This is a genomic window from Sphingosinicella sp. LHD-64, assembly GCF_031157375.1.
Lineage (GTDB): Bacteria > Pseudomonadota > Alphaproteobacteria > Sphingomonadales > Sphingomonadaceae > Allosphingosinicella.
Map to the genome: position 1 here is coordinate 1 of NZ_JAVIFV010000007.1, position 53962 is coordinate 53962.

59 protein-coding genes and 1 other RNA gene (1 of these 60 cut by a window edge) are annotated in these 53962 nt (G+C 68.6%); 35 read left to right on the forward strand and 25 right to left on the reverse strand.

Going from position 1 to position 53962, the window contains the following annotated elements:
• The first annotated feature begins 201 nt into the window (after positions 1 to 201).
• Positions 202 to 453, forward strand: coding sequence for a hypothetical protein (locus tag RCO27_RS18670; RefSeq protein ID WP_309004235.1), 252 nt, complete (start codon positions 202 to 204; stop codon positions 451 to 453).
• A gap of 154 nt (positions 454 to 607) precedes the next feature.
• Here the strand turns inward: RCO27_RS18670 and RCO27_RS18675 are convergent, their stop codons facing one another.
• Entirely contained in the window at positions 608 to 3205 is a 2598-nt protein-coding gene (locus tag RCO27_RS18675; RefSeq protein ID WP_309004236.1) for a DUF2235 domain-containing protein, read from the reverse strand.
• A 226-nt stretch (positions 3206 to 3431) separates the two neighbouring features.
• Positions 3432 to 3578, reverse strand: coding sequence for a hypothetical protein (locus tag RCO27_RS18680; protein ID WP_309004237.1), 147 nt, complete (start codon positions 3576 to 3578; stop codon positions 3432 to 3434).
• Positions 3579 to 3744: 166 nt separating this feature from the next.
• On the opposite strand from RCO27_RS18680, the gene RCO27_RS18685 reads away from it, so the two are divergent.
• Complete coding sequence (locus tag RCO27_RS18685; protein ID WP_309004238.1) at positions 3745 to 5664, forward strand: peptidoglycan-binding domain-containing protein; 1920 nt, start codon at positions 3745 to 3747, stop codon at positions 5662 to 5664.
• Positions 5665 to 5882: 218 nt separating this feature from the next.
• Here RCO27_RS18685 and RCO27_RS18690 read toward each other — a convergent pair whose 3' ends face one another.
• The 5 genes from RCO27_RS18690 to RCO27_RS18710 form a co-directional block, all read right to left on the reverse strand.
• Positions 5883 to 8339, reverse strand: coding sequence for a DUF2235 domain-containing protein (locus RCO27_RS18690; protein WP_309004239.1), 2457 nt, complete (start codon positions 8337 to 8339; stop codon positions 5883 to 5885).
• A gap of 291 nt (positions 8340 to 8630) precedes the next feature.
• Positions 8631 to 9371, reverse strand: a complete 741-nt coding sequence (locus tag RCO27_RS18695; protein WP_309004240.1) for a hypothetical protein — start codon at positions 9369 to 9371, stop codon at positions 8631 to 8633.
• Between the two features lie 190 nt (positions 9372 to 9561).
• Positions 9562 to 10221, reverse strand: a complete 660-nt coding sequence (locus RCO27_RS18700; protein ID WP_309004241.1) for a hypothetical protein — start codon at positions 10219 to 10221, stop codon at positions 9562 to 9564.
• Between the two features lie 62 nt (positions 10222 to 10283).
• The gene (locus RCO27_RS18705) at positions 10284 to 10688 is read right to left on the reverse strand and encodes a ribose-phosphate pyrophosphokinase (protein ID WP_309004242.1); all 405 of its coding nucleotides are present in this window, start codon (positions 10686 to 10688) and stop codon (positions 10284 to 10286) included.
• Between the two features lie 12 nt (positions 10689 to 10700).
• Positions 10701 to 11219, reverse strand: a complete 519-nt coding sequence (locus tag RCO27_RS18710; RefSeq protein WP_309004243.1) for a hypothetical protein — start codon at positions 11217 to 11219, stop codon at positions 10701 to 10703.
• A gap of 93 nt (positions 11220 to 11312) precedes the next feature.
• On the opposite strand from RCO27_RS18710, the gene rarD reads away from it, so the two are divergent.
• Both rarD and RCO27_RS18720 read left to right on the forward strand, forming a co-directional pair.
• Complete coding sequence (gene rarD, locus RCO27_RS18715) at positions 11313 to 12215, forward strand: EamA family transporter RarD (protein WP_309004244.1); 903 nt, start codon at positions 11313 to 11315, stop codon at positions 12213 to 12215.
• A gap of 52 nt (positions 12216 to 12267) precedes the next feature.
• The gene (locus RCO27_RS18720) at positions 12268 to 12864 is read left to right on the forward strand and encodes a YdeI/OmpD-associated family protein (RefSeq protein WP_309004245.1); all 597 of its coding nucleotides are present in this window, start codon (positions 12268 to 12270) and stop codon (positions 12862 to 12864) included.
• A 146-nt stretch (positions 12865 to 13010) separates the two neighbouring features.
• Here RCO27_RS18720 and RCO27_RS18725 read toward each other — a convergent pair whose 3' ends face one another.
• The 3 genes from RCO27_RS18725 to RCO27_RS18735 form a co-directional block, all read right to left on the reverse strand.
• Complete coding sequence (locus RCO27_RS18725) at positions 13011 to 13418, reverse strand: hypothetical protein (RefSeq protein WP_309004246.1); 408 nt, start codon at positions 13416 to 13418, stop codon at positions 13011 to 13013.
• 1 nt (position 13419) lies between these two features.
• The gene (locus RCO27_RS18730) at positions 13420 to 13785 is read right to left on the reverse strand and encodes a hypothetical protein (protein ID WP_309004247.1); all 366 of its coding nucleotides are present in this window, start codon (positions 13783 to 13785) and stop codon (positions 13420 to 13422) included.
• Between the two features lie 63 nt (positions 13786 to 13848).
• Positions 13849 to 15519 (reverse strand): class I adenylate-forming enzyme family protein, encoded by a 1671-nt coding sequence (locus tag RCO27_RS18735; RefSeq protein WP_309004248.1) that lies wholly within the window; start codon positions 15517 to 15519, stop codon positions 13849 to 13851.
• A gap of 90 nt (positions 15520 to 15609) precedes the next feature.
• On the opposite strand from RCO27_RS18735, the gene lgt reads away from it, so the two are divergent.
• From lgt to RCO27_RS18760, 5 genes are read left to right on the forward strand one after another with little or no spacing between them, the layout of a single operon-like run.
• A complete protein-coding gene (gene lgt / locus RCO27_RS18740) occupies positions 15610 to 16479 on the forward strand; it encodes a prolipoprotein diacylglyceryl transferase (RefSeq protein WP_309004249.1) in 870 nt (289 codons plus the stop codon).
• A complete protein-coding gene (locus RCO27_RS18745) occupies positions 16466 to 17449 on the forward strand; it encodes an SAM-dependent methyltransferase (RefSeq protein ID WP_309004250.1) in 984 nt (327 codons plus the stop codon). Before lgt ends, RCO27_RS18745 begins: the two co-directional genes overlap by 14 nt.
• A complete protein-coding gene (locus RCO27_RS18750; RefSeq protein ID WP_309004251.1) occupies positions 17446 to 17955 on the forward strand; it encodes an N-acetyltransferase in 510 nt (169 codons plus the stop codon). The genes RCO27_RS18745 and RCO27_RS18750 overlap by 4 nt, the downstream gene beginning before the upstream one ends.
• The gene (locus RCO27_RS18755; RefSeq protein ID WP_309004252.1) at positions 17952 to 18464 is read left to right on the forward strand and encodes a GNAT family N-acetyltransferase; all 513 of its coding nucleotides are present in this window, start codon (positions 17952 to 17954) and stop codon (positions 18462 to 18464) included. Before RCO27_RS18750 ends, RCO27_RS18755 begins: the two co-directional genes overlap by 4 nt.
• A 28-nt stretch (positions 18465 to 18492) precedes the next feature.
• Entirely contained in the window at positions 18493 to 18900 is a 408-nt protein-coding gene (locus RCO27_RS18760) for a RidA family protein (protein ID WP_309004253.1), read from the forward strand.
• A 9-nt stretch (positions 18901 to 18909) separates the two neighbouring features.
• Here RCO27_RS18760 and RCO27_RS18765 read toward each other — a convergent pair whose 3' ends face one another.
• Positions 18910 to 19107, reverse strand: coding sequence for a hypothetical protein (locus RCO27_RS18765; protein WP_309004254.1), 198 nt, complete (start codon positions 19105 to 19107; stop codon positions 18910 to 18912).
• Positions 19104 to 19463: a hypothetical protein gene (locus RCO27_RS18770; RefSeq protein WP_309004255.1), complete on the reverse strand. Its 360-nt coding sequence runs from the start codon at positions 19461 to 19463 to the stop codon at positions 19104 to 19106. The genes RCO27_RS18765 and RCO27_RS18770 overlap by 4 nt, the downstream gene beginning before the upstream one ends.
• A 94-nt stretch (positions 19464 to 19557) precedes the next feature.
• Between RCO27_RS18770 and RCO27_RS18775 the strand changes: the two genes are divergently transcribed.
• Together RCO27_RS18775 and pgeF are read left to right on the forward strand one after the other, a co-directional pair.
• Positions 19558 to 20811 (forward strand): toll/interleukin-1 receptor domain-containing protein, encoded by a 1254-nt coding sequence (locus RCO27_RS18775; protein WP_309004256.1) that lies wholly within the window; start codon positions 19558 to 19560, stop codon positions 20809 to 20811.
• Entirely contained in the window at positions 20805 to 21569 is a 765-nt protein-coding gene (pgeF, locus tag RCO27_RS18780) for a peptidoglycan editing factor PgeF (RefSeq protein ID WP_309004257.1), read from the forward strand. Before RCO27_RS18775 ends, pgeF begins: the two co-directional genes overlap by 7 nt.
• A 5-nt stretch (positions 21570 to 21574) precedes the next feature.
• On the opposite strand, the gene RCO27_RS18785 is transcribed toward pgeF, so the two are convergent.
• Complete coding sequence (locus RCO27_RS18785) at positions 21575 to 22420, reverse strand: class I SAM-dependent methyltransferase (RefSeq protein ID WP_309004258.1); 846 nt, start codon at positions 22418 to 22420, stop codon at positions 21575 to 21577.
• A gap of 70 nt (positions 22421 to 22490) precedes the next feature.
• Between RCO27_RS18785 and RCO27_RS18790 the strand changes: the two genes are divergently transcribed.
• Positions 22491 to 22943: a helix-turn-helix domain-containing protein gene (locus tag RCO27_RS18790; protein ID WP_309004259.1), complete on the forward strand. Its 453-nt coding sequence runs from the start codon at positions 22491 to 22493 to the stop codon at positions 22941 to 22943.
• Here RCO27_RS18790 and RCO27_RS18795 read toward each other — a convergent pair.
• From RCO27_RS18795 to RCO27_RS18810, 4 genes are all read right to left on the reverse strand, one after another.
• The gene (locus tag RCO27_RS18795) at positions 22940 to 23173 is read right to left on the reverse strand and encodes a ribbon-helix-helix domain-containing protein (protein WP_309004260.1); all 234 of its coding nucleotides are present in this window, start codon (positions 23171 to 23173) and stop codon (positions 22940 to 22942) included. The two genes, RCO27_RS18790 and RCO27_RS18795, sit on opposite strands and share 4 nt — an antisense overlap.
• 96 nt (positions 23174 to 23269) lie before the next feature.
• Positions 23270 to 23992: an acetoacetyl-CoA reductase gene (phbB, locus tag RCO27_RS18800; RefSeq protein ID WP_309004261.1), complete on the reverse strand. Its 723-nt coding sequence runs from the start codon at positions 23990 to 23992 to the stop codon at positions 23270 to 23272.
• A gap of 35 nt (positions 23993 to 24027) precedes the next feature.
• Positions 24028 to 24999, reverse strand: a complete 972-nt coding sequence (gene hemH, locus RCO27_RS18805; protein WP_309004262.1) for a ferrochelatase — start codon at positions 24997 to 24999, stop codon at positions 24028 to 24030.
• A complete protein-coding gene (locus tag RCO27_RS18810; protein ID WP_309004263.1) occupies positions 24996 to 27218 on the reverse strand; it encodes a molybdopterin cofactor-binding domain-containing protein in 2223 nt (740 codons plus the stop codon). Before RCO27_RS18810 ends, hemH begins: the two co-directional genes overlap by 4 nt.
• Before the next feature lie 243 nt (positions 27219 to 27461).
• Between RCO27_RS18810 and RCO27_RS18815 the strand changes: the two genes are divergently transcribed.
• A complete protein-coding gene (locus tag RCO27_RS18815; protein WP_309004264.1) occupies positions 27462 to 27740 on the forward strand; it encodes an ETC complex I subunit in 279 nt (92 codons plus the stop codon).
• Positions 27741 to 27752: 12 nt separating this feature from the next.
• Here RCO27_RS18815 and RCO27_RS18820 read toward each other — a convergent pair whose 3' ends face one another.
• A complete protein-coding gene (locus tag RCO27_RS18820; RefSeq protein WP_309004265.1) occupies positions 27753 to 28364 on the reverse strand; it encodes an NAD(P)H-dependent oxidoreductase in 612 nt (203 codons plus the stop codon).
• A 76-nt stretch (positions 28365 to 28440) separates the two neighbouring features.
• On the opposite strand from RCO27_RS18820, the gene RCO27_RS18825 reads away from it, so the two are divergent.
• Together RCO27_RS18825 and RCO27_RS18830 are read left to right on the forward strand one after the other, a co-directional pair.
• Positions 28441 to 29052 (forward strand): TetR/AcrR family transcriptional regulator, encoded by a 612-nt coding sequence (locus tag RCO27_RS18825; protein WP_309004266.1) that lies wholly within the window; start codon positions 28441 to 28443, stop codon positions 29050 to 29052.
• Between the two features lie 98 nt (positions 29053 to 29150).
• Positions 29151 to 29495, forward strand: coding sequence for a hypothetical protein (locus tag RCO27_RS18830; protein ID WP_309004267.1), 345 nt, complete (start codon positions 29151 to 29153; stop codon positions 29493 to 29495).
• A gap of 367 nt (positions 29496 to 29862) precedes the next feature.
• On the opposite strand, the gene RCO27_RS18835 is transcribed toward RCO27_RS18830, so the two are convergent.
• Genes RCO27_RS18835 through RCO27_RS18850 form a run of 4 tightly spaced genes read right to left on the reverse strand, consistent with a single transcriptional unit; the run spans position 29863 to position 32444 of the window.
• The gene (locus tag RCO27_RS18835) at positions 29863 to 30390 is read right to left on the reverse strand and encodes an NUDIX hydrolase (protein ID WP_309004268.1); all 528 of its coding nucleotides are present in this window, start codon (positions 30388 to 30390) and stop codon (positions 29863 to 29865) included.
• Positions 30387 to 31064 carry a hypothetical protein gene (locus RCO27_RS18840; RefSeq protein WP_309004269.1) on the reverse strand — a complete coding sequence of 226 codons (678 nt, stop codon included), beginning with the start codon at positions 31062 to 31064 and terminating at the stop codon, positions 30387 to 30389. Before RCO27_RS18840 ends, RCO27_RS18835 begins: the two co-directional genes overlap by 4 nt.
• Positions 31058 to 31846 carry a TPM domain-containing protein gene (locus tag RCO27_RS18845; protein WP_309004270.1) on the reverse strand — a complete coding sequence of 263 codons (789 nt, stop codon included), beginning with the start codon at positions 31844 to 31846 and terminating at the stop codon, positions 31058 to 31060. The genes RCO27_RS18840 and RCO27_RS18845 overlap by 7 nt, the downstream gene beginning before the upstream one ends.
• Positions 31847 to 31859: 13 nt before the next feature.
• Positions 31860 to 32444: a LemA family protein gene (locus RCO27_RS18850; RefSeq protein WP_309004271.1), complete on the reverse strand. Its 585-nt coding sequence runs from the start codon at positions 32442 to 32444 to the stop codon at positions 31860 to 31862.
• A gap of 79 nt (positions 32445 to 32523) precedes the next feature.
• On the opposite strand from RCO27_RS18850, the gene mscL reads away from it, so the two are divergent.
• Together mscL and ssrA are read left to right on the forward strand one after the other, a co-directional pair.
• Positions 32524 to 32949 (forward strand): large conductance mechanosensitive channel protein MscL, encoded by a 426-nt coding sequence (mscL, locus tag RCO27_RS18855; protein ID WP_309004272.1) that lies wholly within the window; start codon positions 32524 to 32526, stop codon positions 32947 to 32949.
• Between the two features lie 94 nt (positions 32950 to 33043).
• Positions 33044 to 33423, forward strand: a transfer-messenger RNA (tmRNA) gene (gene ssrA / locus RCO27_RS18860).
• 45 nt (positions 33424 to 33468) lie between these two features.
• On the opposite strand, the gene RCO27_RS18865 is transcribed toward ssrA, so the two are convergent.
• Positions 33469 to 34398: a LysR substrate-binding domain-containing protein gene (locus RCO27_RS18865; protein ID WP_309004273.1), complete on the reverse strand. Its 930-nt coding sequence runs from the start codon at positions 34396 to 34398 to the stop codon at positions 33469 to 33471.
• 134 nt (positions 34399 to 34532) lie between these two features.
• Between RCO27_RS18865 and RCO27_RS18870 the strand changes: the two genes are divergently transcribed.
• The 16 genes from RCO27_RS18870 to RCO27_RS18945 all read left to right on the forward strand — a co-directional run bounded on the left by RCO27_RS18870 (position 34533) and on the right by RCO27_RS18945 (position 49099).
• The gene (locus RCO27_RS18870) at positions 34533 to 36479 is read left to right on the forward strand and encodes a TonB-dependent receptor (protein WP_309004274.1); all 1947 of its coding nucleotides are present in this window, start codon (positions 34533 to 34535) and stop codon (positions 36477 to 36479) included.
• Positions 36480 to 36508: 29 nt separating this feature from the next.
• Complete coding sequence (locus tag RCO27_RS18875) at positions 36509 to 38038, forward strand: MBL fold metallo-hydrolase (protein WP_309004275.1); 1530 nt, start codon at positions 36509 to 36511, stop codon at positions 38036 to 38038.
• A 63-nt stretch (positions 38039 to 38101) separates the two neighbouring features.
• Positions 38102 to 38956: a cyclase family protein gene (locus RCO27_RS18880; RefSeq protein WP_309004276.1), complete on the forward strand. Its 855-nt coding sequence runs from the start codon at positions 38102 to 38104 to the stop codon at positions 38954 to 38956.
• A 75-nt stretch (positions 38957 to 39031) separates the two neighbouring features.
• Positions 39032 to 39283, forward strand: coding sequence for a hypothetical protein (locus tag RCO27_RS18885; RefSeq protein WP_309004277.1), 252 nt, complete (start codon positions 39032 to 39034; stop codon positions 39281 to 39283).
• Between the two features lie 73 nt (positions 39284 to 39356).
• A complete protein-coding gene (locus RCO27_RS18890) occupies positions 39357 to 40214 on the forward strand; it encodes an amidohydrolase family protein (RefSeq protein ID WP_309004278.1) in 858 nt (285 codons plus the stop codon).
• 67 nt (positions 40215 to 40281) lie between these two features.
• Positions 40282 to 40854: a NifU family protein gene (locus RCO27_RS18895; RefSeq protein WP_309004279.1), complete on the forward strand. Its 573-nt coding sequence runs from the start codon at positions 40282 to 40284 to the stop codon at positions 40852 to 40854.
• A gap of 146 nt (positions 40855 to 41000) precedes the next feature.
• A complete protein-coding gene (gene tsaB, locus RCO27_RS18900) occupies positions 41001 to 41639 on the forward strand; it encodes a tRNA (adenosine(37)-N6)-threonylcarbamoyltransferase complex dimerization subunit type 1 TsaB (protein ID WP_374990396.1) in 639 nt (212 codons plus the stop codon).
• Positions 41636 to 42109 carry a GNAT family N-acetyltransferase gene (locus RCO27_RS18905; protein WP_309004280.1) on the forward strand — a complete coding sequence of 158 codons (474 nt, stop codon included), beginning with the start codon at positions 41636 to 41638 and terminating at the stop codon, positions 42107 to 42109. The genes tsaB and RCO27_RS18905 overlap by 4 nt, the downstream gene beginning before the upstream one ends.
• 124 nt (positions 42110 to 42233) lie before the next feature.
• The gene (locus RCO27_RS18910) at positions 42234 to 42656 is read left to right on the forward strand and encodes a MucR family transcriptional regulator (protein WP_309004281.1); all 423 of its coding nucleotides are present in this window, start codon (positions 42234 to 42236) and stop codon (positions 42654 to 42656) included.
• A 102-nt stretch (positions 42657 to 42758) separates the two neighbouring features.
• On the forward strand, positions 42759 to 43178 hold the full coding sequence (locus RCO27_RS18915; RefSeq protein ID WP_309004282.1) for a Fur family transcriptional regulator: 420 nt from the start codon (positions 42759 to 42761) through the stop codon (positions 43176 to 43178).
• 3 nt (positions 43179 to 43181) lie between these two features.
• Complete coding sequence (locus tag RCO27_RS18920; protein ID WP_309004283.1) at positions 43182 to 43919, forward strand: lysophospholipid acyltransferase family protein; 738 nt, start codon at positions 43182 to 43184, stop codon at positions 43917 to 43919.
• 10 nt (positions 43920 to 43929) lie between these two features.
• Complete coding sequence (miaB, locus tag RCO27_RS18925) at positions 43930 to 45243, forward strand: tRNA (N6-isopentenyl adenosine(37)-C2)-methylthiotransferase MiaB (protein WP_309004284.1); 1314 nt, start codon at positions 43930 to 43932, stop codon at positions 45241 to 45243.
• Between the two features lie 117 nt (positions 45244 to 45360).
• Positions 45361 to 46356, forward strand: a complete 996-nt coding sequence (locus tag RCO27_RS18930; RefSeq protein WP_309004285.1) for a PhoH family protein — start codon at positions 45361 to 45363, stop codon at positions 46354 to 46356.
• A complete protein-coding gene (gene ybeY / locus RCO27_RS18935; RefSeq protein WP_374990397.1) occupies positions 46353 to 46826 on the forward strand; it encodes an rRNA maturation RNase YbeY in 474 nt (157 codons plus the stop codon). Before RCO27_RS18930 ends, ybeY begins: the two co-directional genes overlap by 4 nt.
• A gap of 19 nt (positions 46827 to 46845) precedes the next feature.
• Positions 46846 to 47736 (forward strand): hemolysin family protein, encoded by an 891-nt coding sequence (locus RCO27_RS18940; RefSeq protein WP_309004286.1) that lies wholly within the window; start codon positions 46846 to 46848, stop codon positions 47734 to 47736.
• 49 nt (positions 47737 to 47785) lie between these two features.
• Positions 47786 to 49099, forward strand: a complete 1314-nt coding sequence (locus tag RCO27_RS18945) for a sorbosone dehydrogenase family protein (RefSeq protein WP_309004287.1) — start codon at positions 47786 to 47788, stop codon at positions 49097 to 49099.
• Positions 49100 to 49225: 126 nt separating this feature from the next.
• Here the strand turns inward: RCO27_RS18945 and RCO27_RS18950 are convergent, their stop codons facing one another.
• On the reverse strand, positions 49226 to 50863 hold the full coding sequence (locus RCO27_RS18950; protein ID WP_309004288.1) for an FAD-dependent oxidoreductase: 1638 nt from the start codon (positions 50861 to 50863) through the stop codon (positions 49226 to 49228).
• A gap of 189 nt (positions 50864 to 51052) precedes the next feature.
• Here RCO27_RS18950 and RCO27_RS18955 point away from each other — a divergent pair, with 189 nt between their 5' ends.
• Positions 51053 to 51973: a peptidylprolyl isomerase gene (locus RCO27_RS18955; protein ID WP_309004289.1), complete on the forward strand. Its 921-nt coding sequence runs from the start codon at positions 51053 to 51055 to the stop codon at positions 51971 to 51973.
• 9 nt (positions 51974 to 51982) lie between these two features.
• On the opposite strand, the gene RCO27_RS18960 is transcribed toward RCO27_RS18955, so the two are convergent.
• On the reverse strand, positions 51983 to 52588 hold the full coding sequence (locus RCO27_RS18960; RefSeq protein WP_309004290.1) for a helix-turn-helix domain-containing protein: 606 nt from the start codon (positions 52586 to 52588) through the stop codon (positions 51983 to 51985).
• A 76-nt stretch (positions 52589 to 52664) separates the two neighbouring features.
• Here RCO27_RS18960 and RCO27_RS18965 point away from each other — a divergent pair, with 76 nt between their 5' ends.
• Positions 52665 to 53962: the 5' portion of an erythromycin esterase family protein gene (locus RCO27_RS18965; RefSeq protein ID WP_309004291.1), read on the forward strand. Its footprint extends 181 nt past the window's final position; 1298 of the gene's 1479 nt are visible here — the first part of the coding sequence; its start codon is at positions 52665 to 52667; the stop codon falls past the right edge of the window.

A 53962-nucleotide genomic window follows, 5' to 3' on the forward strand; every position in this document is an offset into this window, starting at 1 on the left:
ATGCCGACGGCAACGGCAACGGCGCCGCCATCCAGGTCGCCACCCTCCAGACCGCGCCGGCCCTCGCCGCCAGCGACTTCATCGTCATCTGAAATCCAAGGCGACGCCCCGACGCCGCCGCCCAACGGAACGGGGCTGGCTCGCCTCTAGCGCGGCCTTCCGCAGCATCGTACCAACGAGAAATCGGGAGGAAGGGCACGCATGATCCTGTGGCTGGCACTGGCGTTGCAGGCCGCGCCGGCGGCGGACGGGGCAGGCAACAAAGTGGTGCCGTTTCCGGCAGCGCGGGCGCGCGCGGATTCGACACAGGCACCGCCGCTGCGGCGGTCAGACCTCGCCTGGGCGGACGATCCGGTGTGCGGCTATCGCCGCGTGTTCACCGCCGATCCCGCTTCGGGCCGCTATGCACCGGACGTGGCATTGCCGCCCTGCGACGATTATCTCGACTTCTGAGCGAGATCAGAATCTGATGCAGTTGTCGTGGGACCGCCACCGTTCGCCCTGAGCTTGTCGAAGGGCTGTCCTTTCTTTGATGCGGAAGAGAAGGGCAGGGCTTCGACAAGCTCAGCCCGAACGGACGGGTGATTCAGCCAAGCCGAGACGAACATTAGCGCGGCCGGAACAGCCGTTTCGGCCGCTGGTAGGGCGGGCCGCAGGGCGTGACCTTGTCGGCCTCCTGCCGCTCGGCGTCGGTGAGGTCGAGCCGCTCGATGGTGACGCAGGCGCTGCCGAAATTCCCGCCGGCCGACTGCGTGTAGAAGAAGTCGCGGCGGAACCGCCCCATTTCGAACGGCATCACCGCATCGTTGGCGAACAGCATCAGCTCGCCGCTGCGCTCGGCGGTGAACTCGGCGCGGTAGATGTTGGCGCCGGGCCGGATCTCGGTGAGGCTGAGCGGGAAGATGTAGACATTGGGGAAGATCCCCTGCTCGCTCGGCGCCGGCCTGATCTCGATCAGCGGCTGCAGGTAGCGCGCCGTCATCACGCGGCGCAGCGGGATGCCGATCAGGTTGCGTGCCACCGCGGGCGCGCCTTGCGGCGTCGCCTGCGGCGCGGCCGGCAAGGCGCCGTCCGACCAGGGCTCGGTCACGCTGAACGTGATCGCGTAGCGGACGGTCTCCTCGACCGTCGCGCCGGTCGGGTCGCACAGCGCCCTGGTGCGAAAGTCGCGCGTCGCCTTGAGCAGGGGCTGGAGACGCGCCGGATCGGTCGGCCGGCACAGATCGTCGCCGCGCTCGAGCACCGACAGGCGCGCCTGGGTGAACACCGAGAGGCCGCCGAAGGCGAGCAGGACCAGCATGAGCGGGCCCAGCAGGTTGGGCATGACGTGCCATTTGAAGACCTGCCAGCTGCGCTGGTAGCCGGCACGGTCGCGCCAGCGCCGGAGCCAGGAGGTGGGCGGCCCCTGCAGATCGCCTGAATCGGACTCGAAGGCCGACCACCAGAGCCGCCGGCTGCGGTCCCTCAGCATGCGCTCCAGATAGGTGCCGGTGACGAGCAGCACGACGATCAGGAGCGCGAACGACATGAAATAGAAGGGGTGGCGGGAATAGGTCTCGGTGAGCGGCCGGGCGAAGGCCGGGAGAATCGAGCCGAGGCCGTTGACCACGCTGCCGATCCAGGCTCGCCCGTCGGTGAAGAACGGCGCGGGCGGCGCGAGGCGAATCCAGAGGGGCATCGCCGCGAGCCCCAGCGTCAGGAACAGGGTCAGGAAGTAGACGACCCGGCGCCCCCAGACCCAGTCCCAGATCGTCTCCTGCCGCTCGTGTCGGTCGCGTGCGCGCGCCAGCATCGCCGGCGAGGCGACCTCCCCCGGCCCGACGACTCCAAGACGCTCGCGCAATCGCTGCTCGACGAGCGGCGGAACGTTCACCGCGCCCTGCGGCAGCGGCGGCTCGACGTCGAACTCGGCCGGCAGATTGATCGGGGCGTAATTGTCGGTGCCCGAGATGATGCGCGCGATCACCGTCTCGTGGATCTTGGCGCGCAGCAGCAGGCCTTTCTGGTTCCCCGCCTCGTCGCGGATCGCCGGATCGCGCATGGCCAGCGTCGAGGTGTCGACGGGGTGGAGATAGGCGGCGATCTTGCGCGGCTGGTAGCGATAATAGGCGCCGACGCCGGCGCGGGAATCGTGGATCGGGCCGAAGCTGTTCGCCAGATCCTCGATCCGCTCGACGATGCGGGGCAGGATGCGCAGCCCGCATGTCTTCGCCTCGTCGATCATCCAGAGCAGCGAAACATAGCTCAGGCTCTCGTCGGGATAGCCGCCGCCGACGTCGGAATGCATGCCGGTGAACCAGACCTGCTTGAGCCGGTCGCGGTCGATCCGGGTCGGATCCTTCGCCGGCTTCGCCTGATTCGCCGGGCTGTCGATGAGCGCCCGCTCATGCACCTCGTCCCACAAGAGCGGATGGAAGGCGTCGCGCTCGTCGTCGATGGCGAGCGCGTGCCGGGCCCGGCGCACCCGCGGCGAGAGCTGATAGTTCGGCATGCTGAGCGGCCAGATCCAGTTGTCGATCGCCCGGGTGAGTTCGGCGAACGGGCCGCCATAGGCGGCCACCGTATCCCAGACGCCGATGAAGCGGATCACCGGCTGATAGTTTCGCGTCCGGTCATAGACCTCGTGGCGCCAGAGCTTGCGCCAGCCGGTCACCAGCCGGTTGCGGACCGCGCGCGCCGCCCTTGCCGGCCAGCTGAAGAAGCGCGGGTTGGCATCGCTGCAGAAGGCGCGATAGGCGTCGCGCGACTTGCGGGCGAGATCGCGCTCGTCGGCATAGTCGACGAGGCCCTCCTTCGCGATCATGGCGATCACCAGCCGCATGGTGAAGGCGCCCCGGCTGAAGCCGAAGCCGTAGATATGGTCGCCCTCGGTCTCGTTGGGCCCGGCCTGCTGGGCGCGGCCGCGCTGATAGTTGCGGCAGGCATAGCGGTAGAGGTTGAGGATGTTGCGCCTCAGGCCGAAGCCGAAGATCCCGCCCAGGACGGCGAGCGGGCGGAAGGCCGAGGTGCCGACGCCATTGTCGTAATAGGCGACCTGGACCGGCATGTCGGCGGGCGACGGGGTCGGGCCGAGGTCCACGGCCTCGTAGAGGCGCCAGACATTGGTCTTGAACAGCTTTGCGCTGCTGTTCCCGGTGCCGTCGGAAAACAGGATGATCGACTTGACGTACGGATGGTCGTCCGGATTCGCAGGAATCTCCGGCATGTTCGTCCCCCTGCCAGAAATGCCAGACTGATCTCGAATAAGGCTCAGGTCAACATCGGGTTGTGCGCCAGCAATATCGGACTCATCTTGATGCGGTTTACGTGCTTCTGTCGTTCATGGAATCCATCCGGCAAACAGAAACAGGTATCCGGCGGCAGCCGACATGAGAACGACTGCGTCACAGAATGATCCAAATGTCGTCAGGGCCCAGGCAAAACGGTCAGATTCAGCCTTCCGCCCATCCGTGGAACAGCATGGGGGCGCCCTCCTGCCGATCGACAAGCTCATATCGGTCCAGAATGGCCGAAGCCGAAAAGCGATACTTCATTGTTTCAACGAACTGCAGGTAACTCATCGGGAAAATCAGCTCCAATTCTGGTTAATTTCCTCATATCGTCTGGACAGACCGAGGCGAAAGCCGCAGCATGCCCATTGGGGGGACCGGTCGCGACTCGCGATCCTTCGACGACTTCGCCTGCGATAGGTTCGCCTCCGAGTGCGCGTCTCTCTGCCGCACCGTCCGAAGGAGGAGTCTCGCGATGACCGACCTGACGATCAACCAGGCGCTGCTCGGCCGCCTCGCCGCACGCAACAGTTTCGAGATGCCGGACGACGACCTCGTCTTCTTCGGCATTCGCGGCGCGCTGCCGACCGACATTTCGGGAACGCCCTTCGCGAAGAGCCACGGCCTGCGGCTGACCGACATCAACAACGTCCAGATGCGCTGCACGATCGGCCAGCACCGCCCGAAGACGGGCGAACTGGCGGTGTTTCCGGGCTCGACCGTGCCGTCGATCGGTAACATCCGCGCCGCGCGCGCCCGGGCCGGGGTCGGTGCCAACATGCTGATGCTTGGCCGCTACCGCTACGAGCGCGGCATCCACAAGGCGGGGCGGCCGAGCGGACACCGCGCCTTCCGCCAGGCCGTATTCTTCCCGGTGTGGCGGACGAGCGACGACCTCGACTACGACCTGCTCGACGCGGCGGACCTCGATGGCGATCTGGTGTGGGACAATCTCCATTCGGCCTATCACGACAATCTCGACACCGCCGGGTTCAGCAGCGCCGGCTGCCAGGTGGTGTGCGGCCATCCGCGCTCGTCCGCACGCGGCAACCGGCCGGAGACGGGACCGTGGAAGCGTTTCATCGAGAACTCCTATGACGCGCCGGGCGGGCAGCGGAAATATGTCTACCTGCTGTTCAGCGGCGCCGAGGTCGCGATGGTGGCGACCAAGCCGGCCGACCAGGTTCGCCAGTCGGTCCGCTTCGGCTCCTCGGGCGCGCTGGTGAAGGAGGTGCAGACGGCTTTGCTCGACAAGGGCTTCGATCTCGGCATCGCCGACGGCGACTTCGCCCGCGCGACGATCGAGGCGCTGATGGCGTTCCAGACCCGCGAGTTCGGCCGCGGCAAGGCGGACGGCGTGGTCGGTCCGAACACCGCCGCGGCGCTGGGCGTCGACCTGCCGACCCTCGCCGACGCCGAGCCGGACGCGCCGGTGGCCGACCTCGGCGTCCGGGTGTCGATCGACGGGCTCGACACGCTGGCCGGGAAGGACGAGGGGCCGCACGACATCGCGGTCAAGCTCGACGGCAAGGACTGGTCGGCCGCGGTCGACGGCGGCAAGGCCTTCTATGTCGGCACTTCGGTCAAATGGAGCAGCTATCAGGGCATCTACCAGCCCGCCAGCAAGCTCGGCGACCTGCCCGGCGGGAAATATGAGGCGGCGGACTGGGCGCAGGGGCTTGGCAAAGATAAGGGCGCGTGGGCCTGGTTCCTGCTGCCGACGATCATGGGCGAGAGCAGCGGCCTGTTCGGGCGGATCAACACCTATGACGGGGCCGGGCTCACCTTCGGCATTCTCCAGCTCGCCTCGCACACGCCGGACGACAACCTGATCCTGCTGTTCCGGCGGCTGCTGGCGCTCGACGACGCCAAGCGCTGGTTCCCCGACCTCACTTTAGTTGGCGGGCAGGTGCACCGGCGCACGCCGACCGGCACAGCCTCGCTCGAGCGGATCGCGGCGAACGGGCGGCTGGCCGATTTCATGACCTATCTCAATCCGGACGCGACGACGGTATCAGAGGTCGAGGTCGTCAATGCGGCCCGGCTGCTCGGCTGGGCCCTCGCGTCGAAGGACGTGGCGCGGGCGCAGATCGATATCGGCATCACCCGGTTCGGCCAGCGGGTGAAGCGGCTCGGTACGCATTACGGCGTCGATCTGGCGAAGCAGCCGATCCACCGGCTGATCTGGGTGGCGGACATCCTCCACCATGGCCGCGGCACCTATCGCGCGATCCGGGATGCCATAGAATCCGCCACACCCGATACGGCCCTGGCGAGGATCGGCGCGGGCGATCCTCGCTGGGCGGAGCGGATCAAGGTCGTCAAGGATGGCATCGCCGCCGTGAAGCCGGAGCTCAAGGACGAGACGTGGGGGAAAGGCGCCTTCGCCGTCTAGAGCATGATCAGCTTAGCCTGAAACATCTCGTCATTGCGAGGAGCGAAGCGACGAAGCAATCCAGCCTGACTCGAAGGCCGCACTGGATTGCTTCGCTGCGCTCGCAATGACGATGCAGCTTAAGATGATCGCGCTCTAGCCAGTAGGCGTGTCGGGCGCGCGGAAGAATAACGATCAGATTCGACCGCTTTCATCTGGCCCACCGCAGACTGGCAGCCCTATGGCTGGGCCTTGTTCGGTGCAGCCGGCACGATATCCTGGCACGGGTCCTGCTGCCGTGACATGGACGCGACAGCGTCGATCGCCACTTTGTCTGCCGGCGCGATCCGCACGCAGGCACGTCCGCGGTTGGCGGGTGCCGCCAGGCCGTTGCCCGGATCATGATCGTAGAAGAAGCTGGCGGGCAAGGGCCATGGCGGCACCGCTTCATTAACGGCAATCGCGAACCGGCCACTGAGCTCCGCCACGAATCTGGCACGATAGACGCCGGAGGCCGCATCATATTGTCCTGGCAGCGGTTGCGTATGCGTGGCGCTGGTGCCTTCGTCGACGATATAGGCGAGTGGCTGCATCCATGGCGCCCTAGGCGCCCGACGCATGCCCGCGAAGAGCCAATCCAGCCGGAATGGCAGGAGCTCGCCTGCTCGAATGCCTTGTGGGTTTGTCCGGACATCTCCGTCGTGCCACTGGTCGGCCGGCGGAACGACGAGGATGATGTCGTAGGCTTGACCTCGCGTGACCTTGAACGACGATCGGTTGCATGGATCTGCGGTGGACATCCAGAAGGTTTCGCTGGTTCCATCCTCCGGCCAGCCTGGCTGGCAGAAAATGTCGTCCCGCTGGCTCCAGGTCAGCCGGGCCACTGTGAGCGCCGAGGCGAGAAGCGACAGCAGTACGGTGAGCAGCACAAGGCCGACCAGCGACGGCAGTGCCTGCCATCTCAGGAAGCCGAGCACATGCTGATAGATCCGATTGGTGCGGAGCCGGTAGACGGGCGATTTCGACGGCGGCGCTTTCTGGCTGGCCTCACGCCAGTTGCCGCGGCATTCGACACGCAAAATGCGTTCGAGCACTCCGCTGGCCCTGGAGAGTATCCAAATCGCAGCAGCGAATATGACGGGCACCCAGGGCCGGTCGATGAAGAGATCCAACCACGGATCGAAGATATCGGGCGCGAAACCTGTGAGCCATTGCCATGGCACCCGCAGGAGTTCCGTCAGGCCTCCCGCGGACTTGGCGGCGCCGCTGATATCCAGCCAGAGAGGTGCGCTCGCGGCCATCAGCGACGCGCCCACCGTCAGGAAGTAGACGATTCGCTTCGCCCAGACCCAGTCCCATACCCGTTCCTGCGCCCATGCATGGGGTTCCTGCCACTGCCGGCTGCTGATCTCCGCCAGATATTCGGCGGGCAATGCGAGGGCAGGCTTGGCGGACAGATCCTCGACAATCTCGAAATCCTTTGAGATCGCGAGCGGCGCATAGCCGTCTGTTCCGGAGCGGATACGGCGAAAGACGCTGTCGTGGATCAGTGCCGGCCGGCGCATCCCCTGTCTCGCCGGCTGTTCCGGATCGCGCAGCGATTCCGTGCCCTTCCCGGCGGGCCACATTAGCGCCGCGATATTGCGGGGCTGATAACGGTAATAGCCGCCCAGCCCGGACCGGGAATTGTGGATCGGCCCGAAACTGTCGGCCTGCAGGCGGGCATCGCGTTCCCGATCGGGCCGGAAGCGCAATCCTGCAGCTGCGCTTGCTTCGTCCAGCATCCAGATGAAGGAAACGTAGGAGAGGCTGTCGTCCGGATAGCCGCCGCCGACATCGGAATGCATGCCGGCAAACCAGACCTGCGTCAGCCGGGCCCGGTCGGTGGCCGATTCGTCCCAGGGAAGCGGCTGGAAGCTGTCACGTTCGTCATCGAGTGCCAGGGCGTGGCGCGCCGCCCTGACACAGGCCGGGACGCTCTTGTCCGAGAAACTGATCTGCGTCACCCAATCATCCACGGCGCGGATAATTTCGAGGATCGGGCCGCCATAGGCCGAGACCGTGTCCCAGGCTCCGAGGAAGGCGATCTCGCCGTCCACCCGCTCGGCGTCGGCATAATGTTTGCGGAACCGCGCCGTTCGCCACGTCCATCGAACGCCGCGCATGATCCATCTGCCGAGCGGGACCAGGCCGCGCATCGGCCACATCCTCGGGTGCTGTCCACGCCGATAGTCGCGATAGGCGTCTTCGACCAAGTAGCTCAGCGCCTCGCCATGCGTGTGCGAGAGGATCTTTTGCCGATCAATCAAGTCGGCGAGGACCCGCATGGTGAACGCGCCCCGGCTGAAGCCGAACAGGCAGATCGAATCGCCGGGTCGATAGTTTCGGCACAAGAAAAGATAGAGCGAGAGGATGTTGCGCTTGAGGCCCCAGCCAAATATCCCCTGGATCATGGCCAGAAGGCGGAAGGACGAATTGGCGATCCCGTTGTCGTATCGGCCGATCTGGATCCGATCTCCCTTCCTCTCCGGTACACCGAGATCGATCGTCTGATACATCCTCCAGACATTGGTCTTGTGAAGCTTGCCGCTGTGGTTTCCCGTTCCGTCCGAAAAAAGAACGACGGTTTTTGCTTCCGTGCTTTCGAGCACAGAATCAGCTGACATCTCATCGATGGCGGTCGTAACTGCATCCATGGCACGCCCCCCCTGACGCCATGAAAGAATGTCGACTCGAAGTTATTTCATATATTGGAGATGTTTCGCGATGACCATGAATTTATATTCCGTTTCGACAGGTATCATGCCGGTTCCGCTTTGATCCTGCCGCTGTCGGTCGCCGTCACCGGCGTGGAGGCTCTTCCTCCAGTCTCGAGGCGCAGCTGCGGAACTGTCTCGCGAGGCGGAACGCGCCCGTCATCGAAACCGGCTGCCGGCCGAGGTTCTTCAGAAATCTGCGTGATCGGCCACCACCCAATTCGGCCAGACTCAGATCGGAGCCAGCGTGGCGGTTCCGTCGATCAAGTAAAGCTTGGTAAAACCTTCGAAGCCGGAATCTGTCCCGATGATCAACCACAGTCTGCCGCTCGAATCAGTGGTGACCGTGGGGCCGGTCGTGCCGGTCGACAGGACCTTGAGCTGGTAGGCCGCGGCGAGGCAGTTGCCGCCCGGGCCAGTCTGGGCGATGTCGCCGATGACGCGGACGTCGGCACCGCCGGTCGACTGGTTGCCCTTGTCGAAATTGACCCGGAGGGCCGAGCCCTGGATGACCTTCTCCGGCCGGAAGCCGGTCGCGCCCGCCTTCACATAGACCGATTCGCCCGGCGATCCGCCGGCGCCGGGGCAGCCTGCGGGCACGTTGGTCGCGAAGCGGAGCTGGGTGTTGACCCGGTAGCGGCGGTTGGCGGCGAGGCCGTCGATGCGGCGGACGGCGTACATGAAGACGTCGTCGGAGCGGTTGTCGGCGGCGAGATAGAGGCCGGAGAAGCTGGCGAGCGGCGTCGGCAGCCGCTCATGTCCGAACGCGAAGCCGATCGAAGCCTCCATGCCGAGCGTGTAATCGGCATAGGCCGGCTCCCACCCGTCGAGCCCGTTGGCGAAGGAGAAATCGAACCGCACCGGCGTCGGCCCGGGCCCCGGCCCCGGCGGATCGTCGCCGATCTCGACGCGGCAGCCGGCGGTGAGGGCGAAGGCCGAGGCCAGAACGGCGCGGCGGGTGAGAAGCAGCATGAACGTCATCCGGTCCGTGAACGACCGAAAGACGCCGCGGGGCGGGCCAAGCCGCAACCTACGGCAACGTTCGCTCCCCAAATCAAACCGTCACCCCAGCGAAGCTGGGGTCCAAGCAGAGTCAGCGGAGCTGCAAGAAGTCCGCTTGGATGCCAGCTTTCGCTGGCATGACGGGAGGAGATTGATCGGTCTACCGCCCGTTGTTGACGATCAGGGCAACGTCCGAGCCGTTCTGGAGCGGCGTGACGATCAGGTAATAGGCGCCGTCGGTGCGGGCGTTGGTGCCGCCGAGGACCTGATCGTTGCCGCGGCGCTGCTGCTCGGCGTCATAGCCGGCGCGGGTTACGGCGCTGCGGTAGAAGCCGAGCACGCGATCGGCGCGGTCGGCGGTGCGGAAGGTGACGACGCGCAGGCGGCGCGCGTCGCGGCTGCCCGCCGCCTCGGTCACGCGCGCGCCCGGATAAGGCGGGAATTCGGCCGGCAGGCGCTGCGCCCATTGCGGACCGTAATCGAGATCGGCGCCGATGCCGGCGGTCGCCGCAGCGCCCTGCGCGCTCGCCGCCCCGCCCCGCCCTGCGGCGACGCGGGTGCCGGCGGGATCGGCCGGATATTGCGCCTGCACCGGCGTTTCGGGCGGACGCGCGCTGTTCGGATGGGCCTGCTGGACGAGATTTGGATCGACCAGGATCTGGTCCTCGAGCGCGCTGGTGAGCGCCGGATCGGCGCCGTTGGCGATCAGCGCGTTGTCGAGTGCGGCGAGATTGTTCTCGGCGCCACCACCGCAGGCGGCAAGCGCGAGCAGGCCGGCGAGCGCGGCGGAACGAAGGAAGGGGGCGGAACGGTTCGTCATGAGCGGGCTCCTGTCGCGCCCGCTATGCCTCAATCCGCGCCGTCTTTCCCCTGCCTAAGTGGTTAATCCGGGGCGGTTTCACCCTCTGTCCCGTTCCGGGACTGCCAGAAGGCGAAGGTTTCCGCCTGTACGGCGCGGATGAAGCGGGCGGCCTCCGGCCCCTCCCAGGGGCCCGCATAGCCGCGTTCGCGCGCGGTGCCCCCGACCCACCAGCCCTGGCCCGGAATGCCGTCGCTGGCGCGCACCAGCAGCACCGCCAGCTCCGGCTCGCCGCGCAGCGCCGCGACCCGGTCGATCTCGCCGAGCATCGCGCAGAGCGCCCGCATCTTCGGCCGGGTGAAGCGGTAGCCGAGATGTTCGAGCAGCTCGCCATAGGAGAGCGCGACGCCGGCACGCGCCGCCGCGACGAGATGCGCGCGCACCTCGTCCGGATCGGCCAGCGGATTCGAAACAGCCTCCCGCGTCATGCGGGAGACGTATCAATTCCTGTCGGTCAGCAACAGCCGCGCTTCGGTGCCGCCGCCGCCCCGCGGGGCGAGATGGAGCGTGAAGGTGCCGTCGCCGTCGGCCTGGTTGCCGGCGATGACCGTGGCGCCATTCTCCTCGGCATTGCGGGTGATGCTGAACTCGCTGCTGCGCGCCGGATCGCGATACCAGGCGGCGACCCGGGCCGGATCGTCGCCGGTCGAGAAGCGCAGCTCGACCTCGTCCGGCCGGTCGCGGCCGTCGCCGCGATTGCCCTGGACGTGGATGCCGCCGAAGGCCGCGCCCGGATAGATCATGCCGTCGCTGTCGTCGTTGATGTCGGCGCGCATCGATTCGGGAATGTCCATCTGCAGGTTGAAGCCGGGAGCCTCGATCGTCAGCCGGCCCTCCTGCGCGCGATTCTCCGCGGTGGCATTCTCCGCGACCGGGGCGGCGTCGTTGCCGATCCGCGCCTCGCAGGCGCCGAGCAGGGCAAGGGCAGTCACGGCGGGAAGCAGCTTGGCGAGGGTCATGAAGCTCTCCTTCACCTGCATCATAAGTGTGTTATCGATATAATACAATAGGCCGCCTTGTTGTCGCCACATCCCGCTCTTACGTGGCGCGCCATGAGCGAGGAGCAGAGTCGCACGCGCGCCGGATTGTTGTTCGGTGTCGGGGCCTATCTCTGCTGGGGGCTGCTGCCGCTCTACTTCAAGCTCGTGGCGATGGTGCCGTCGACCGAGATCGTCGCGCACCGGATCGTCTGGTCGCTGTTGTTCCTTGGCGTCCTCGCGACCATCTGGCGGCGCTGGCCGGCGATCCGCGCCGCGCTCGGCACCAGCCGGGTGATGATCACGCTGACGCTGACCGCCCTGCTGATCGGCGGCAACTGGCTGATCTACATCTATTCGATCGTGTCCGGCCATGTGATCGAGAGCAGCCTCGGCTATTATCTCAACCCGCTGATCAACGTGCTGCTCGGCGTCGTGCTGCTCCGGGAGAAGCTGAGCCGGCTGCAGGTCGTCGCGACCGTGCTCGCCGCCGCCGGCGTCACCGTGCTGGCGCTCGGCGCGGGCACGGGGCTGTGGATCAGCTTCGCGCTGGCCGGGACGTTCGCGCTGTACGGGTTCCTGCGCAAGATCGCCCCGGTCGATGCGCTCGAGGGCCTCTCGATCGAGACCCTGATCCTGACGCCGATCGCGCTCGGCTGGCTGGTCTGGCTCCAGCAGCATGGCCAGAGCGGCCTCACCGACCACGGCACCGGCATTGCGTTGCTGCTGGTGTTCGGCGGGGTGATCACCGCGGTGCCGCTGCTCCTGTTCACCGCGGCGGCGCGGCGCCTGCCCTATTCGACGATGGGCTTCCTCCAGTATATCTCGCCGACGCTGCAGTTCCTGACCGCCGTGCTGGCCTTCGGCGAGCATCTGACGACGGCGCACCTGGTCTGCTTCGCCCTGATCTGGAGCGCGCTGGCGCTGGTCAGCTTCGACGGGCTGCGTGCCGCGGCACGGGCGAGGGCGGCCGCCTGAGCTTGTGAATCGCCGGCAAGCGCGTCATCCTTGCTGGCGACAGGAGGGGGCCATGAAGACCGATCCCCGGATGGATGCCTATATCGCGCGGCAGGCGGACTTCGCCCGGCCGATCCTCGAACATCTGCGGGCGGTGGTGCATGCCGCCTGTCCCGAGGGCGAGGAGGCGATGAAATGGAGTGCGCCGACCTTCCTGTACAAGGGCCAGATGCTGGCCGGGATGGCGGCGTTCAAGGCGCATGCGACCTTCGGCTTCTGGAAGGGCGGGCTCGTCACCGGCGACACGGCCGAGATGATGTCGGCGATGGGCCAGTTCGGCCGGCTGACCGCGATCGACGACCTGCCGGACCGCGCGACGCTGGAGGCGCTGATCAGGAAGGCGATGGCGCTGACCGACGAGGGGGTGAAGGCGCCGCGCAACAAGCATCCCAAGGCGCCCTTCGACGTGCCCGGCGACCTGCGCGCGGCGCTGGACGGGAATGCGGCCGCCGCGGCGACCTTCGACGGCTTCCCGCCGAGCAGCCAGCGCGACTATGTCGAATGGGTGACCGAGGCGAAGCGGGAGGAGACCCGCGCGAAGCGCGTCGCCCAAGCGGTCGAATGGCTCGCCGAGGGCAAGAAGCGGCACTGGAAGTACGAGAATTGCTGAGGCATCCGTCATGCCAGCCCTTCGACTGCCTGCAAGGCAGGCGCTCAGGATAAACTTCAGCCACAGGCTGAAGGCTGGCATCTCAGGACAAGATGTCGTGGCGAACCCCCACGAGACCCCAGCCTTCGCTGGGGTGACGAAAAGAATCAGGTTCCGGTCCTGTTCGCATTCGGGTCCTCCGGCAGCGCGGCGACCGGGCGGCATTGCGGCAGGTTGAGCTGCCGGTTCTGGGTGCAGTCGCGGATCTGGGTGTCGCCGGTGGGCGCGATGAACACGCCCCAGTGGCGGCCGTCCTCACAGAGCGCGACCCACATTTCGAGGCCGCGATATTCCTGCTGATAGGACGACGCCTCGACCCGGCCGCAACGCCGGCCATTGTCGCGGATCGCGCGCATCAGGCCGAGCCGCTGCATCGACGGCGACAGCGCCTTCAGCTGGTCGCTGTGCGGGTTGGCGACCTTGATCCGGGTGACGTTCTCGGCGGGCCGGCCGTCGTCGCAGCCGGCGATCAGGCCGAGCGACATCGTAATGGCGGCGATGACGGCAAGTCGCATTCTAGTCCCCCTGGGCGTTGGCGGGTGCAGTCCCGTTGCCGGGCAGGCGGGCGACCGCATCGTCGATCACCTGTGCCTCACCCGCATTGCCGATCGCAATGGTGAAGGTGCGTCCGCCGGCGCAACGCGCCGACCAGAGCGGGAAACCCTGATGCGCGCCGACCAGGGCCGAACTTTCGACATGCTGGCAATCCTGATTGGCGTCGCGGATCGCACGGATGAAGACGGCGTTGCGCTGGCCTTCGGGCAGGCCGGCCAGCTCGTTCTGGACCGACTGGGCATTGTTGCCGGGTTCCGGCGCATTGGCTTGGCAGGCGGCGAGAGGGGCGGCCAGCATTGCCGGGGCGAAGGCAGCGAGCTTCGGCATCAGCGTTCCTCCAGCTCCCCCTGCCGTCAATGAACGACCGGCCCTTCCGGTTGCAGCCGAAGTTCAGGCCGCCGCGGCCACGTCGCGATAGTGGGCGCGCAGATCGACCTTGTCGATCTTGCCGGTGCCGAGCTTGGGAAGCGGCGCATCGACCACCCAGATGCGCTCGGGCAGCTTGAACCGGGCGATCTGGCTGGCGAGGAACGCGGTGAGCGCTTCGGCGTCGATGTCGCCCTTCTCGCTGTAGACGACCGCGGCCGGACGCTCGCCGAGCACCGGGCAGGGAATGCCGAACACGGCTGCTTCCGAAATGGCCGGGTGGGCGTAGATCGCCGCCTCGACCTCGGCCGCGGAGATGTTCTCGCCGCCGCGGATGATGATGTCCTTCTTGCGGTCGACGATGAACAGATAGCCGTCCTCGTCGAGATAGCCGATGTCGCCGGTCCGGAAATAGCCATCGGCGGTGAAGGCGGCGGCGGTCGCCGCCTCGTCGCGCCAGTAGCCGCGGATGTTGGCGGCCGAGCGGATGCCGATCTCGCCATGGCCGCCGGTCGGCAGATGGCTGCCGTCGTCGGCGAGGATGGCGAACTCGACGAACGGCCGGTGGGCGCGGCCGGCCGAGGCGGGCCGCTCGTGATAGTTGGACCAGAAATTGCCGCAGCCGACCGCATTGGTCTCGGTGAGGCCGTAGCCCTGCGCCGGCTGCGCCCCCTTGAACGCCTCCTCCAACCTGGGCACGTGCGCGACCGGCCGCGGCGCGCCGCCCGAGGCGATGTCGGTCATCGTCGAGAGATCGTACTTGTCGCGGTCGGGATGCTCCATGAGCTCCAGGCTCATTGTCGGCACCCCGACGAAATAGGTGATCTTCTCCTTCTCGATCAGCCTGAGCGCCTCGCCCGCATCCCATTTCGGCATGATCACCATGCCGCGGTTGATGACGAAGCTGTTCAGCATGCACGGCACCTCGCCGGTGACGTGGAAAAGCGGCACGATGATCAGGGTGCGGGGCGGATTCTTCGGCGGATCGCCCATCGCCTCCTTGATCCCGAGCAGCACGGCGAGCTGGCTCGCATAGGTGTAGACGCCGGTGGTCACCGCCCGGTGGGTGGAGACGGCGCCCTTGGCAAGGCCGGTCGAACCGGAGGTGAAGAGGATGGTCGCGTCGTCCTCCGGCGTGACCGCAGGCAGCTCGCCCTCCTCCCCCAGCAAGGGCGCGATCGCCGCGTCGATCGGTTCCTCGATCGGGAGGGTCACGATGTCGAGCGACAGGCCGGTCGCGGCGATCCTTTTGGCGCGGCCGGCATCGGCGATGACCAGCTTCGGCTCGGTCAGCTCGAGGGCATGGCGCAGCTCGCCCGCTTCCCACCAGCCGTTGATCAGGGTCGCGACGGCGCCGGCCTTCACCACCGCCATGTAGGAGACGATCCAGGCCGGACAGTTGCGCATCGCGATCGCGACCCGGTCCCCCTTCGCGATGCCGGCGCCGGCGAGCGCGCGGGCGAGGGTCGTGGCGCGGGCGTTGAGATCGGCGAAGGTGAGCCGCTCGTCGCCGGCGACCACCGCCTCGGTCGCCGCGTTCACCATGCAGAAGAAATCGAAGAAGGCAGGCAGCGTCCCCGGCAGCTGGGCCGGGATCATCCGGCCCAGCTCGTCGGGACGGACCTCGACCTTGCCGCCGGGGCCGGTGACCGCGGCGATCGCGGCGTCATATCTGCGGTCGAGCTCGCTCAGCATCCTCGCTCCTGCCTTTGCCTTTTCTTGTCCCCCCACTATGAAGGCGCGAGCCCGGAGGGGGAAGCCTTGATCGACGCGTTACTGACACAATTGATAGCAGCTGGGGACGCGATCACCTACAATGGTCTCGGCCTCGATCCGGTCGCGCTCGATCTCGGCTGGTTCCAGCTGCGCTGGTACAGCCTCGCCTATCTCGTCGGCATCATCCTCGGCTGGTGGTACCTGATGAGGCTGATCGCCCAGCCGGGCGCGCCGATGGCGCGGCGCCATGCCGACGACATGGTGTTCTACGCGACGCTCGGCGTCATCCTCGGCGGCCGGCTCGGCTATGTGCTGTTCTACAAGCCGATGGACTATCTCGCCAATCCGGTGGAGATCGTGCGGCTGTGGGACGGCGGCATGTCGTTCCACGGCGGCGTGATCGGCGTCAGCCTCGGCATCCTGTGGATGGCGCGCAAGCACAAGCTCGACTGGCTGCGGATCCACGATTACGTCGCCTGCTGCATCCCGCCGGGGCTGTTCCTCGGCCGGCTCGCCAATTTCGTGAACGGCGAGCTGTGGGGCGGCGCGACGAACGTACCCTGGGCGGTGCGTTTCCCGGAGATCGTCGACGGCATGCGCGTGCTCGGCCCGCCGCGTCATCCGAGCCAGCTCTACGAGGCGATCCTCGAGGGGATCGTGCTGTTCCTGATCCTCTGGGTCATGTTCTGGAAGACGCGCGCCCGCTACCAGCCCGGCAAGCTCGTCGGCACGTTCCTTCTGGTCTACGGGCTCGCCCGCGTGCTCGTCGAGTTCATCCGCCAGCCCGACGCCCATCTCGTCGGCTTCGCGCAGGCCACCGGCCTGCATATGGGCCAGTGGCTGTCGCTGCCGATGGTGCTGGGCGGCCTCTACCTGATCCTGACGGCCGGCAGGCGGGCCGACCGCGTCCGGCCGGTGCCGGCCGATGTCGCCGCTTGAGCGGCGGCTGAGGGAGCGGATCGAACGCGACGGGCCGATCCCCGTCGCCGACTATATGGCCGAGGCCAATGCGCATTATTATGCGACGCGCGATCCGCTCGGCCGCGGCGGCGACTTCGTCACCGCGCCCGAGATCAGCCAGATGTTCGGCGAACTGGTCGGCCTGTGGCTGGCGGATCTGTGGCAGCGCGCCGGGGCGCCGGCCGATGCCGTCTATGTCGAGCTCGGGCCGGGGCGGGGGACGCTGGCGGCCGATGCGCTGCGGGCGATGAGAGCGGCGGGTCTGGTGCCGCCGGTCCACTTCGTCGAGACCAGCCCGGTGCTGCGGCAGGCGCAGGCGGAGCGCGTGCCGGGCGCGCAGTGGCATGACGATCTTGGCGGTTTGCCGGTGGACCGGCCGCTGCTGGTCGTCGCCAACGAATTCTTCGATGCGCTGCCGATCCGGCAGTTTGCCGCCGACGGGCGCGAGCTTCGGGTGATGGCAGGCGACGGCGGATTCCTCCGCGACGGTGAGGTCGAGACGGAAAGCTCGCCCGCCTCGATCGGTGTCATGCGCGACCTCGCGGCGCGGCTGGCCCGGCAGGGCGGCGCCGCGCTCGTGATCGACTATGGGCACGACCGGCCGGGCCGGGGCGATACGCTGCAGGCGGTTTCCGGCCACGCCTACGCCGATCCCTGGGCCCAGCCCGGCAGCCGCGATCTCACCGCCCATGTCGATTTCCATGCGCTCGCCGGCGCGGCGCGGGACGGCGGCGCGCGCGTCGCCGGGCCGGCCGGCCAGGGCGAGTGGCTCGACGCGATGGGGATCGCGGTACGCGCCGCAGCGCTGGCCCGCAGCGCGCCCGATCGGACCGAGGAGATCGAGGCGGCGCGGCGGCGATTGACCGCGCCGGAACAGATGGGCCGGCTGTTCCGGGCGATGGCGGCACTTGCGCCGGGATGGCCCGATCCGGCAGGATTCGCGCCATGACCATCACCTATCGCGACGCCACCGAAGCCGATGCCGCCATCATGGCCGACCTGGGCGGCCGGAGCTTCACGGAAACCTTCGGCCATCTCTACACGCCGGACAATCTCGCCGCCTTCCTCGAGAAGCACAGCGAGGCGAGCTGGCGCGGCGAGCTCGGCGATCCGCGCATCGCGGTGCGGCTGGCCGAGGGCGGCGGCGCCACCGTCGGCTTCGCCAAGATCGGCCCGCCGGGCCTGCCGATCGAGACCACACCGCAGGCGATCGAGCTGTTCCAGTTCTACGTGCTGGAGCCCTGGCAGGGCGCCGGCATCGCGCCGGTGCTGATGGACTGGGTGCTCACCGCGGCCCGCGACCGGAGCGCCGCGGACATCTACCTTTCCGTCTTCACGGAGAATATCCGCGCCCAGCGATTCTATGCGCGCTACGGCTTCACCGAGGTCGCACGCCACGCCTTCATGGTCGGCACTCATGCCGACGAGGACATCATCATGCGGAGGACGCTGTGAGCATCACCTACCGGCCGGCGACCACCGCGGACGGCCCCGCGCTTGCGGCGATGGGCCGGCAATGCTTCGCCGAGACGTTCAGCTGGGGGTTCCCGGCGGACGATATGGCGAAACATCTCGATCACAGCTTCGGCCCGGACGGCCTGATCGCGGATCTCGCCCGGCCCGACTGCCGGGTGCAGGTGGCCGAGGAGGATGGCGAAGTCGCGGGCTATCTGAAGCTGATGCCGATGGACCTGCCGATCGACCATCCGGCCGGATCGCTGGAGATCAAGCAGCTCTACATCCTGACGCCCTGGCAGGGCGCGGGCATCGCGGCGGTGCTGATGAACTGGGCGGCGGAGACGGCGAAAGCGGACGGCGCCCCGGCCCTCTTCCTCAGCGTCTGGGAGAAGGGCGACCGCGCCCAGGCCTTCTACCGCAAGCACGGCTTCGAGATCGTCGGCACCGCGCCGTTCACACTCGGCAACACGGTCGCGATCGACCCGGTGATGCGGCGCGACCTCTAGAATCCCTTGTTGAGGAGCAGATCATCCCATGGCCCTTGAATGCATCAACCCGGACGACCTGCCACGCCCGGAAACCTACACCCAGGTCGTCGTGGCGACAGGCTCCCGGCTTGTGTTCGTCTCCGGCCAGGAACCGGAGGATATCCACGGCCAGCTCGTCGGCCCCGGGGATCTGCGCGCGCAGGCGCGGCAGGTTTTCACCAATCTCGGCCGCGCGCTCAAGGCCGCCGGCGCCCGGCCCGATCAGGTGGCGAGGATCACGATCCATGTGGTCGATTACCGGCGCGACGAGCATATGGCGATCATCGAAGCGGCGCGCGTCGAGCTCTTCGGGGATCACAAGCCTGCCGATGTGCTCATGGGCGTCGTCTCGCTGTCCCCGGGCTATCTGATCGAGGTCGACGCGTTCGCCGTCATCGACGATGCGGCGCCCTAGCGGCTCACGTCAGCGCGGCGGGCAGCGCGGATCGCCCGGGCAGATGATGAAGCTTTCCTGCGGCGCCGAGGCGTTGCCGCTGGCGGCGCCGGACGGGGCCGGCGCAGCCGTCGGCGGGCTCTCGGACTGTTGTGGCGGCGCCGCGCTCTGGCCGCAGGCGGACAGGGTCAGCACCATGAGGAACGGCCATGTGCGCCATCCCGTCATTTCGGGCAGCGCGGGTGGCCGGGGCAGATCACGAAGCTGGACCTCGGCCCGCCCGGGGGAGTCGGTTCGGGGCTCGCAACCGATGGCGCCGGCGGCGGATCGGGCACGCGCGACGGGCGCACGGCGCCCCGCCGGCGGCCGAGGCCGGGGCGGTCCGATTGCGGGCCTGCGTCGCTGTCGGTGACCGGCACCGGACGGGCGGGATCGGAGGGGTCGCCGTCGACGACCATCTGCCGCGTTGCCGGCGTCCGGCTTGGCGGATTGGCCAGCGCGCCGGAGGCCGCGGCACCGCCGACGACGCAGGCGAGGAAGGAGCGGCGCGTCAGCCTTCTCGTGATGCGGGCGTCGGTGGTCATGCGGCTGTTCTCATAATCGAAAAACGCGGCGGGCGCGACGAGGCTGGCGCCGCGCCCCCCGGCTCGCCTACAAAGGCGGCCGACCGGGGGCGGGATGAGCGACGTCTTTTTCTCCTACAAACGCGAGGACCGCGGCCGGGTGGCGCCACTGGTCGCCGCCCTGCGTGCCGCCGGGATCGACACCTGGTGGGACCAGGACATTCCCGCCGGCGGCCACTGGCGCGAGACGATCGCCGAGCGGATCGCGGCGGCGAAGCTCGGCGTGGTCGCCTGGTCGCACGGATCGACCGGCGCGGACGGCCGCTATGTCCGCGAGGAGGCGGAGCTGGCCGCGTCGCGTTCGGCCTATCTCGGCGTGCTGATCGACAAGGTGCCGCCGCCGTTCGGGTTCGGCGGCTGGCAGGCGGTCGACCTGGCCGGCTTTTCGGGCCGTGACGACGACCCGCTGATCCCCTGGTTCGTCGATCAGGTGCGGGCGAGGCTCGAGGGCGGCACGCCGCAAGCCGCACCGCCCCGCCGCCGGACGCGCCCGCGGCGCACCGGCCTGTGGATCGGCGGCCTCGCCGCGCTGTTGCTGGCCGTTGCGGGCATCGCCTTCGGCCTCGGCTGGATTCGACTTGAGGAGGATCCGGTCACGCGGACACCCACCGATTTCGTCAACGCACGCACCGAAGCGCTGGAATGCGGCTGGGTGCAGATCGGCAGCGTGCGGCCGAGCGAGGGCGGCGAGCGCATCTTCCTGTCCGGCATCGCCGCGGCGCCGGATGCGTTGCAGGCGCTGCTGATGCGCGAGGCCGAAACCGCGCAGGTGCCGCTGGCGGCAGTGGACGTGGCCGATGTCGCCGTCGCGCCGCCGGAAATCTGCGCCGAGCTCCAGCTGCTGCGGCCTTATCGTTGGGAAGACCGCCCGCGGCTCACGGTCATCCCGCCGCGCGGCGCGCTCAGCCAGACGCGTTACGGCTGGACGGGGCGGTTCGAATTCGAACTGAACTTCGACGCGCTGCCGCCGCAAGCGGCGCTGCTCGGACTCGATTCGGAAGGCGGTGTCGAAGTGCTCGTGCCCGATCTCCACGCCTTCCGCCGGCAGGCGCCGCCGCTGCGCACGCGCGGGCCGGTCGCCGCCTATGAAGGCTATTTCTTCGACGAGAACCGCGATGCCCGCAATGTCGGCCTGATCCTGATGACGGCGCGGCGGCCGATCGATGTGGTGGCGGTCGGCGCGATCGGCGCGCAATCGAGCCGCGAGGACTACCGGCGGCTGCAGGCGGCGGCCGAGGCGGGCGGCTGGCAGTTCGAGCTGGCGCTGGTCCGATGCGGTTTCGAAGCGGGGGCCGAGCGGCAATGCTGAACGGGATCGACGTGTTCGCATCGAAGCTGATCGGGACACCGCACGGCTTCCTCGGCCGGCGCGGCGGCGTGTCCGAAGGTGTATGCGCCGGGCTCAATGTCGGGCTCGGGTCGGACGATTCACGTGAGGCGATCGCCGAGAATCGCAGGCGTGCCGTGGAGGCGGTGGCGCCGGGGGCGCGGCTGGTGACGGTGCATCAGGTCCATTCGCCCCATGCGGTTTTCGCGGCGGCGCCGTGGCCGGACGATGCGCGGCCGCATGCGGACGCGATCGTCACCAACCGTCCCGGGCTCGCGCTTGGCATCCTCACCGCCGATTGCGCGCCGATCCTGTTCGCCGACGCGAAGGCCGGCGTGATCGGCGCCGCCCATGCGGGGTGGAAGGGCGCATTCGGCGGGGTGGTCGAATCCGCCCTGATCGCCATGGAGAAGCTCGGCGCGCAGCGGGGCGACGTGACGGCCGCGATTGGCCCGGCGATCGCGCGCAAATCCTACGAGGTGGATGACGGCTTCCACCGCCGCTTCGTCGAGGCGGATCCGGAGAATGACCGCTTCTTCTCGCCCGGGCGCGACGGCCATCACCAGTTCGATCTGGAGGGTTATGCCGCCGCGCGGCTCGCGGCGGCGGGGGTCGGGCGGGTCGAGGCGCTGGGGCTCGACACCTATTCGGACCCCGAGCGCTTCTTCAGCTATCGCCGCGCGACCCACCGGGACGAGCCGACTTACGGTCGCCAGATCGCATTGATCGCCCTCTCCTGACGCCCTCAGGTGCGGGCGGTGATCGTCCAGCAGGCGGCGGTGAAGCGGACTTCGTCGCCATGGACGAACGACGCAAAGGCGGCCTCGATCTTCGGCGTGATCTCGGCCTTCTCCGCATCGGTCGTGGCGTGGAAGACCGGGCCGAGGGGACCCATGCGGGTGATGTAGGTCCTGAGGTCGCGCTGCGGGAACCGGCAGGGCAGGTCGATCGCATGGATCGCCACGTCCCGCCATCCGCTCGCGTCCAGGATACCGCGCACCCGATCGTCGTCGGCGAAGCCGAACTGGCCGGGGCCGTCCGGGGTCGACGCGGGAAAATCGGGAATGAGTCCCTCGGCGGCGCGGCGGCCGGCGGTCATGAAGTCGTTCTCGGCCGGACCGCGCCAGGCGATGCAGGTCAGCGTCGCCCCGGGCCGCGCGGCGGCGCGGAGGTTGCGGAAGGCGGCGACCGGATCGGCGAAGAACATCACGCCGAAGCGCGAGACGATCGCATCGAAGGCCTGCGGATCGAAGCGACGGCTCTGCGCGTCGGCCTGGAGGAAGGCGGCATTGGCGACGCCGTTCCGCCCGGCGCGGGCAGTGGCCGCCTCGACCAGCGGCGCGGAGATGTCGATGCCGAGGGCGTGACCGCTGGGGCCGGCGAGCTTTGCGGCCGCCATCGTCAGCCCGCCGGCACCGCAGCCGACGTCGAGCACCTTGCCGCCCTCGATCGGACCGAGCTCGGCGGTGATCAGCGGCACGATCGGCGCGAGCACCCGGTCGATCACCTCGTGCAGCTCGGCCCAGGTGCGGCCGGCGAGATCGTTCCAGTGCGCGGCCTGGTCGCGGTTGGCGAAAGACGTGTCTGACATGGGCGGTCTCCGGTTGTTTTCCGATGCGATTCGCGGCACCGTACCAGTTCAAGCGAACTTGAGGTCAAGCATGCGGCTGCTCGATATCGCGGAGGTGGCGCAACGGTCGGGCACGCCCGCCTCGGCGCTGCGCTATTACGAGGAGAAGGGCCTGATCGCGTCGGTCGGGCGGCGCGGGCTCAAGCGGCTGTTCGAATCGGCGGTGCTGGAGCGGCTGGCGCTGATCGCGCTCGGCCAGACGGCGGGCTTCTCGCTTGCCGAGATCGCGCGCACCTTCCTGCCCGACGGCCGCGCCGAGATCGATCGCGACCGGCTGCTCGCGAAGGCCGAAGAGCTGGACGGGATGATCGGCCAGCTCGGCGCGATCCGCGACGGCCTGCGCCACGCCGCCGTCTGCCCGGCGCCGAGCCATCTCGAATGCCCGACCTTCCGGCGGATCATGGGCCTCGCCGCGTCCGGCGCCCTGCCCAGATCGCCGCTTCTCGCCACATCCGGACGTCGCGCACGCGGTGGGGCGACCTAGGCTGAAGGCACGCGGGAACGCGCGCGCGCGAACAACCATATGCGGATGGCGCTCGCCAAATTTGCAGGGCGGGGCGCCCCGACCCGCTCGGCATCGATGCGCGCGACGAGCGCATTGAGCGGCAGTCCCTCCGTCGCCGCCGCTTCCCGCAGCGCCTCCCAGAAGACCGGTTCCAGGCTGATCGAGGTCGCATGGCCCGCGATCATGATCGAGCGCTTGATAGGCCCCATCGGCTCTTCCCCGTCATTGCGAGGAGCGTAGCGACGCGGCAATCCAGTCTGGATTGCTTCGCTGCGCTCGCAATGACGGCTGAAGGGGCATGCCGGTCAATACATGTGCTGGCCGCCGTTGATCGACAGCGTCGAGCCGGTAATGAACCCGCCATCCTCGGCGCACAGGAACAGCACGCCGCGGGCGATCTCCTCGGCCTTGCCCAGCCGTCCGACCGGGATCTTGGCGACGATCTTCTCGAGCACGTCGGCGGGGACGGCGGCGACCATGTCGGTGTCGATATAGCCGGGCGCGATCGCGTTGACGGTTATCCCTGCGCGCGCGCCCTCCTGCGCCAGCGCCTTGGTGAAGCCGTGGATGCCGGACTTGGCGGCGGCATAGTTGACCTGGCCATATTGGCCCGCCTGGCCGTTGATCGAGCCGATGTTGACGATCCGGCCATATTTGCGGTCGTTCATCCCCGCCCAGACCGCCTTGGCCATGTTGAAGCAGCCGCCCAGGTTCACGTCGATGACATGGTCCCAATGGTCGCGGCTCATCTTCTTCATCGTGCCGTCGCGGGTGATGCCGGCATTGTTGACCAGGATGTCGACGGGACCGAGCTCGCTCTCGATTGTTGCGACGCTGGCGAGGCAGGCGTCGTGGTCGGCCACGTCCCATTTGTAGGTCTTGATGCCGGTGCGCGCGGTGAAGGCATGGGCCTTTTCGTCATTGCCCGCATAGTTGGCGGCGACGGTGATTCCGGCATCGCGCAGGCCGATGCTGATCGCTTCGCCGATGCCGCGGCTGCCGCCCGTGACGATTGCTACGCGTGCCATGAATCGCTCTCCTCGTTCTGGTTCTCGGGCAAGGCTTATTGCGGCGCCACCCAACCTTCAAGCTCGCGCCCGACCAGGCGGCGCAGCATGGCGAGGCCCGGCGCGGAATCGTTGAGGCAGGGGAGGCAGGCGAAGCGCTCGCCGCCGGCGGCGAGGAAGGTCTCCCTGCCGCGGATCGCCAGCTCCTCCAGCGTCTCCAGGCAGTCTGCGGCAAAGCCCGGCGCGAGGATGGCGACCCGCTTGATCCCCCTGCCCGGCAGCGCCGCGAGGGTCGCGTCGGTGGCCGGCTCCAGCCATTTCGCCCGGCCGAAGCGCGACTGGAAGGTGACCGTCAGCTCGCGGCCCAGGGCTCCGGAGAGCAAATGGGCCGTCGCCAGGCACTGGTCGTGATAGGGGTCGCCCAGGGCCCTGGTCCGCTCGGGCATGCCGTGGAAGCTGGCGATCACGGCTTGCGGCTCGAAATCGAGCGCGGCCAGCGCGGCCTCCGTCGTCTCCTTCAGCGCGGTGATATAGGCCGGGTCGTCATGATAAGCCGGCAATGCCCGGATCGCCGGCTGGTGCCGGAGGCGGCGCAGATGCGCGGCGACCGCATCGTTCACCGTCGCCGTCGTCGCGCCGCAATATTGCGGATAGAGCGGGGCGATCAGGATGCGCTGGCAGCCCGCCGCCATCAGCGCGTCGATCCGAACGCCGATCGCCGGGTTGCCGTAGCGCATCGCATGATCGACGACGACGTCCGGACCGAACGCACCCGCCAGTGCCCGCGCCTGCCGCGCGGTGATCGCGGCAAGCGGCGAACCGTCCTTCGTCCACACCAGTTTGTAGGCATGAGCGGATTTCCTGGGCCTCAGGTTGAGGATGATGCCGCGCAGGATCGGCTGCCAGACGAGCGCCGGGATCTCGACCACGCGCGGGTCCGACAGGAATTCCCGCAGGTAGCGCTTCACCGCCCGGGGCTCCGGCGCATCGGGCGTGCCGAGGTTGATGAGGAGGACCCCGATCTTCATCGCTGCCCCGCCGCGATCGGCAGGCTGCGGGCGCGCCGGCCGCTCAGCGAGAACCAGCCATTCGCGACCGCCGGCGCGGCGACCGGCACCGCCAGCTCGGTCACTCCGCCCGGCTCCTCCTCGCTCTCCAGCAGCTCCACCGTCACGTCCGGCGCATCGCGCAGGACGGGGAGGCCGTAATCGGCAATCGTCCGGATCGTCGGCAAGCCGCCGGCGAAGCGGATCGGCCGGCCGACCGCAGCGGAAATGCCGTGGATCAGCCCGCCCTCGATCTGCTGCTTCACCAGTTCGGGATTGATCACCCGCCCGCAATCGACCGCGCAGACGGCGCGCAGCACCCTGAGGCGCTGGGCGCGGCTCATCTCGACCTCGACGAGGGCGGCGATGTGCGAGCCGAACGCGCTCGCCGCCGCGATCCCCATGCCGCTGCCGGGCGGCCCGCCGTCCCAGCCGCCGATCGCGGTCGCGGTGGCGAGGCAGCGGGCGAGGCGGGGATTGCCGCCCAGCATGCCCATGCGGAAGGAGAAGGGCTCCGCGCCCACCGCCCGCGCCAGCTCGTCGATGAAGCATTCCGTGAAGAAGGCGGTGTAGCTGCGGGCGCCGCCCCGCCAGATGCCGGTCGCCAGACCGGTCTCCGCACCGACATGGTCGATCGCGACATGGTCGATCCCATAGGGCGGCACCGCGCCCGCCACCGGCCCGCCGTCGGGCCGGAAGAAGCGCGCCGCGACGCCCAGCCGCGCCGCGACCTCGGCGGACGTCTCCGGCGCCGCGACGCGCGCCTGCCAGGCCCGGATGCGGCCGTCCGCCACCCAGGCGCTGAGCCGCGCCGCGGCGGGCGGGCGGAAGGCGTCGCGCTGGATCTCCTGGATGCGCGGCCAGGTGACCTGCACCGGCCGTTCGATCTTGACCGCGATGACCGCCGCCTGGGCGATCGCCTCGACCTCCAGCTTGCGGCCATAGCCGCCGCCCGCCAGCGTCGGATAGAGGGTCACGCGGCCTTCGCTCATGCCGGCCGCGCGCGCCGCCGCGGCGCGGGCCAGGCCCGGCGCCTGGGTCGGCGCCCAGATTTCCAGCCGGTCGCCCTCCAGCCGCGCGGTGGCGACGAGCGGCTCGATCGGGGCGCCCGGGGCCGGCCCGACCGCATAGAGCGCGTCGATCCGGCTGGTGCCGGGAACCTGCCTGTCGGGCTCGCCGATTTCATGCACGCGCCGCGCGTCGCCGGCATCGAGCGCGTGGCCGAGGGCATCGGCGATGCCGCGGTCCGAGGGTCCCGCGGGCCTGTCATAGCGCGGCTTCAGCCCGTCCAGCGCCTTGCCGGCCGCCCAGCCGTTGGTCGCGACCACGGCGGTCCATTCCGGATTCTCGATCACCCTCAGCGCCCCGGGGATGCCGTCGGCCGCATCCCAGTCGACCGCGACGCGGCGACTGCCCGGCGGCGCGCTGCGCACCGCGGCATAGACCATGTCGCGCAGGCGGATATCGGCGGCGAACATCGCGGTGCCGTCGATCTTCGACGGCACGTCGATCCGGGGCAAAGCGCGGCCCGTCAGCCGGTTGTCGATCCCGCCCCGCACCGGCAGGTTCTCCGGCAGTTCCCGCGTGGCGGCCGCATCGGCAAGCTCGGCGAAGGACAGGCGCTGGTCGCCGCGCCAGACGAAGCCGTCATGGGTGTCGAGCTCCTCCCAGTTCGCGCCCCAGCGCGCGGCAGCCGCCATGCTGAGCAGCGCCCGCGCGCCGGCCCCGGCCTCGCGCAGTGGCGCCTCGAAAGCGCGCACCGAGGTCGATCCGCCGGTCACCATCACGGCGTTGCGCACGGCATATTCGCGCGCCGTCCAGCGGTCGATCCCGAAGGTGGCGGGCAGGACGCTGTCGCCGGTCGCCGCCTCGGCGAGCAGCAGATTGGCATAGAGCGGACCGATCGGCGCCGGCTCGACCGAGACGGTGCGCCAGTCCGCGCCCAGCTCGTCGGCAAGGATCTGCGGCAGTGCCGTCCAGCTCCCCTGGCCCAGCTCGGCCTGCGGTACGGCGACGATCACCCGCCCGTCGCGCCCGACCTTCAGGAAGGCGTTGAACGCCGTCTCGCCGTCGGCGGTGCGCAGGTTCGGCCGGTAGCTGCGCGGCCAGAGCGACCAGGCGACGGCGAGGCCGAGCCCGACGCCCCCGCCGACCAGCAGGGTCCGCCGGCTGATCCCCCTGTCCTCGCCGCCACGCGCCATCCGGGCGTGATAGAGGGGGCGGGGCGAGCGGGCTAGGGCTCTCAGCCTCCGTCATTGCGAGGAGCCCTTCGACGCCGCCTGCGGTGTCGCTCAGGATAAACTGCCGCTTCGCGGCAGCGACGCGGCAATCCAGCCTGAGTCAAACGCCGGACTGGATTGCTTCGCTGCGCTCGCAATGACGATCCGCACAATGCTTGATTCTCCCGCCCGGATTCGGCAGGGGCCGTGGCGAGGGAAGGGACTATGGCCGCACGGATCTTTCAGCGCTCCAGGAACGCGATGCAGTCGGGCAGGGCCCGCGCCGGCGAATGGGTGCTTGAGTTCGAATCCGCCGCGCCCAAGCGCCCCGATCCGCTGACCGGCTGGGCCGGCGGCGCCGACACGCAGGAGCAGGTGGTCCTCACCTTCCCGACGCTGGAGGCCGCCAAGGCCTATGCGATGCGCAACGGCATCCACGCCCATATCGTCCCGGCCGCCGCGCCGAAGCTCAAGCTCCAGTCCTACGCCGACAATTTCCGCTGAGCCGGGCGCCGCTCAGGCCGCCCGGGCGGCACAGGCGTCGGCATCGTCGAACAGGGTGAGCCCGAGCCGGCGGGCGCCCTCGAAATGCGCCGCCACCTCCTCGGGCCCGGTGCCGAGCAGCAGCTCGTGGCGGACCACGCGGGCGCCGCAATAATCGAAGATGCCGTGGTCGATCTGGGTCTTCATCGCGCCGAAATAGCCGTGCCGGGCATAGGTCCGCTCGTCGGCGCCGCCGATCCCGACGAGATGGACCCTGAGGTGGCGCAGCTTCTTGACCAGCCCGATGTCCGGCCCTTCGTCATAGGCCCAGCCCTGGACGAACACCCGGTCGATCCAGCCCTTGAGCAATCCGGGCACCGACCACCAGTAGATTGGATAGACCAGCACCAGCCGGTCGCTCCGGTCGATCCGTGCCTGCTCGGCCAGAACGTCGGCCGGGGGCGCCATCCGCTCCCGGTGGACCCTGAGGTCATCGGCATTGAAGCGCGGGTCGAAATCCTCGGCCATGAGGTCGGCGATCTCGGCGCCATGTCCCGCCCGCGCCACGCCGTCCGCAAGCCGGGCGGCGACCGCATGGCTCAGCGATCCGGGATCGGGATGGGACACGACGATCAGCGCATGCATCTGAACCTCCTGAAGGCGATTGCGGAGCGACTCTCCGCTCCTATATACTGATAGTAAGTTACTTATGGTAAGTTATATGTCAAGTACCGATGGATCGCCCGCCGCGCCCCGCCAGCGCCTCTCCCGCGACGCGCGGCAGCGCCAGCTGATCGACACGGCGTGGCGGCTGGTGCGCGAGGAGGGGACCGAGGCGCTGACCCTGGGCCGCGTCGCCGGGGAGGCGGGAGTCACCAAGCCGGTCGTCTACGACCATTTCGGCACCCGCGCCGGCCTGCTTGCTTCTCTCTACCGCGAATATGATTCCCGCCAGAAGACGATCATGGACGCCGCGATCGAGGCCACCCCGGCGACGCTGGCGGGCAAGGCCGGCGCCATCGCCGCGACCTATGTCGATTGCGTGCTCGGCATGGGGCTGGAGATTCCCGGCGTCAGCGCCGCGCTGGCCGGCTCGCCCGAGCTGCAGAAGATCAAGCGCGACTATGTCGCGGGCTTCATGGCGAAATGCCGCCGCGTGCTCGATCCGTTTGCCGCCGGGCAGGCGATCCCGGCCGCCGGCCTCTGGACGGTGCTCGGCGCCGCCGAAGCCCTGTCCGCCGCCGCCGCCGCCGGCGAGATCGCCGCGGACGACGCGAAGGCCGAGCTGCGCGATGCGATCATTGCCGTCGTGGGCCGATCCGGAGGAGCGTAGGCGCTTCCTCTTCCATCCACGAGGGGATGACAGGGCGGCGGCATCATCGAATGCCCGCTAAGGGTGGAAAACGGACATTGGCGTGCTAGCGTTCGCTCATGGAAGAAGCAGCCTCATCTAAGCCGACCGTTCGCAAGCGCGCCGAAGCGATCAAGCCGTTTCGCTGCAAGAATCTCATCGCCGTGATCGAGAACCCGACCGATGTGAAGAACATCGGAACGGTAATCCGCAACGTGAATGCCTTGGGCGTGGAGAAAGTCTATGTCATCGATCCCCGCCGGTCCCTGCCCGATGACTGGCAGGATTTGCGAGAGCAGATTCAGGCTGCGCAAACGAAGGGGCGAGCGGAAGATCCCGTTGCCGACCGTAATAAGGCCGATAGAGGCCGGATGATGCCCGCAATGGGTCGAAAGCAGACATCTCGGTTTGTTGGATACAAATAGGATTTCGCCTGACATGCTCGCCGCGACTCGGGTTTCGCCCGGGTCGCCGGCTCCTTGACCTTGTCGATCTCACCAGTGTGGCGGAAGGGCGATCACGCGCCGGCCCGAATCTCCGAACCTCGCCCGAAGCCGGTGTCCAGTGCACCTGGCTGGACAAAACCCGAACCGGCATTTTTCTCAGAAATCCTGAGATTTCCGGGCTTTTCTACGCCCGGAAGGGTGAAATTTTCGTGTTTTCCGTGCGAATCCCCGAACTTCGCTTGGGCTCTTGTCTTTCAAGCCGATGGAAACGTGGCCCTTTTTCTGAAAGCCGGGCACCGCGAGGCCCGAACTTCGCGCTCCGTCGCCTTTCCGCACGGTATGGGCGCTACGTGAGCAACTCCGCGGTCAGCAGCAGGAGCAGCTTCACGTCGATCGCGCAGCCCTCCTCGCGCTTGGCCTTCACGAACAGGTGGACGTCCTCGACCGGCACGCGGTGGACGACGATGTCCTCGCCGTCGAGGCCGCCGCCGTCGCCGACCTTGCGCACGCCCTCCGCCCTCAGCAGCGTGAAGCTCTCCGAGACCATCCCGGGCGAGCTGAAGAACTGCCCGAGGTCGGTCATGCGGGACGCGTGGTAGCCGGTCTCCTCCTCAAGCTCGCGGATCGCCGCCGCCTCGGCCGCCTCGCCGGCAATGTCGTCGCCGACCAGTCCGGCCGGCAGCTCCAGGCAGTTGCAGCCTAGCGGCACGCGATACTGCTCGACCAGCAGGACATGGCCGGCATCGAAGGCGAGGATCACCGCCGCATGGACGTTGCGGGTGCGCGAGACATATTCCCATTTCCCGCGCCGTTTGGCGGCGATGTACCTGCCTTCCCATTCGATCTGTTCGGGTTCGTCCTGTCCTCGGCTCATAGCTCCACCACTCTGTCGGGCAATTCGTTAGGGTTATCGGTCGCCGGCGGCAGGATGCGGGCGAGCACCGCACCGACCTTCGCGACGGCCACCGCCAGCCCCTCGCCGGGGCGGCCCGCCTTCACCTCGTCGATGAGCGCGGCCATCGCCTCCCCCCAGGCCTCCGGCTCCACTTTCTCATGGATCGCCCGGTCGGCGACGATCTCGGCGCGGCGCTCGCCGGTCGAAAGGTAGATGAGGATGCCGGTCCGCCCCTGCGTCTTCTGCTCGGCGCCGGTGCGGAACAATTCGATCGCGCGGCGATGGACGCGCCGCGTCTTGGTCCGCCCCGGCGTCAGCGCGAGCCGCAGCGGCATCCAGGCCAGCGCATAGCGCACGATCAGGAAAGCCAGCGTCATCGCCGCGAACAGCGCCAGCATCGCCGGCCCGCGAGTGAATGTGCCGTTCCAGCCGAGCAGCGCCGTCTCGACCCAGGCGATCCACGTATCGGGCGCGAAGGCCAGCACGCCGGGCACCGCGAGCATCGCGAGGATCGCATAATGGAGGCCGACATCGTGATAGGCGTCCGACCGCGCCGCGACGATGGTCACGATCTCGCCCGCGCTCTCGCGCTCGGCCGCGACGATCGCCGCGGTGACGCGGTCATGGTCCGCCTGGGTGAGCCGCGTCACCATCCCCCCGACGCCCCGCCGCCGCCGGACGATCCGCCGCCACCCGAAAAGCCGCCTCCGCCCCAGCTCGATCCGCCGCTGCTCCAGCTGCTGCCGGAACCCGATCCGCCCCAGTCCGATCCACCGAGGCCCGGCCCCCAGATCACGATGGGCCCGCGGCCACCGCGGTAACGCTTTCCGCCAAAACCGCTGCGGAGCATCGGGATGACGATGAAGAAGATGACGATGATCCAGAAGATCAGCGGCCAACCCGATCCGTCGTCGCTCGCACGTTCCGCTTGCGCCGCGTCCATCGCCCGTTGTTCCGCGACCTCCGGGGGTGCCTGAAGTTGCGCGATGATCGCGTCCGTGCCCGCCTCGATACCTCCGGGAAAATCGCCGTTGCGGAAACGCGGCGTGATGTCGTCCCTGACGATGCGGCTGGACAGCGCATCCGTAAGAATGCCCTCCAGGCCGTAACCCACCTCGATCCGCACCCGCCGTTCGCCAACCGCGACAAGCAGCAATGCGCCATTGTTCGCATTGCGTTGACCAAGCTGCCATGCGCGGAACAGGCCGTTGGCATAGTCTTCGATCGGATATCCCTGCATGTCGGGCACAGTGGCGACGACCAGCTGACGCGAGGTTGCGCTTTCGAGCCCGGCAAGCTTGGCGTCGAGCGCCGCCTCCTGATCCGGCTGCAGCAGATCGGCCGCATCCACCACCCTCCCGCTGAGCGGCGGGAAGGTCTGCGCCCCCGCCGGATGGGCGAGCAGCAGCGCGAGGAGGATCAGCAGAACCCGCAACGGGCGCCCAGGCTTACTGCATGTTGCCGAAATCGACCGTCGGCGCGCCCTGCGCGCCGGCTTCGGCTTCGAACGGCGTCATCGGCTGCGATCCGTAGATGATCCGGGCGCCGATCACCGAGGGGAAGGTGCGGATCTCGGTGTTGTAGGCCTGGACCGCGGAATTGTAGTCGCGGCGCGCCACCTGGATGCGGTTCTCGGTGCCCTCGATCTGCGATTGCAGGTCGCGGAAATTGGCGTTGGTCTGGAGCTCCGGATAGGCCTCCTGCAGCCGCTGCAGCGAGATCGTCAGCCGCCCCTGCGCTTCGGCGAAGCGCGCCATCGCGGCCGGGTCGCTGAGTTGCTCGGGCGTCACCGTGATCCGGGTCGCGGACGCCCGCGCCTCGGTCACCTCGCGCAGCACGGTCCGCTCCTGCTGGGCGGCGGCGCGCACCGTGTTGACCAGGTTGGGGATGAGGTCGGCGCGGCGCTGGTACTGGCTCTGGACGTCGGCCCAGCGCGCCCTGGCCGTCTCCTCCGCGGTCGGGATCGAATTGACCCCGCAGGCGGTGAGGAACAGCAGGACGGGCGCGAAAGCGGCGAGGAGGCGAAGGCGCATGGCTGAAAAACCTCTCCCTTCTAATCGATGGCATGAGGAAGTAGGCTCTCGTCACCGGCCACGCAACGGGGAGTGTGAGATGTTCAAGGAGTTCAGGGAATTCATCGCGCGCGGCAATGTGCTGGACTTGGCGGTCGCAGTCATCATCGGCGCCGCCTTTGCAACCATCACCACCTCGCTCACCGAAGACATGATCATGCCGGTCGTCGGCGCGATCTTCGGCGGCCTCGATTTCTCGAGCTACTTCATTCTGCTGGGGCCGGTGCCGCAGGGCTATGCCGGCTCCCTCTCCAACTATGCGGCGCTGAAGGCCGCGGGCGCGCCGGTGCTCGGCTTCGGCCAGTTCCTCACCGTCGTCATCAACTTCCTGATCCTCGCCTTCATCATCTTCCTCATGGTCAAGATGGCCAACAAGGTGATCAAGAAGGCCGAGGAGGCGCCGGCGGAGGATCCCGCCGAGGTCGTGCTGCTCCGCGAGATCAGGGACGAGCTCAAGAAGAAGTAACCGTCATCCCGGCGCAGGCCGGGATCTCGTGGGGTGAAGGGCGCAGGCGCGTTTCCGGCCTGAGGCCCCGGCCTCCGCCGGGGCGACGTGCGGGTCACTTCACATTAATCGCCCATTCCTTATATAGGACCTGCCGGTTTCGGCCGGCTATGGCGATAAACGACGGTGTGCAATAGGCACAGCGGACCCGGGGGCAGTACCCGGCGGCTCCACCACAAGCCTCTGCGAAAGCAGGGGATTCTGACGGGGCCGAACCAGGATCGACGTGTGTTGAAAAGCGCTGACTTTTGCCCGGGATGGGACCACCGTGACGGCCCGTACACAAGTGCCAACGATAACGAGGCGCTCGCGATTGCCGCGTAACTTCGATCCTCACGGATTGAGTTACTAAGGACAAAAGCGCGGTTGGGCCGCACCGGGCAACAGAAGCGGATTCCAGCGGCCAGGGGGTGCCGGGCAACAGAAACCCCCACTCCTTTCAAGGAGCGCGGGACACCGGGCAACAGAAGTCCCCCACTCCTACCGATCGATCGTCACCACATTCGTCAGCAGCGGCGCCGCCTTGGCGCGGTCCGCCTCGGCCTCGCGCCTGATCCAGTCGCGGAAGGCGAGGATTTTCGTGCTGCGCGCCTGCGCGGCGGCGTAGGCGAGCCAGTAGCCCCGGCCGTCCGCGACGACGAGATCGAAGGGCATGACGAGCGCGCCGCTCATGATCTCGCGCTGGAAGAAGATCGGCGAGACCATGGCGATGCCGTTGCCGGTCATCGCCGCCGAGACGTAGAGATATTCCGCGTCGAGCTGCGCCCCGAAGGCCCCCGCGAGGTCGAGTCCGCCCTGCCCCGCCGCCTCCAGCCAGGTCCGCCACCAGCCGGTGCGTCCGAGCAGGGGCGCCGCGACCCGGCCCTCGCCCAATTGCCGGGCCGCCTCGGCCAGCTCGGGGCTGCACACCGGCGTGAACAAATTGGGCAGCAGGAACTGGCTGCGCAGGCCCGGCCAACTGCCGAGGCCGCTGCGGATCGCGATGTCGAAGTCGAAGCCGCCCAGGTCCGCCACCGGCACGGTCATGTCGAGCCGCGGGCGGATGTGCGGGTGCCTGTCCTTGAACCGGCCGAGCTTGGGCACCAGCCAGGCCGCGCCGACGGTCGGCAGGGTGGTAATCGACAATTCCCCCTGCGAGCGCTCGACCGCCTGGGCGAAGGTGGCGCGCATCGTCGCGAAGGCGCCGGAGATGGCGGGGGCCAGCAGCTCGCCCGAGCCGGTCAGCTCGACCCGCCTGGGGAATCGGCGGAACAGCATCAACCCGAGCCGGCTTTCGAGCTGCTTCACCTGGTAGCTGACCGCCGCGGCGGTCATGTTGAGCTCGCTCGCCGCGCGCGAGAAGCTGCCCAGCCGCGCCGCCGCCTCGAAGGCGCGGATCGCGGGCAGCGGGGGGAGCGACTGGAGGTTCATGGCTAAGCTCCCCTTAGTCTAAATCTCCGAGATTCGCCTAACGCTATTTTGGTGCTCCGCCTACCCATGTCCCTGCAGCACGCCAGGGGAGGGGCCTTGTCGCTGATTGCCTTTGCATCAACGAGGAGCGCTCCATGTCCAGAATCCTTGCTTCCGCCGCCGCGGTTCCCGCTCTTTTTGGCTCAATCCTGCTTGTCCATGGCGAAGCCTTCGCCCAACGCACCCAGGAGAATGTGATCACCAGCGCGTCCGATGCGTTCGGCACCAGTATCGGCAACGAGACGATCGGCCTCTACCGCGACAACAATGTCCGCGGGTTCAGCCCGACGGTGGCCGGCAACCGGCGGATCGAGGGCATGTATTTCGATCTCGGCGGCAACGGCCTCACCCAGCGCCTCACCTCCCGCTCGGTGGTGCGCGTCGGCCTGCCGGCCCAGGGTTATCTCTTCCCGGCGCCCTCCGGGATCGTCGACTATACCCTGCGCCCCTCTGACGACACGCTGGGCGGCAGCGTTGCGGTCGGCAGCTCCGAATATGGCGGCTATTTCCTTGAGGCCGACACCCGCATCCCGCTCGTCGCCGGGCGCCTCAGCACCGCGGTCGGCGGCCACTACCAGCGCCGCTATTTCGAGGACGGCCGCAACGGCGAATATGGCGCCATCGCGGTGATCCCGACCTTGCGTTTCGACGGTGGACAGGTCACCGCCTTCTGGAGCTCGGCGAGCACAGACGAGGATGCCGGCCCGCTGCTCATCACCACCGGCCCGCGGCTGCCGCCGATGATCTCCGGCGGCCGTTTCTACGGCCAGGAATGGGCGCGTGGCTTCCAGCGCAGCCAGACCTACGGCACGCTCGGCCGCTACGAGCTCGGCAGCGACCTCACCTTCCGCTTCGGCCTGTTCGAATCCCGCTCGGTCCGCACCCGTACCTATTCCGACCTGTTCCTCGACGTGCAGCCGGATGGCTCAGCCACCAATGTGATGGTGGCGGAGCCGCGCCTCCCCGCCCGCTGGACGTCGGGCGAGGCGCGGCTGAGCTGGACCCACGACGGCACCCGCTTCGATCACTCCCTCCACGTCGCGCTGCGTGGCCGCGACAAGCGCCTCGTGATCGGCGGCAGCGCGACCGCGACGCTCGGCCGGGCGATCGTCGGCGAATTCATCCGGCGGGACGAGCCGGACTTCGCCTTCGCGACTCCGACGGTGAATTCGGTCCGGCAATGGACCGCGGGCCTCGCCTATGTCGGCCGCTGGGAAGGCGTGATGGAGCTGAACGCCGGCATCCAGAAGACCGACTATCGTTCGGAGATCAGCCGCCCGGGCAATGTCGCGGTCAACCGCGATCGCCCCTGGCTTCTCAACGTCGCGCTGGCCGTGACGCCGACGCCGTGGCTGGCGTTCTACGGCGGCTATACCGAGGGGCTGGAAGAGACGGCGAGCCCGCCGGCCAGCGCGGTCAACCGCGACGATGCGGTCGAAGCTTCGCGCACGAAGCAGAAGGAGGCGGGCATCCGCCTCGCCTTCGGCACCACCCGTCTGGTCGCCGGCATCTTCGAGATCGAGCGTCCCTATTTCAGCCTCGACGGCAACGGAATCTATGGCCCGCTGGGCACCTTCCGGAACCGCGGCGTCGAAGTCTCGCTCACCGCGCAACCGATCGAAGGGCTCTCGGTCGTGGGCGGCCTCGTCCTGCTCGATCCGGCGGTGGTGGGCGAGGCAGTGGAGACCGGGCGTGCCGGTCCCAAGGCGGTCCGCATCGCCAACCGCACCGCCCGGCTCGATCTCAACTACCAGACGCCGGTCGAGGGTCTCTCGTTCGATTTCAGCGTCCAGCATACCGGCCGGGTCGCCGCCAGCACTCTGGGCTTTGCCGAACTCGGCGGACGGCAGCTGTTCGAGCCGGGCACGACGACGTTCGACATCGGCACCCGCTACCGCTTCCGGGCCGCGGAAACGCCGATGGCGCTGCGCGTGCTGCTCGCCAACATGTTCGACGACCGCAGCTACGAGGTGAGGGGCAGCCACTCTTTCTTCGTCCGCCCCGGCCGCCGCTTCAGCGTCCAGCTTTCCGCCGACTTCTGATCCGCTCACATCAAAGGAACGCCATTCCCATGCTCTCTCGGATCACAGCCGCCCTTATGCTGGCGCTGGCAGCAACCCCCGCGTCCGCCGTCCATGCCCAAACCGGCAATCCGGAAACTCTGGTCGAGCGCTCCCAGGCCAGCGCCTGCGCGGTGCTGGACCGCGCCGTCAATGCCTTCGGCGGTAAAGCCGCCCTGCGCGCGATCGCGGCGGTCAGGGTCCGGCTCGACGCGCAGATCTGGCCGCGTCTGCAGGCCCGCTCCGTCGCGCCGCCGTTCGAACCGGGCGTCGATGAGCAGGACCTGCTGCTCGATCTGCGCAATCGCCGGTTCCGGTACCGATGGCGCCAGGTGGAAGGGGGGATCGAGCGGCACAGCACCAGCCTCGCCGCCTTCCGCGACCCGGTGATCTACAATCACCGGTCCCGCACCTTCCGGCCGTTTCCGGGGCCGGCCGCGATCGACGGAGAGTTCGCCGCGCATCAGCGCCGGCTGCCGCACCTGATCCTGCTCCAGGCGCTGGAGCGTGACGGCACGCTGCGTTCGCTGGGACAGGAGATGTTCGAGGGCCGGCCGCATGACGTGTTCAGCTTCGTGACCGCCGATTCCCAGCAGATCGCGGTCTACATCAATGCCGGCAGCGGCCTCTTGTCCAAATACGAAACCCTGTTCGTCGATCCGCTCACGGGCGACGAAGCCTCGGAGGTCGTCTTCGCCGATTATGTGCGGACTGGGGCCACGGTCGTGCCGCGGACGCTGCGCAATCATGAAGCGGGAGAGCTGACCCTGCACGGCAGGCTCGCCGTCGAGATCAATCCGGACATCACCGCACAGGCGTTCGAGGTGCATGCGGCGGGCTACGCACCCGCCGGCCCGTCGCGGCCTCTTCCGGAGCGGGTGGAACGGCTCGCCGATGGCGTGTTTCTCCTGCAAAGTGTTGCGGGTCCCCAGCACAACGTCCTCGCGGTCGAATTCCGGGACCATGTGGCGGTTGTCGAGGCACCGGGTTCGAGCGCCGGGACCGAACGGGCGATCGCCCGCATTCGCGAGACGATTCCCGGCAAGCCGATCCGCTACATCGTGATGACGCACCATCATGGCGATCATATCGGGGGCCTGCGCAGCTTCATCGCCGAAGGTGCCACGGTGATCACGACGCCCGGCAACCGCCCGATCGTCGAGGCGATCGCCGCTGCGCCGATCCGGGATCGTCTCGCCGCGCAGCCGCGGCCGGTGCGCCTCGAGCTGACCGAAGGCGGCCGGCGGATCCTCACCGACGGGTCGCGGACGGTCGAGCTCATCGACATCGGCCCCAACCCACACACGCACGAGATGCTGATCGCCTGGCTGCCGCGGGAGCGCATCGTGTTTCAGGGCGACATGTTCATCGTCCCGAGCAATGACGCCCCGACCGGAACGCCCCCGGACTCCTTCGTCAGCTTCGCGAGAGCGCTGGAGGTGCTGGGTCTGGATGTGCGGCAGATCGCCGGCGTCCACGGCCGTACCGCGACGATCGAGGAGTTCCGGGACAGGATGAATGCGGCCGATCCCGACAGCTAGGTCTTCGATCGGGCTTGTCTTCGCCAACCGATCTTCGGACAAGCGGGCGCAAGGAGAAGCCCGATGCGCCTGCTTGCCGCTGCCCTTGCCCCTGTCGCCCTCGCCACGTTCCTTCTCTTCGCCGCGGCGGGCTCGGCGATGGCGCAAAGCCAGCCGGTGCGGCTGTATGACCTCGGCCGTTCGCTCGCCGCCTACCATCCGGCCGCTGCCGGCACCGAGCGCCGGCAGTTCATCCCGGTCGATCCCGCCGCGCCCTATCCCGAAGCGGACGGCGAGCCCGCCGACGTCCGTGTCTCATACACCGGCAGATTCGTTCGGGGCAGCCGTGGGTTCTTCTCCGGAGACCTGCATTTCTGGGATCACACCGGTACCCATGTGGATGCACCGCGGCACTATGTGCCCGAAGGCGCGGAACCGGAACGGCAGCGCAGCATAGGCGAACTCGAGCTGTCGCAGCTGCATGGCCCTCTGGTCATCATCGACACGTCCGGGCGCGCGGACCGCAACGTCACCGCCCAGGACATCGATCGCGTGCGCGCACGGCTCGTCGGGGGCGCGTGGCTGCTCGCCAATCTCGGCCATGCGGGGCAGTTCGGGGCAAGCGGCTACAATGCGGACACGGCACCTGGTTTCACGCTGGAGGCATGCGAACGGCTGAGCCAGCTGATCGATGCAGGGGAAGCGGAGATCGCCGGGATCGGCGCCGACAACGGGGGCGTCGATCGGATTCCCAATTTCCAGTCCATCCAGCGCTCCTGCCATGGCTTGCTGCTGCCCCGTAACATCCCCCTCATCGAGAATCTGGGCGATCTCTCGGCCGTTTCGGCCGACCCGGGCGCGTGCGAGCTCATCGTCGCCCCGATGAAGGTCGTCGGCGCATCCGGCGCGCCGGCGCGGGTTTTTGCGCGATGCGAGTAACCGGGCTTCCCACGGACTTTCGAGAGACTTGCGTTCGTCGCTCGATCCCCGGACAAGCGGGCGCAAGGAGAACCCATGCGCCCGCTTGTCGCCGTCCTCGCCATGTCCGTCCTTGCCGCCTGCTCGAGCGAGCCGGAACCGGTCGCCAACCGCTTCGAGCGCACCAATGCCGAGATCGAGAACAAGGCGAAGGCCCTCGAGGCGGCTGTCGAGAACCAGGTGGGCGCGATCGAGGCGGAGACTCAGCGCGAGATCGACGCCCTCGCCAACCAGGCCAATGCCGCCGCTCCGGCCCGGATCGAACCTGTGGCAGCCAACGCCCAATGACTTTAAAGGCGGTTCGCCCGGCGTGTCATCGGCATTGGCCATTCACCGCCGCAGCCAGGACCGACAGGATTCCATGACCCGGCTCTTCCTACTCGCCGCTTTGGCTCTCGTCCTCCCGCAGATTGCCGTCGCCCAGCCGCCGCCGCCGGAAACGCCCGTCTTCGATCTCCACGTCCACATCTGGCGCGGCGCACAGTCGATCCGGGAGTATGAGGCGCAGCTGCGCGAAACCAATCAAGGCGTCACCCGCTTCGGCGGCCTGCACATGGCGGTGGGACCTGGCCAGCTCGACGAAATGCGCGCGAAGAATGACGAGCTGCTCGCGCTCGCCCGCACCCACCCCAGCCTGCTGCCGATCCCCTCGGTTCACCCCTATGACGGTGCGGCCGCGATCGCGGAGCTTCGCCGCCTCGCCGCCGCCGGCGTGCGCGCGATCAAGCTCCATCCGCATACCCAGCAGTTCGACGTCACCGATCCGCGCGTGCTGACCCTGGTGCAGGAGGCGGGGACATTGGGCGTCGTGGTGATGATGGACAATGCCAACATCATCCCCGGCGACAGCGAGAACCTGTTCAACCTCGCCGTCCGCGCGCCGCGCACGAAGTTCCTGTTCGCCCACCTCGGCGGCATGAACTTCCGCTTCTGGAACATCATCCCCCTCGCCCGCACGACCCGCGACTTCTGGCCCGACAACCTCTGGTTCGACATTTCGGCGCTCGTCGTCCTCGCCGCGGACTCGCCGATCGAGGCGGAGCTCGTCTGGACGATGCGCAATGTGGGTATCGATCGGCTGCTGCTCGGCTCGGACTATCCGCAGCTCTCGCTGGCCCAGTCGGTGCAGGCGCTCGACCGGTTGGACCTCACCCCCGAGGAGCGGGCGCAGATCCGCTACGGCAATGCCGAGCGCCTGCTGCTCGGCGCGCGGGAATGACTGTCTCGCGTCCAGGAGACTCGTTTGGACACTTGATCGCCGACGTGACGGCGCCCACATCCGCACCATGCTGATCCAGACCGAAACGACGCCCAACCCGGCGACCCTGAAGTTCCTCCCCGGCCATGCCGTGATGGACCACGGGACCCGCGATTTCGCGACGCCGGAGGAGGCGGAAGCCTCGCCGCTGGCCGAGGCGATCTTCTCGACCGGCGAGGTCGAGGGCGTGTTCTTCGGCCGCGACTTCATTTCGGTCACCGCCGCGCCGGGGGTCGAATGGCGACTGCTGAAGCCGCAGGTGCTGGAGGTGCTGCTCGATCACTTCGTCAGCGACGCGCCATTGTTCCGCGCCGGGACCGCGGCTGGTATCGACGTCGCGCCGGAGCCCGATGTCGAGGACGATCCGGCCGATGCCGAGATCGTGACGCAGATCCGCGAGCTGATCGACACCCGGGTTCGTCCGGCCGTCGCCCGCGACGGCGGCGACATCGTCTATCGCGGCTTTCGCGAGGGCACGGTCTACCTCGCCCTGCATGGCGCCTGTTCCGGCTGCCCGTCCTCGACGATGACCCTCAAGAACGGGATCGAGAGCCTGCTCAAGCACTATGTCCCCGAGGTCGAGACGGTCGAGGCGGTCTGATCCTGATCTTGCCATGCTGAACCCTTCGACGGGGCTCAGGACAAGCTTGTTTCAGCATCCAGTTTCGAGCAGCAGTGCGAGTGGAAAGCTGGACCCTGAAACAAGTTCAGGGTGACGATGGTGCCTGTGATCGGATGTGAATCCCTGTGCTTCTCGTGATCGACAGCGCGACCGCGGCCTGCTCCGTGGCATTGCTCGAAGCGGACGGCGCCGTGCTGGCCGAACGCCATGACATCGTCGGGCGCGGCCATGCCGAGCGGCTGATGCCGATGGTGGCGGAGCTGCTCGGGTCTCGCCGGCCGCAAGCGATCCTCGTCGATTGCGGGCCGGGCAGCTTCACCGGCGTGCGCGTCGGCCTCGCCGCGGCGCATGGCCTGGCCATCGGCTGGGGTGTGCCGCTCGCCGGCTATTCGTCGATGGCGCTCCTCGCTGCGGCCGCGGTCGCGCCGGCGGTCGGCGTCGCGCTTGCCGGGGGACATGGCGAGCTTTTCGTGCAAAGCTATGGCGGTGATCCGCTCGCGCCTCTCGACGACTTGCGCTCGCTTGCGCCCGAGGTGGCAGCCGCGGCCGTGGCCGCCGATCTCGTCGTCGGATCGGGCGCGGAAGCATTGGTCGGCGTGCGCGGATACGGCTCGTGGCGGGACGCGCTCCCCCGCGCAGCGGACGCGGGCCGGCTGCCGCCGGACCTGCGCACGCTTGCGCCCCGGCCGATCTATGGCCGTGCGCCCGATGCGAAGCCCGTCCAGAGCGACGCCGCAGGCGGCGTCGAAGGGCCGATGACATGAGCACTCTGACGGTCACCCTGCGCGAAGGCGGCCTCGCCGATCTCGCCGACGTCATGGCGGTGATGGACGACAGTTTCGAGCCGTGCTTCGGCGAGGCCTGGACCGCGTCGCAATGCGCGGGGCTGATGCCGATGCCGGGCGTCTGGCTCACCCTGGCGCGGGAAGACGGGGGGACGATCGGCTTTGCCTTGTCGCGGATCGTCGCCGATGAGGCCGAACTGCTGCTGCTCGCCGTCCGGCGCGGCGCGCAGGGTCGCGGGGTCGGCAAATCCCTGCTCGCGCGTTTCGAAGCGCTGGCCCGCCGGCGCGGCGCGGCGCGGCTGCATCTCGAGGTCCGGGATGGAAATCGCGCCGTGAAATTGTACGAAACCGCCGGCTTCGGATTGATCGGGCGGCGGCCTCATTACTACAGCGGTCCGGACGGCCAGAATTACGACGCGCTGACATTTGCGAAGATCGTGTCGATTTGAGCTAAAATAGAGCGTTTTGGGACTGTTTTCACCTTGTCAAGAGGTGTAAAACGGACTTATCGCTGCACTGCCTGTCGGCCAAGGACAGGATCCTACTGCCCATAAAGAAAGTTGGTACCGTTCTATGGAAAACCAAGACAATTTCGGTGAGACGCTGATCACCCTCACCGCCGACATCGTCTCGGCCCATGTCAGCAACAACAGCGTGGCGGTCTCCGACCTTCCGTTGCTGATCAATAACGTCCACAATGCGCTGAGCGGCCTCGGCGAAAGCAAGGAAGAGCCCGCGCCGCGTCCGGAGCCCAAGGTTTCGATCCGTTCGTCGATCAAGCCCGACTATATCGTCTGCCTCGAGGACGGGAAAAAGCTGAAGATGCTGAAGCGGCATCTGATGACCCACTACAACATGACGCCGGACGAATATCGGCAGAAATGGGGCCTCGCCGCCGACTATCCGATGGTCGCCCCCAATTATGCCGAGCAGCGTCGGACCCTGGCCAAGAAGATCGGCCTCGGCACCAAGCGCAAGCGCGCGCCGCGCAAGTAGGCCGGCCGTTCGAGCTCACAGGGCGCCGCTCCGCCGTGCGGGGCGGCGCTTTTGCGTGCTCGCGCTTTGCCCTCTGGCGGAATCTGCTCTAGAAGAGGCCCCATGCGAACCATCGATGTCGAGGCGCTGTGCGCCGAAAAGGGCCTCCGCCTCACCGAACAGCGCAAGGTGATCGCGCAGGTCCTCTCCGAGGCCGAGGATCATCCCGACGTGGAGGCGCTGCACGCCCGCGCCGCGGCGATCGACCCGGGCATCTCGATCGCGACCGTCTACCGCACCGTCCGGCTGTTCGAGGAAGCGGGCATCCTGGAGCGGCACGATTTCGGCGACGGCCGCGCGCGCTACGAGGCGGCGGCCGAGACCCATCACGACCATCTGATCGACGTCGAGACCGGCAATGTCATCGAGTTCGTCGACGAGGAGCTGGAGGAGCTCCAGCGCCGCATCGCCGAGCGGCTGGGCTTCCGCCTGGTCGATCATCGCATGGAGCTCTACGGCGTCTCGATCCGCCGCGATAATTAGGCCGTGCGCCTGACGCTGCGCGTCGCCGGCCTCGTCGCCGGGCTGATCTTCTGCGTGCCGCTCCATTATCTCTGGAAGCTGCTCGGGCTGGGTTCGATCTGGCCGCAGCTGTTCCTCGCCTGGGCGGGGCGCTGCGCCGGCCTCGACGTGCGGATCGAGGGCGTGCCGCTTCGGGGCAGGGTGCTGTTCGCCGCCAATCATCTGAGCTGGCTCGACATCGTCGCGCTCGGCAGCGCGGTGCCCGCCTCGTTCGTCGCCAAGGACGAGGTCGAGGGCTGGCCGGTGATTGGCTGGCTCGCCGGCCTCAACCAGACGATCCATGTCGCCCGCGAGGCAAGGCGCGCCGCCCGCGGCCAGGCCGACCAGCTCCGCGCGGCGCTCACCCGCGGCCGCGCGGTCGCCCTCTTCCCGGAAGGCACGACCGACGGCGGCACCGGGATCCTGCCGTTCCGCGCCAGTCTCTTCGCCTCGCTCTACCCGCCGATCGAGGGCGTGCGGGTCCAGCCGGTGGCGATCGACTACGGCCCGCTCGCCGACGAGATCGCCTGGATCGGTGAGGAATCGACGGGCGAGAATGCGAAACGGATCTTCTCCCGCAAGGGCCGCATCCCGGTCACGCTGCACTTTCTCGCGCCGGTCGATCCGGCGGCCGCGGCCGACCGCAAGGCGCTGGCCGCGCGCGCCGAGGCCGGGGTGGTCGAAGCGCTGGGCGCTTCCGCGCGCGCCGTCCGCCCTGTATAGGCGCCGGCAAATGACCAAGCCCGATCCCAAGACCTTCGCCGTCAAATCCTACGGCTGCCAGATGAACGTCTATGACGGCGAGCGCATGGCCGAGCTGCTCGCCGCCGAGGGCCTGCGCGCCGCCGGCGAGGGCGAGGCCGCCGATCTCGTCGTGCTCAACACCTGCCACATCCGCGAGAAGGCGACCGAGAAGGTCTATTCCGAGATCGGCCGGCTGAAGCGCCCCGACGGCAGCCGCCCGATGGTCGCGGTCGCCGGCTGCGTCGCCCAGGCCGAGGGCGCGGAGATCGCGCGCCGCGCCAGGGTCGACGTCGTCGTCGGCCCGCAGGCCTATCACAACCTGCCCGCCTTGGTCGCGAAGGCGGCGAAGGACGGGCTCGCGCTCGACACCGGCATGCCCGCCGCCTCCAAGTTCGGCGCCTTGCCGGCGCGGCGCAGGGTCGCGCCGTCCGCCTTCCTCACCGTGCAGGAAGGCTGCGACAAGTTCTGCACCTATTGCGTCGTCCCCTATACCCGCGGCGCCGAGGTCAGCCGGCCCTGGGCGGCGATCGTCGACGAGGCGAAGGCGCTCGCGGATGCCGGCGCGCGCGAGATCACCCTGCTCGGGCAGAACGTGAACGCCTGGAGGGACGACAAGCGCGGCCTCCACGACCTGATCGAGGCGATCGCCCTGATCCCGGTGATCGCGCGCATCCGCTACACGACCAGCCATCCCAACGACATGACCGACGGCCTGATCGCCGCCCATCGCGATGTCGCCAAGCTGATGCCCTATCTGCACCTTCCCGTGCAGGCGGGCAGCGACCGGGTGCTGAAGGCGATGAACCGCAGCCACAGCGCCGCATCGTATCTGAAGATCCTCGACAAGGTCCGCGCGGCGCGTCCCGACATCGCCCTGTCCGGCGACTTCATCGTCGGCTTTCCCGGCGAAACCGGGGCGGAGTTCGAGGAGACCCTGAAGCTCGTCGACGAGGTCCGCTACGCCCAGGCCTTCTCGTTCAAATATTCCCCCCGCCCGGGCACGCCGGCAGCCGACATGGCGGACCAGGTCGCGCCGGAGCTGATGGACGCGCGGCTGCAGCGGCTGCAGGCGCGGCTCAACGCCCATCAGGCCGAATTCAACGCCGCAACGGTCGGGCGGCGCACCGAGGTGCTGGTCGAGCGCCAGGGCCGCAAGCCCGGCCAGATGCTCGGCAAGTCGCCCTGGCTCCAGTCGGTCCATTTCGAGACCGACGCACGCATCGGCGACATCGTCGAGGTCGGGATCGCCGCCGCCGGGCCCAACTCGCTGTCGGGCGTGGAGCGGGTGTCCGTCGCCGCCTGACTGTGGCGCGGCTGCATCGCCTGCGCACGCCGCGTCGATGCGCCTGCGTTCGCGCTGGCATTTCGGATCGCGCCGCCCCACTTTGGCGTTCGTGACTCGCTTGAGTGAAAGGACCGCATGAGCCGCAAGCCTGCCGCCGCCCCCGCCGGATCCCGCGCCCGGGTCGAGATCGAGTTCGAGCAGCCGCACCTGCTCGGGCCTTTGTTCGGCGAGTTCGACCGCAACCTCGTCGCGATCGAGGATCGGCTCGGCGTCTACATCGCCGCGCGCGGCGCCAAGGTTCAGGTCGAGGGCGAGCCGGAAGCGGCGTCCCGCGCTCGCGAGGTGCTGCTCGGCCTCTACAATCGCCTCGACGAGGGCCACGACATCGATGCCGAGCTGGTCAATGCGATCATCGCCATGTCCGGCCAGCCGACGCTCGACGGGATCATCTCGCCCGAGGTGATCGAGCCGCCCAAGGTGATGATCCGCACCCGCAAGAAGACGATCGTGCCGCGCTCCAAGACCCAGGCGGTCTATATGGAGGCGCTGGCCCGCGACGAGATGATCTTCGCGCTCGGGCCGGCCGGCACCGGCAAGACCTATCTCGCCGTCGCCCAGGCGGTGCAGCAGCTGATCGGCGGCTCGGTCGATCGGCTGATCCTGTCGCGCCCGGCGGTCGAGGCCGGCGAGCGCCTCGGCTTCCTTCCCGGCGACATGAAGGAGAAGGTCGACCCCTATCTGCGCCCGCTCTACGACGCGCTCTACGACATGCTGCCGATGGATCAGGTCGAGCGGCGGATCGCCTCCGGCGAGATCGAGATCGCGCCGATCGCGTTCATGCGCGGCCGCACCCTCTCCGACGCCTTCATCATCCTCGACGAGGCGCAGAACACCACGCCGCAGCAGATGAAGATGTTCCTGACCCGCTTCGGCATGCGCAGCCGCATGGTGATCTGCGGCGATCCCAACCAGACCGATCTGCCCAGGGGGGTCGAGTCCGGCCTCAACGACGCGGTCGGGAAGCTGGAAGGCATCGACAAGATCGCCATGATCCGCTTCGGCGCCGGCGACGTCGTGCGCCATCCGCTCGTCGGCAAGATCGTCGAGGCCTATGAGGGGCCGGGGACTTGATCCTGGTCGAGGCCGACGTTTCCGAAGACTGGGACAGTCGCACCGACTGGCCCGCCCTCGCCGACCGTTCGGTCCGTGCCGCCGTCGCGCACAGCCGCCATGCCGCGCTCTCCGACGGTGACGCGGAGGTGTCGGTCAAGTTCACGTCGGACGAAGAGGTCCACGCCCTCAACGCCGAATGGCGGGAAAAGGACAAGCCGACCAACGTCCTCTCCTTCCCGATGGTCGAGGAGCACGAGCTCGCCACCGCGCCGATGCTGGGCGACATCGTTCTCGCCCATGGCGTCTGCACGGCCGAGGCGAGCGCCAGGAATCTGCCGATCGAGAGCCATGCCGCGCATCTGGTGGTGCATGGCATGCTTCATCTGCTAGGTTACGACCACGAAACCAGCGACGAGGACGCCGAGGAGATGGAGGAAGCCGAGCGACGGGCGCTCGCATCCATCGGGATCGCCGATCCCTATCACTAAAGGGGTGCAACTCTAACCTATGGAAGACGACAGTCCCGGCACCGGCCAGGAAGAACGTACATTCTGGGGTGGCCTCAGGTCATTCCTGTTCGGAGACGATGACGAGGCGACGCTCCGCGACGAGATCGAGGAGGTGCTGGAGAATCGCGAGGGCGAGGTGCCGCGGGTGGGCGATCTTTCCGTCGCCGAGCGGCAGATGCTCCGCAACATCCTCCACTTCGGCGAGAAGAATGCGGGCGACGTCGCCGTGCCGCGCGGCGAGATCATCGCCGTGCCGAGCACGATCAGCTTCGACGATCTCGTCGTCGCGCTCCGCGAGGCCGAGCACAGCCGCCTGCCGGTCTACGAGGGCAGCCTCGACCGCGTCGTCGGCATGATCCACATCAAGGACGTGTTCCTGCACCAGGTCTCCGGCCGGGCGACGCCGTCCGACATCACCGCGCTGATGCGCACGCCGCTCTACGTGCCCGAATCGATGGGCATGCTCGATCTGCTCGCCCGGATGCGCTCGGGCCGGGTCCACCTCGCCATCGTCGTCGACGAGTTCGGCGGCACCGAAGGGCTGCTCACCATCGAGGACGTGGTCGAGGAGATCGTCGGCGACATCGAGGACGAGCATGACGAGGAGCTGCCCGGCCTGCTCATTCCCTTGGAGGACGGCGTCTGGGACGCCGACGCCCGCGCCGAGCTCGAGGATGTCGCCGAAGCGGTCGACGTCCGGCTCGCCGAGGTCGAGGAAGATGTCGACACGCTGGGCGGCCTCGCCTTCGTCCTCGCCGGGCGCATCCCGCAGCCGGGCGAGGTGCTGGAGCATCCGAGCGGCTGGCGGCTCGAGGTGACCGAGGGCGATACGCGCCGCGTCACCCGCATGCGTCTCCATGCGCCCGAAGAGGTCGTGCCGGTCGAATAGCTGGAACCTCGCGGGCCCAGTTCGGTTCGTTGCGCGAACGGAGGCGCTGATGACCGCAACCGCCCGACCCCTTGCGATCCTCCTGGCCGCTGCGCTGGCGAGCGGCTGCGGCGACCGCTCGACCGCCGACCTTTCCGAAAGCGTCGGGCCGTCGCCGCGGCTGCCCGAGCCGACGCGGACATTGTTCCCGACCGTCGAGGTGGCCGAGGCCGTCGGCTGGCCGGCCGGCGGTGCCCCGACCGCCGCACAGGGGCTGCGGGTCAACGCCTTCGCGACCGGGCTCGATCACCCGCGCTGGCTCTTGCGCCTGCCGAACGGCGACGTGTTGGTCGCCGAATCCGCCGCGCCGCCCAGGCCGGAGGGCACCGGCGGCGGCATCCGCGGCTTCTTCCAGCGCCTGTTCATGGGGCGCGCCGGCTCGCAGGTGCCGAGCGCCAACCGCATCACCCTGCTGCGCGATGCCGACGGCGACGGCACGGCGGAGCTGCGCACGCCTTACATCACCGGCCTCGCCTCGCCGATCGGCATGGCCCTGGTCGGCGACACGCTCTACGTCGCCAATGCCGACGCGCTGGTCGCCTTCCCCTACGATCCGGCGGCGACACGCATCGCCGCAGCGCCCCGCAGGATCGCCGACCTGCCGGCGGGGCGGAACCATCACTGGACCAAGACTCTCGCCGCCAGCCCGGACGGTCGGCGGCTCTATGTCGGCGTCGGCTCGAATTCAAATGTCGGCGAGAACGGGCTCGACGAGGAGCGCGGCCGCGCCGCGATCTGGGAGATCGATCCCGCCAGCGGCGCCCACCGCATCTTCGCATCGGGCCTCAGGAACCCGGTCGGTGTCGCCTTCCGCCCCGGCTCCGGCGATCTCTACACCGTCGTCAACGAGCGCGACGAGCTCGGCAGCGATCTCGTCCCCGACTATCTGACCCGCGTCCAGGCCGGCGGCTTCTACGGCTGGCCGTGGAGCTACTGGGGCCATCATGTCGACACGCGGGTCGAGCCGGCCCGGCCCGATCTCGTCGGTCGCGCGATCCGCCCCGATTACGCGCTCGGCAATCATGTCGCCCCGCTCGGGCTCAGCTTCTCCGAGGGCGCGCGGCTGGGCCCGCGCTTCGCCTCGGGCGCCTTCATCGGCCTCCACGGCTCGTGGAACCGCAATCCGCCGAGCGGCTACAAGGTGGTGTTCGTGCCCTTCGCGAACGGCCGGCCGGCGGGCATGCCGGTCGACGTGCTGACCGGCTTCCGCTCCGGGGACGGCCGGGCGCTGGGCCGCCCCGTCGGTGTCCAGATCGGCCGCGACGGCAGCCTGCTCGTCGCCGATGATGTCGGCAACACGATCTGGCGGGTCAGCGCCCGTTAGGCCGTCTCCAGCTCGGTCTCCGGTGCGCAGGTTTGCGCGCCGGTGCCCAATCCTTGCGTCTCTTCCCACCAGTCGCCGAGCGCATCGATGACCGGCAGCAGTCGCGCGCGCCGCGCGGAGTTTCCTTCAGGCCATCGCCATCGCCGGCCGGTCGACCGGTGCCGCCTCCGCGTCGGCGAGATAGCGGTGGATCGCCGCCACCACCTGCGCGCCGTCGCCGACCGCCGCGGCGACGCGCTTGACCGATCCGGCGCGCACGTCGCCGACCGCAAAGACGCCGCGCCGGCTGGTCTCGAGCGGCAGCCGGCCCTCGCCGGCCTGCGCGCCGGTCAGCAGGAAGCCGTTCGCGTCGCGCTTCAGGCCGGATTGCGCGAGCCAGTCGGTGTTCGGCTCGGCGCCGATGAACAGGAAGAGCTGGCGGCAGTCGCGCTGCGCCTCGGCGCCGCCGCGCCGTGCCTGCCAGCGCACCGCCCGCAAGGCGCCCGCATCGCCCTCCAGCGCCGAGACCTCCACCCCGGTCACCACCTCGACATTGGCGAGCCCGCCGATCCGCTCGACCAGATAGGCCGACATCGTCTCGGCGAGCGGCCGCCGGGTGAGCAACGTCACCCGCCCGGCCTGCTCGGCGAGGAACACCACCGCCTGCCCGGCCGAATTGCCGCCGCCGACCAGCACCACCTCCTGCGAGGCGCACAGCCGCTGCTCGAGCGGCGAGGCCCAGTAATGGACCGAGCGCCCCTCGAACGCCTCGAGGTCGCTGACGTCGAGCCGCCGGTAGCGCGCGCCGGTCGCGATCACCGCGGTGCGCGCCTGCACCCTCTCGCCGGTCGCGAGGGTGAGGCGCAGCGGGTCGTTGCCGCATTCGAGCCGCACCGCCTCGTCGGGAATCGCCATCTCGACGCCGAACTTCTGCGCCTGGCTGTAGGCGCGGCCCATCAGCGCCATGCCGGAGATGCCGGTCGGGAAGCCGAGATAATTCTCGATCCGCGCCGATGCGCCCGCCTGCCCGCCGAACGCGCGGCAGTCGAGCACCAGCACCGACAGCCCTTCCGAGGCCGCATAGACCGCGGTGGCAAGGCCCGACGGCCCGGCGCCGATCACCGCGACATCGAACAACCTGTCCGGGTCGATCGGCCCGACCAGGCCGATGCAGCGCGCCATCTCGCCCTCGCTCGGGTTGCGCAGCATCTGCCCGCCCGGGCAGAGGACGATCGGCAGCTCCTCGGGCTCGACCCGGAAGCGGTCGATCAGCACCTGGCCGCAATGGTCGCTGCCGGGGTCCAGGCTCTGGTGCGGATGGCCGTTGCGCCTCAGGAAATTCTGCAGGCGCAGCACGTCGGGATGATGCGCCGGCCCGACGATCACCGGTCCACCGCCGCCGGTCTCCAGCAGGCCCATGCGCCTCAGGATCAGCGCCCGCATGATCCGCTCGCCGAGCGACGCCTCGGCGGTCAGCACCGCGCGCAGCTTCTCGGGCGGGATCGCCAGCACGTCCGTCGCGCGCACCGCCACGACGTCGACCAGCGACGGCCGGCCCGACAGCTGCGCCAGCTCGCCGACGAAGCCGCCGGGCAGGTGGGTGACGATCGGCGTCACGCACCCCTTCTGGTCGCGCTGCGACACCTCGACCGCGCCGGAGAGCAAGATGGCAAGGCCGTGGCCGCCCTCGCCGGCCCGCACCACCGCCTCGCCGGTGCCGTAGCACCGCTGCGTCCCGAACCGCCGCAGCCGCTCGACCTCGATCTCGGTCAGCGTCGGAAACATCTGCGCGCCGCGCGTGTCGATCAGCGTCTAGCGGGGAAGGGGCCTGGACATGGTTGTACCTTTCTGCGGCGGGACTCGCCGCGAGTCCCGCTCAAGCTATCACGCCCCGGGCAGGCCCGTCATGCCGGGCGGGCTTGATCGCCGCAGCGCTTTCCCCGAACCATGGCGCGTCAACAAGGGGACCCGTCCATGCGCCGCTTCATCCCGCTCGCCTCGTTCCTCGCCACCGCCGCCACCGCGCAGCCGCCGGCTTGGTCGCCGGCGCCCGTCGCCAATGCGCCCGAGCCGCCCGAGGTCGTCGCCAGTTCCGCGCCGTCCGACTGGCGGCCGGTCGCGCCGGAGAACCTGCTGGTCATGGAGCTGGCCGATGGCGGGCGGGTGGTCATCGAGCTCGCCCCCGATTTCGCCCCCGTCCACGTCGCCAACATCCGCGCGCTCGCCCGCGGCGGCTGGTGGAACGGCGCCACCGTCTATCGGGTGCAGGAGAATTACGTCGTCCAGTGGGGCAATAACGAGGGCGACAATCCGCTGCCCGAGGGCGTCGTCGCGCAGCCGCCGGCCGAATATGAGCGGCCCGCCGCCGGCCTCAGCCCACGCCCGCTCGGCTATCCGGACAGCTATGCCGCGGCGGCCGGCCATGTCGACGGCTGGCCGGTCGCCTGGGATCCGGCGCGCGGCATGGCCTGGCTCGCCCATTGCTTCGGCACGGTCGGCGTCGGCCGCGACCTCGCGCCGGACACCGGCACCGGCGGCGAACTCTATGCGGTGATCGGCCACGCGCCGCGCCATCTCGACCGCAACATCGCGACCGTCGGCCGGGTGATCGAGGGGATCGGCGCGCTCTCCGCCCGCCCGCGCGGCACCGGCGATCTCGGCTTCTACAATGCCGAACGCGACGAGACCCCGATCGCGATCCGCTCCGTCCGTCTCGCCGCCGACCTGCCCGAGGCCGTGCGCCCGCGTTTCGAGGTGATGCGCTCCGACACCCAGGCCTTCACCCGCTACGTCACCGGCCGCGCCAACCGCGGCGGCAGCTTCTTTAACGTGCCGGCAGGCGGGGTGGACCTGTGCAACGTCAACGTGCCGGTGCGGCGGGTGGCGGCGCGGTAGCGACCTGCTTCAGGCCCGGGAGTTCCGGGCCGCTTTCCGGCGCTTCGGGCGAGGGTCCACCGGAGCAAGCACGAATGCGAAGGTCATGAGGCGGGTGCGGTCAGGCGCCGAGGATCGGCCGACAAGTTTGTTCAGCCGTTCGATCAGCGCATTGATCTCCTCGAGATCGTCCTGGCTCACCCACCCCTTGTTGCGCGCAGCCCAGAGTTCGCGGCGCGGGCCTTCCAACGCCACTCGAGGGCCGCTTAGCGCCTGCTCGAAATCCCGCCCGGCAATCTGCAGCAGACTTCGGGCAAAGCTGCCGACCGCCGGCAGATTGCCGTCGGACCCTTTCCGATAGGCGAGACGCAGCGGCAAACGCCCTTCCCCGGCGAGCCGATAGCGCCTTTCCTTTTGGCCGGACGATTCCACCTCCTCGATGAGACCGTGCCGGACGAGGAGGCGCAGGTGATAGTAGAGACCGTCCGCCGGCCGGCCCAGCTGCTCGGCCAGGGCTCCGACGTCCGCCTCGCCGCCGAGGGCTGCCAGCGTGTCAACCAGCTCCTGCCGAATGGCCGAGCTCAGGGCCCGGACCTGCGCGGGATCGACGATCGCCTGGCCGTCAAACGTCCGCATGTCATTTCCTCGCCATCTATGTTGAAAAGTGATAGCTCGATTTCAACGAATCGTCCATCGTGGAGCACCGAAGCCGATGATCGATCAATCAAGACGCGCGGTCCTTCTGGGCGGCCTCGCCTGCGCTGCTCTTGCGCGCGGCGAAACGCCGGCATCGTCGGTTTCGCAGTCCGATGATCTGCGGCAATGGCTCGCGGCTCGCGCGATTCCGCTTCGAACGATCGATCCCGAGGCGGACGACCTTTCCGACCTGGAACCGCTCATCCACGCCATCGGCGACGCTCGGATCGTTCAGCTCGGCGAGCCGAGCCATGGCGCCGGGAGCAGCTTCGCCGCCAAGGTCAGGCTGATCAAGTTCCTGCATCAGCGGATGGGCTTCGACGTCGTCGCCTGGGAATCCGGATTCTATGATCTGCGGCAGGTCCAGGCTTCGCTGCGCTCGGGCGCAGATCCGGTCGCGGCTGCCCAGCAGGGCATCCTCAGGATCTGGTCGGTCTCCCGGGAATGCCGCCCCCTTTTCACGTACGCGCAAACGACACTTGCCGGTTCGCGACCGCTGGAGATGGCTGGCTTCGACATTCAGTTCACCGCGGAGGGATCAGCCGAACGTTTCGCCGCGGACCTGCGAGCGGTCGCGCGCCTTTCGCCGGCCCTGCGACGTTTGGCTGTCCGCCCTGCCGAGCAGGCGATCGCCGCCTTTGACAGGCTCGATGCCTATAGCAGGGCGCGGGCGCGCAAGTTTGCGCAACTCTCGCAAGCCGGCATCTCGGGCGAAGCGCGGACCGAGGCGATGGCGAGCTGGGAGTCGGAGGAGGGCGGTGCGTTGCGTTCGAGCCGGTCCGATCTGATCCAACTCGAACGCGCGGTTCAGGAGCTGCGAACCGTGATCCGTGCCAATCGACGCGCCCTTGACAGGGCCGTTGGCGGCCATGGCGCCTCATTCCTGGACCGGGCGCTCGACAATCTCGCCGGCTTCGGCGCCAATCTTCATGACCGGCACGGGGCCGATCGCCCCGCGCGCACCTCCGGTCCGAGCGTCGCGAGCGAGAATCGTCGTGACGCGCTCAATGCCGAGAACCTGCGCTGGCTGATGGAGGAGGGCTATTCCGGGCGAAAGATCGTCGTGTGGGCGCACAATGCCCATGTGATGAACGCCTATTACGGCCCTGGCTGGGACAGCGTCTCGCTCGCGCCACGCCCCGGATGGATGAAGCCGACCGGCGTGTTTCTCGCCGAGCGGCTGGGATCGGCCGTCTACACGATCGGCATCACGACATTTTCGGGGGAAGACGGATTTGCCGCCCCGATGCCGGCGACGCCCATTCCCGCGGCGTCGTCGACCAGCCTTGAAGCCCGGCTACACGGTCTCGGCAT

What these genes read in the sequence shown, in the direction of transcription:
- RCO27_RS18670 (WP_309004235.1), top strand. Translation starts at nt 202, where the DNA reads ATGATCCTGTGGCTGGCACTGGCGTTGCAGGCCGCGCCGGCGGCGGAC.
- RCO27_RS18675 (WP_309004236.1), bottom strand. Translation starts at nt 3,205, where the DNA reads ATGCCGGAGATTCCTGCGAATCCGGACGACCATCCGTACGTCAAGTCG.
- RCO27_RS18685 (WP_309004238.1), top strand. Translation starts at nt 3,745, where the DNA reads ATGACCGACCTGACGATCAACCAGGCGCTGCTCGGCCGCCTCGCCGCA.
- RCO27_RS18690 (WP_309004239.1), bottom strand. Translation starts at nt 8,339, where the DNA reads ATGGATGCAGTTACGACCGCCATCGATGAGATGTCAGCTGATTCTGTG.
- RCO27_RS18695 (WP_309004240.1), bottom strand. Translation starts at nt 9,371, where the DNA reads ATGCTGCTTCTCACCCGCCGCGCCGTTCTGGCCTCGGCCTTCGCCCTC.
- RCO27_RS18700 (WP_309004241.1), bottom strand. Translation starts at nt 10,221, where the DNA reads ATGACGAACCGTTCCGCCCCCTTCCTTCGTTCCGCCGCGCTCGCCGGC.
- RCO27_RS18705 (WP_309004242.1), bottom strand. Translation starts at nt 10,688, where the DNA reads ATGACGCGGGAGGCTGTTTCGAATCCGCTGGCCGATCCGGACGAGGTG.
- RCO27_RS18710 (WP_309004243.1), bottom strand. Translation starts at nt 11,219, where the DNA reads ATGACCCTCGCCAAGCTGCTTCCCGCCGTGACTGCCCTTGCCCTGCTC.
- rarD (WP_309004244.1), top strand. Translation starts at nt 11,313, where the DNA reads ATGAGCGAGGAGCAGAGTCGCACGCGCGCCGGATTGTTGTTCGGTGTC.
- RCO27_RS18720 (WP_309004245.1), top strand. Translation starts at nt 12,268, where the DNA reads ATGAAGACCGATCCCCGGATGGATGCCTATATCGCGCGGCAGGCGGAC.
- RCO27_RS18725 (WP_309004246.1), bottom strand. Translation starts at nt 13,418, where the DNA reads ATGCGACTTGCCGTCATCGCCGCCATTACGATGTCGCTCGGCCTGATC.
- RCO27_RS18730 (WP_309004247.1), bottom strand. Translation starts at nt 13,785, where the DNA reads ATGCCGAAGCTCGCTGCCTTCGCCCCGGCAATGCTGGCCGCCCCTCTC.
- RCO27_RS18735 (WP_309004248.1), bottom strand. Translation starts at nt 15,519, where the DNA reads ATGCTGAGCGAGCTCGACCGCAGATATGACGCCGCGATCGCCGCGGTC.
- RCO27_RS18745 (WP_309004250.1), top strand. Translation starts at nt 16,466, where the DNA reads ATGTCGCCGCTTGAGCGGCGGCTGAGGGAGCGGATCGAACGCGACGGG.
- RCO27_RS18750 (WP_309004251.1), top strand. Translation starts at nt 17,446, where the DNA reads ATGACCATCACCTATCGCGACGCCACCGAAGCCGATGCCGCCATCATG.
- RCO27_RS18760 (WP_309004253.1), top strand. Translation starts at nt 18,493, where the DNA reads ATGGCCCTTGAATGCATCAACCCGGACGACCTGCCACGCCCGGAAACC.
- RCO27_RS18765 (WP_309004254.1), bottom strand. Translation starts at nt 19,107, where the DNA reads ATGACGGGATGGCGCACATGGCCGTTCCTCATGGTGCTGACCCTGTCC.
- RCO27_RS18770 (WP_309004255.1), bottom strand. Translation starts at nt 19,463, where the DNA reads ATGACCACCGACGCCCGCATCACGAGAAGGCTGACGCGCCGCTCCTTC.
- RCO27_RS18775 (WP_309004256.1), top strand. Translation starts at nt 19,558, where the DNA reads ATGAGCGACGTCTTTTTCTCCTACAAACGCGAGGACCGCGGCCGGGTG.
- pgeF (WP_309004257.1), top strand. Translation starts at nt 20,805, where the DNA reads ATGCTGAACGGGATCGACGTGTTCGCATCGAAGCTGATCGGGACACCG.
- RCO27_RS18785 (WP_309004258.1), bottom strand. Translation starts at nt 22,420, where the DNA reads ATGTCAGACACGTCTTTCGCCAACCGCGACCAGGCCGCGCACTGGAAC.
- RCO27_RS18790 (WP_309004259.1), top strand. Translation starts at nt 22,491, where the DNA reads ATGCGGCTGCTCGATATCGCGGAGGTGGCGCAACGGTCGGGCACGCCC.
- RCO27_RS18795 (WP_309004260.1), bottom strand. Translation starts at nt 23,173, where the DNA reads ATGGGGCCTATCAAGCGCTCGATCATGATCGCGGGCCATGCGACCTCG.
- phbB (WP_309004261.1), bottom strand. Translation starts at nt 23,992, where the DNA reads ATGGCACGCGTAGCAATCGTCACGGGCGGCAGCCGCGGCATCGGCGAA.
- hemH (WP_309004262.1), bottom strand. Translation starts at nt 24,999, where the DNA reads ATGAAGATCGGGGTCCTCCTCATCAACCTCGGCACGCCCGATGCGCCG.
- RCO27_RS18810 (WP_309004263.1), bottom strand. Translation starts at nt 27,218, where the DNA reads ATGGCGCGTGGCGGCGAGGACAGGGGGATCAGCCGGCGGACCCTGCTG.
- RCO27_RS18815 (WP_309004264.1), top strand. Translation starts at nt 27,462, where the DNA reads ATGGCCGCACGGATCTTTCAGCGCTCCAGGAACGCGATGCAGTCGGGC.
- RCO27_RS18820 (WP_309004265.1), bottom strand. Translation starts at nt 28,364, where the DNA reads ATGCATGCGCTGATCGTCGTGTCCCATCCCGATCCCGGATCGCTGAGC.
- RCO27_RS18825 (WP_309004266.1), top strand. Translation starts at nt 28,441, where the DNA reads ATGTCAAGTACCGATGGATCGCCCGCCGCGCCCCGCCAGCGCCTCTCC.
- RCO27_RS18830 (WP_309004267.1), top strand. Translation starts at nt 29,151, where the DNA reads ATGGAAGAAGCAGCCTCATCTAAGCCGACCGTTCGCAAGCGCGCCGAA.
- RCO27_RS18835 (WP_309004268.1), bottom strand. Translation starts at nt 30,390, where the DNA reads ATGAGCCGAGGACAGGACGAACCCGAACAGATCGAATGGGAAGGCAGG.
- RCO27_RS18840 (WP_309004269.1), bottom strand. Translation starts at nt 31,064, where the DNA reads ATGGTGACGCGGCTCACCCAGGCGGACCATGACCGCGTCACCGCGGCG.
- RCO27_RS18850 (WP_309004271.1), bottom strand. Translation starts at nt 32,444, where the DNA reads ATGCGCCTTCGCCTCCTCGCCGCTTTCGCGCCCGTCCTGCTGTTCCTC.
- mscL (WP_309004272.1), top strand. Translation starts at nt 32,524, where the DNA reads ATGTTCAAGGAGTTCAGGGAATTCATCGCGCGCGGCAATGTGCTGGAC.
- RCO27_RS18865 (WP_309004273.1), bottom strand. Translation starts at nt 34,398, where the DNA reads ATGAACCTCCAGTCGCTCCCCCCGCTGCCCGCGATCCGCGCCTTCGAG.
- RCO27_RS18870 (WP_309004274.1), top strand. Translation starts at nt 34,533, where the DNA reads ATGTCCAGAATCCTTGCTTCCGCCGCCGCGGTTCCCGCTCTTTTTGGC.
- RCO27_RS18875 (WP_309004275.1), top strand. Translation starts at nt 36,509, where the DNA reads ATGCTCTCTCGGATCACAGCCGCCCTTATGCTGGCGCTGGCAGCAACC.
- RCO27_RS18880 (WP_309004276.1), top strand. Translation starts at nt 38,102, where the DNA reads ATGCGCCTGCTTGCCGCTGCCCTTGCCCCTGTCGCCCTCGCCACGTTC.
- RCO27_RS18885 (WP_309004277.1), top strand. Translation starts at nt 39,032, where the DNA reads ATGCGCCCGCTTGTCGCCGTCCTCGCCATGTCCGTCCTTGCCGCCTGC.
- RCO27_RS18890 (WP_309004278.1), top strand. Translation starts at nt 39,357, where the DNA reads ATGACCCGGCTCTTCCTACTCGCCGCTTTGGCTCTCGTCCTCCCGCAG.
- RCO27_RS18895 (WP_309004279.1), top strand. Translation starts at nt 40,282, where the DNA reads ATGCTGATCCAGACCGAAACGACGCCCAACCCGGCGACCCTGAAGTTC.
- RCO27_RS18905 (WP_309004280.1), top strand. Translation starts at nt 41,636, where the DNA reads ATGAGCACTCTGACGGTCACCCTGCGCGAAGGCGGCCTCGCCGATCTC.
- RCO27_RS18910 (WP_309004281.1), top strand. Translation starts at nt 42,234, where the DNA reads ATGGAAAACCAAGACAATTTCGGTGAGACGCTGATCACCCTCACCGCC.
- RCO27_RS18915 (WP_309004282.1), top strand. Translation starts at nt 42,759, where the DNA reads ATGCGAACCATCGATGTCGAGGCGCTGTGCGCCGAAAAGGGCCTCCGC.
- miaB (WP_309004284.1), top strand. Translation starts at nt 43,930, where the DNA reads ATGACCAAGCCCGATCCCAAGACCTTCGCCGTCAAATCCTACGGCTGC.
- RCO27_RS18930 (WP_309004285.1), top strand. Translation starts at nt 45,361, where the DNA reads ATGAGCCGCAAGCCTGCCGCCGCCCCCGCCGGATCCCGCGCCCGGGTC.
- RCO27_RS18940 (WP_309004286.1), top strand. Translation starts at nt 46,846, where the DNA reads ATGGAAGACGACAGTCCCGGCACCGGCCAGGAAGAACGTACATTCTGG.
- RCO27_RS18945 (WP_309004287.1), top strand. Translation starts at nt 47,786, where the DNA reads ATGACCGCAACCGCCCGACCCCTTGCGATCCTCCTGGCCGCTGCGCTG.
- RCO27_RS18950 (WP_309004288.1), bottom strand. Translation starts at nt 50,863, where the DNA reads ATGTTTCCGACGCTGACCGAGATCGAGGTCGAGCGGCTGCGGCGGTTC.
- RCO27_RS18955 (WP_309004289.1), top strand. Translation starts at nt 51,053, where the DNA reads ATGCGCCGCTTCATCCCGCTCGCCTCGTTCCTCGCCACCGCCGCCACC.
- RCO27_RS18960 (WP_309004290.1), bottom strand. Translation starts at nt 52,588, where the DNA reads ATGCGGACGTTTGACGGCCAGGCGATCGTCGATCCCGCGCAGGTCCGG.